The organism is Streptomyces vastus (assembly GCF_039532825.1).
In the GTDB taxonomy this organism is placed as follows: domain Bacteria; phylum Actinomycetota; class Actinomycetes; order Streptomycetales; family Streptomycetaceae; genus Streptomyces; species Streptomyces vastus.
Genome location: NZ_BAAASJ010000124.1, coordinates 187,539 through 245,209, shown reverse-complemented (window position 1 = coordinate 245,209; position 57,671 = coordinate 187,539). Strand labels below are relative to the sequence as shown.

Below are 57,671 nucleotides of genomic sequence, written 5' to 3'. Positions count from 1 at the left end.
CGGCACCGGTGGGATCGAGCGCCTCGACGGCGATGGCGGGGACGGCGGCGGTCTCTCCGGTGCGTCCGTCGACGGCGTACGCACCTTCCGCGCCGAGGGTGACGACGGCGAGCGGCACGCGGTCGGTGAGCGCGCGGGCGGCCTCACGGGGGCAAGGGGTGCGGGTGTAGCGCATGGCTTCCTGGGCGTTCGGGAGGAAGGCCTCGCAGTGCTCCAGGTCGGGAAGTTCGGCGAGGTCCCAGCGGCCGGTGTCGTCCCAGCCGACGTCGGCGAAGATCCGGGCGCCCTTGCGTGCGGCCTGCGCGATCCAGGGCGCGTGTGTGCCCGGCGTCAGCGAGGCGACGGCGGCACGCGCGCTTGGCGGGCAGTCGGGAGCCGGCTCCTCGGGAGGCGGTTCGTGGCCGTGGCTGACCATGGTCCGCTCGCCCTCGTACGCCATGGAGACGGTGACCGGGGAGTGCCAGTGGGGCACCGTGCGGGACGCGGACAGGTCGATGTGCTCGCCGTGTTCCAGGGCGTCCCAGCAGTACTCCCCGTAGTGGTCGTCCCCGAAGGCCGCCGCCAGGGAGGTCTTCAGGCCGAGGCGGGCCAGCGCGGTCGCCATGTTGGCGACGCCTCCGGGACTCGAGCCCATGCCGCGCGCCCATGACTCGGTGCCGCGTACGGGGGCGGAGTCGAGGCCGGTGAAGATGATGTCGAGGAAGACGGTGCCGGTGAGGTAGACGTCCCAGGGCGGGTCGCCGGGTGTGCGCAGCCCGGCGAGCGGATCGACGTGGGCGTGGCGGCGGTACGGGCCCTCTCCGTGGGGCGTGGTCACGGTGCGCTCCCCTGACGTGGTGCGATTTCCCGCCAGTGTGCACCACACCACTGACAGCCGCCCTGCGGCAGTGGGCGCGCGCCGCTCGCCTGCGCTCCCGTAAGCCTCTGTCCTCTCGGCTTCGGGGAGGGGTGGTCAGGCATCGTCGGGCCGGATCACCGGCGTTTCGGAAGCGGTACCCGCAGCAGATCGTGCGCCACCGTCAGCTCCCCCTCGAACCCGGCGGCCCGCGCCTGCCGCTCGAAGTCATCGGGTTCGGAGTACCGCTGACTGAAGTGCGTCAGCACGAGATGCCGTACGCCCGCGTCCCGGGCGACCCCGCCGGCCTGACCGGCAGTCAAATGGCCGTAGTCGACGGCGAGTTCGATGTCCGCGTCAAGGAAGGTCGACTCGATGACGAGCATGTCGGCCCCCTCCGCGAGCGCGTACACGCCGTCGCACAGCCGGGTGTCCATGACGAACGCGAACCGCTGGCCCCGCCGCACCTCGCTCACATCCTCCAGCGCGACGTCGCCCAGCACTCCCTCCCGCTGGATCCGCCCCACGTCCGGCCCCTTGATCCCGTACGAGGCGAGCCGTTCGGGCAGCATGCGCCGTCCGTCGGGTTCGACGAGCCGGTAGCCGTACGACTCGACGGGGTGGGCGAGCTTGCGGGCCTCCAAGGTGTACGCCTTCGAGGCCGCGAGTACGCCGTCCGCGGCGACCGGTGCCTCGGTGAGCTGGACGGTCTCGCGGTAGGCGGTGGCGTACCGCAGCCGTTCGAAGAAGCGTCGGCCGGACCGCGGATAGTGGGCGGTGATCTCGTGCGGCACCCGGTCGAGGTTGATGCGCTGGATCACTCCGGCGAGGCCCAGCGAGTGGTCGCCGTGGAAGTGCGTGACGCAGATCCGGTGCAGGTCATGGGCCGCGACTCCGGCACGCAGCATCTGCCTCTGCGTGCCCTCGCCGGGGTCGAAGAGCAGGCCCTCCCCGTCCCAGCGCAGTAGATAGCCGTTGTGGTTGCGGTGCCGGGTGGGGACCTGGCTGGCGGTGCCGAGGACCACCAATTCGCGTACGGACACGGTGAGTTACCCCGGCGGCCACTGCATGCCGCGGCCCCCCAGGACGTGCGCGTGCACGTGCCAGACGGTCTGGCCCGCACCGCTTCCGGTGTTGAAGACGATGCGGTAACTCTCCAGCTTCTCGTCGGCCGCGACCTCACCGGCCTCGCGCACCACGTCGGCGAGGGCCGCGGGGTCGGCGGCGGCGAGCGTGGCGACGTCCCGGTGGTGGGCCTTCGGGATCACCAGGACGTGCGTGGGCGCCTGCGGGTTGATGTCACGGAAGGCAACGGTCGTCTCCGTCTCCCGCACGACGGTCGCCGGCACTCTCCCTCCGACGATCTTGCAGAACAGACAGTCGTCCTGCGGTTCCCCTGCCATGCGCGGCCTCCTCACGCTGGATGATCGTTACGTCGGCATCGTAGCGAGCGGTGGAGGCGGGCAGGGGGTCTGCAGCCCCGCCGTAAGCCCCCCGTCACTCATCCCTCGCCCTCTAGGACTCCGTCCCCTGACCCCGGTCCTCACCCGGTCCTCAATCGCCGGACGGGCTGGTTTCAGCCCGTCCGGTGATTGAGGACGAGGCCGTTCAGGCCGATCAGCGGGGGTCAGGGGGCGAAGCCCCAGGGATGGGACGGGTAGGGGCGGCGGGGGCGAAACAAAGACCCCGGCACCCCCGTCACTCAACCCCCGGCAACAGCGGAGCCGTCTTCGCCGGGTTCTCCGAGAGCGCGGCCAGTGCGATGCGGATCGCCTCGTCCAGTTGCGTGTCGCGTCCCGTCGCGTAGTCCTGTGGGGCCTGGACGACCTCGACGTCCGGATCGACGCCGTGGTTCTCGACGCCCCACTCGTAACCCTCCAGCCAGAAGGCGTACTTGGGCTGGGTGACCAGCGTGCCGTCGACGAGGCGGTAGCGGCTGTCGATTCCTACGACGCCGCCCCAGGTGCGCGTACCGACCACCGGTCCGATGCCCAGCGCCTTGATCGCCGCGTTGACGATGTCGCCGTCCGAGCCCGAGAACTCGTTGGCGACGGCGACGACCGGGCCGCGCGGCGCGTCCTCGGGGTAGCTGTACGGGCGCAGTCCGCGCGGCAGGTCCCAGCCGACGATACGCCTCGCGAGCTTCTCGACGACGAGCTGGGACGTATGGCCGCCGCGGTTCTCGCGGAGGTCGACGACCAGGCCTTCCTTGGCGACCTCGATGCGCAGGTCGCGGTGGAGCTGCGCCCAGCCGGAGCCGACCATGTCGGGCACGTGGAGGTAGCCGAGCCGGCCCTCGGACTTCTCGTGGACGTACGCGCGGCGGTCGGCGACCCACGCGTGGTAGCGCAGCGGCTCCTCGTCGGAGATGGGGACGACCACGGCGTGGCGTGGATCGCCGCCCCCGGACGGGGAGATGGTCAGCTCGACCGGCTTTCCGGCCGTACCGACGAGCAGCGGTCCGGGCCCGGTCACCGGGTCGACCGGCCGCCCGGAGACGGCGACGATCGCGTCACCGGCGCGCACCGCGACGCCGGGCGCGGCGAGCGGTGCCTGTGCGTCCGGGTCGGAGGTCTCCGACGGCAGGATCCGGTCGATACGCCACTGTGCCGATCCCTGAGGGCCGTCCTCGTGGCGGGAGATGTCCGCGCCGAGCAGCCCTTGCCGCTCCCCGCTGCCGAAGCCGCCGCGCGGAGTGACGTACGCGTGCGACGTGCCGAGCTCGCCCTGCACCTCCCACAGCAGGTCGACCAGGTCGTCGTGCGTGGCGACCCGGTCGAGCACCGGCCGGTAGCGGTCGAGTACGCCGTCCCAGTCGACCCCTCCGAGGTCGGGCCGCCAGAAGTTGTCGCGCATGAGGCGGCCGGCCTCGTCGTACATCTGCCGCCACTCGGCGGCCGGGTCGACGCTCTGGCGGACCCGCGACAGGTCGACGGTGATGTTGGTGTCGCTCTCGTCGTCGTTCGAGGCGCGCCGGTCGCTCGGTACGACCTTGAGCTTGCCGTCGGTCCACAGCAGGATCCGCTTGCCGTCGCCGGTGACCGCGAAGTGGTCGGCGTCCGAGGCGAGATGCTCGATGCGCTGCTGGACGAGGTCGTAGCGCTCGAGGTCCGTCTTCGGGTCCGGGTCGTCCGGGGTGGCGCGAGAGGCGCCGAGTACACCGCGCACCGGGTGGCGCAGCCAGAGCACGCCGTCCTTGGCGGCGCGCAGCTGCGAGTAACGGGCGGCCTCGACGGGGAACGGCACGATGCGGTCGGCGAGTCCGTCCAGGTCGATACGGGTCGTGGGGGCGCCCTCGCTGTCGGGCGTCTCCTCCTTGTCGGGCGCGTCGAAGGGACGGCCGTGCCGCTGCGGCCCGAAGGGGGAGGGTGTGGTGGCGGCGAGCGTGATGAGGTGCGGCCGCGAACCGCCCACGAAGGCCAGGTCGAAGACGTGCTCGTCGTAGACCGGGTCGAAGGAGCGCGCCGAAAGGAAGGCCAGGTGCTTGCCGTCCAGGGTGAACGCGGGCGCATAGTCCCGGAAACGAAGCGGGGTCGCCTCGGTCACCGACAGGTCGGCGGTGTTGGCGAGCTTGAGCTGGCGCAGCGGGCGCGGGCCGGGATGCGACCAGGCCAGCCACGCCGAGTCGGGCGAGAACACCAGCCCGGAGACGTCGCCGTCCTCACTGCGGTCGACCTCCCGTACCTCTCCCGTCTCCCGCTCGACGAGCAGCACCCGCCCGTCGTGCGAGGCCACGGCGGCCCGGCTGCCGTCGGGCGCCACCGCGAGCCCGAGCACCCTGCCGAGCTGCCCGGCGGCGAGCCGACGCGGTGTCGCCCCGGGTGCGGCCCCGGTGGCGGGAGCGAACTCCAGCGCGTCCTCGCCCTCCGCGTCCGTCACCCACACCACATGCTCCTCGCCGTCCACGCGGAACGTACGCGGCAGCCGGGCCCGTACGCCCTGCTCGGCGGCCAGCGCCCGGGCCGGCCCCGAACGGTGGGTGACCCAGTGGACGGCGCCGCGCACGGCGATCGCGCTGCCGCGCCCGGTGTGATCGGGCGCGCCGGCCCCGAACCAGCGGGAGGCGTTCACGGGATGCGGCTGCAGATCGACGCGCTGCCCGCCGAGCCGGATGTCGAGCCGCCGCGGCTCGGCCCCGTCCAGGTCGTCGAGGATCCACAGCTCACCGGCGGACGCGTACACGACGCGCGTACCGTCGGTCGCCGCGTGGCGGGCGTAGAAACCGTCAACTGCCGTGTGCCGCCGCAGATCCGACCCGTCGGCGAGGGAGGAGTACACGGCCCCCACACCCTCGTGATCGGAGAGGAAGACGACCCGGTCCCCCACCCATGACGGGTACTCGATGTTCCCGTCCAGGTCAGCGTGCAGCCGTACGAACTCTCCCTCCCCCTCGCGATCGATCCACAGCTTGCCGGCCGTGCCGCCCCGGTATCGCTTCCACCAGGCGGCCTCGCGGCCCATGGGCGCGGACAGCAGGACGACGCCGCCGCCGGGGCCGTGGGCGACGCCTCCAACAGGCCCGTACGGAAGGGTGGTTGCTGGACCGCCGTCGAGCGGTACGGCCCGCGCCCAGCTGCGCCGCAGGCTGGCCTCGCCGTAGGTGCTGAGCGCGAGCACCCGGCCGTCCGGGGTCCAGCCGCGTACCTGGGTCCGCCAGCTGCCCCAGTACGTAAGGCGCTTGGCGGAGCCGCCGTCGATGGGGGCGATGTGCACCTCGGGGGCGCCGTCGCGGGTGGACGTCCAGGCGAGGGCCGTACCGTCCGGGGAGATGCGCGGATGGTTCACGGGGACGTTGTCCGCGCTGACCCGCCAGGCGCGACCGCCGTCGAGGGGCGCGACCCAGACGTCGTCCTCGGCGGTGAAGGTGATCAACTCGCCATGGAGATGTGGATACCGGAGGTACGCCGAGGGTGCAGCGGAAGCATGGGATGCAGCGGATGCGGTCTGTGTCACCCGATCACCCTATGCAGCGGTCCTTCCTCCGGCCAGAGCCTTGGATCACTTCCCTGGGCGGCAAGAACAGGTGGGGCTCGGCCGCTCGGTGACGGTTTTGGTCACGGTGACCGTGACGGTGGGCCCGGGCTGCTCGTGCGGTGGGGTGGTCGCGTGGTCGGCGGGCGGGGTGGAGCCGTGGTCGTCGTCGGGTGGCGTAGGGGTGTGGGTGGGTGGCGTAGGGGTGTGGGTGGGTGGCGTAGGGGTGTGGGTGGGGCCGGTGGCGGTCGGAGCGGGAGCGGTGGCGGTCGGATCGGCCGCATCGCAGTTCCCGAGGACGTCCGCCCTGAACCATTCCTTGCCGCCGACCCCGGCGGTCAGATCGCCCCGTACACACTTCCCGTCGACCTCCTGCGTCACCTTCCCCTTGATGGTGATGTCCCGTCCGTCCTTGTCCTCGCCCACACAGTCGACGGTCGCCACACTCCGCGCGCTGGGCGAACTCCCGGCGGTCGCGGCCGCGCTTTCTCCGTACGAGGCCGTGCAGCTGACCCACCGCACATCGACGCCCTGCCGCTCGAGCTCCCGCGTTCCGACCTGATCGGTGGTGATCGCCACGGCCGCGGAATTCAATCCGTCGCCGGGCTCGCAGGCGGCCATCCCGACGACGGCTACCACCACGAATCCGGCCGCGACCGGGCCTCGCCGCCACCCCTGTAAACCGTGCCGTATACGCCTCAATGCCCCCATGGGCGGCAGGGTGCCACTACGGCGGGGGGCGCGGTAGACCACATGTGGCCACGCTGAGCCGCCGGGCGCGCGAAGAGGGCCTGACGCCGTCAGGCCGTGCGGGCGCGGAGGCGGCGCAGCATGCGTGGGTCCTCGAAGCCGACCGAGCGGGCGGCGGCGTCGATCGTGGCGCCGTGGCTGATGAGGTGCTGGGCGCGTTCGAGGCGGAGGGTCTGCTGGTAGCGCAGGGGGGTCAGCCCGGTGGCTCGGGTGAAGAGGCGGGTGAGGGTGCGTTCGCTGACGCCGACGGCCACGGCCAGGGTGGGCAGCGGGAGTGGTTGGTCGAAGCGGGCGTCGATGAGGTCCTGGGCGCGGTGCACGGTGTCGTCGAGGTGGGAGCGATGGCGGAGCATCGCGCTGGACTGCGGCTCATGGCCGTTGCGGCGGGCGTAGACGACCATGTTCCGGGCCACCTGGGCAGCGACGGCCGGGCCGTGCCGGGTCGCGACCAGGTGCAGGGCCAGATCGATGCCGCTGGCGATGCCGGCCGAGGTGATCACCCGGTCGTCGACGGTGAACAGGACGTCGCGGACGACCACCGCCTCGGGGTGGCGCAGGGCCAGCTCGTCCTGCACGTCGTGGTGGGTGGTGCAGTGGCGGCCGTCGAGAAGGCCGGCCCGGCCGAGCGCCTCGGCTCCGGCGCAGACGCTGGCCACCGTTCCGCCCCCGGCGTGGTGGTCCCGGAGGACCTGCAGGGAAGCGGCGCCGATGGCGGGGGCGCCGTCGGCCAGGGTGACGGTCCGCCAGCCGGGCACCAGGATCAGATCCCCGGGCCCGAGCTTGGGCCAGTCGAGCTCGGCCACCAGTGGCAGCCCCTGGGCGGTGGAGACCTGTGGCTGCTCGGCGACGTAGGTGAGCGTGTAGGGGTGCCCGAAGCCGGCGGCCGTGGAGAAGACCTGCGCGGGGCCGGCGAGGTCCAGCAAGTGGACTCCGGGCACCAGGAAGAAGACGACGTGGCTCACGATTCGGTCATGATGCCTGACGTCCTGCCGCGGCCTCCAGCTGGTCGACCGTCGCGATGGTGGCGAAGCGTCCGGCGAGGGCGTACTCGGTGCGCCTGATGATCTCTTCGGCGGGCAGCGTGCGCGGGTCGGCCAGCAGTTCGGCGACGCTCTGGCCGGCGGGAGCGTCGCGGTGCGGGATGGGGTTGGTCGCGGTCGCGTCGGTGACGAAGGTGACCTGGTAGCCGAGGTCGGAGGCGAGGCGGGTGGTGGTCTCCACGCACTGTTCGGTGCGGATGCCGCAGACGGTGAGCTCGTGGATGCCGCGCTCGGTGAGGAGTTGCTGCAGGTTGGTGGTGGTGAAGGCGTTGTGCGAGGTCTTGTGGATCAGCGGCTCCCCATCGTCTCGCTCCAGCTCCTCCATCAGCCGGACATGGCCGAGAGCCGGGTCGAAGACATCGCCGGTGCCGGGCGCGTTGTGCAGTACCCACACCACCAGGTCCCCGGCCTGCCGGGCGAGCTGCACCAGGCGGTTCACCTGGTCGGCGATCTTCGGGTCGGAGATGGCCGCCCACAGTGGACGGACGCGGAAGGACTCCTGGACGTCGATGACGATCAGTGCTCGGGTCATGTCCCCGAGTCTGGGCCGTGCGGGTGGAGCGGCGACAGGCCGCATCGGGTCCGGGAGCGGACCGATCCGGTCATCGGTAGGTCCACCGGAACAACCGCTCCGGAAGTTGCCCCCGGCGGAGCCCGTAGCACTCGTCGCTGCGCCAACCGACCCTGCTTCGCCGGGAGTTGGACACGGTGGACGTGTCCGACGCATTGACCGTTGTCGGGCCCCGCGCTTTCATCGCGTGAGCCCTCTGCGCAGGGCCGGAGGCATGAGGGGCAGCTGTGGTCGCCCCGCGACTGAAGGGGGAGCCACCTGATGAGACCTTCCTTACGTATCTCCATGACCGCCGTCCTGGCGGCCACCCTCGCCTGTCTCGCCGGGCCCGCGGGGGCGGCGGAGGCTGTGGGCGACGAGCGGGCCCCGAGCACCGAACGGATCAGCGTGGCCCCCGACGGCACCGGCGGTAACCACCACTCGGTGGAACCGGCGGTCAGCTCGGACGGACGCGTCGTGGCCTTCCAGTCGTCGGCGACCAACCTGGTTCCCGGCACGGACGTACGGAACAGCGTCTTCTACCGGACGGCCCCTGGCGCACCGCTGCAACGCGTGGTGGTGCCGGGCGAGTCGACGTCGACACCGCAGTTGTCCGAGTCGGGGCGCCACCTGACCTTCAACTCCTTCTCGGCCACGACCACGACGTCCTCCGTGCACGTCATGGACCTGCGCACCGGGACCATCGAACACCTCGCACCCGCGATGGACGAGGGCTACCACGTGTCGTACGGGACCGCCCCGATCAGCGCGAGCGGACGGTACGTCGCCTTCGTCGCCCGGCCCGCCGTCGACGAGAACGGCGCGTTCGCCTGCCGGGTCATGCTCCTGGACCGCCGGACGCAGCAGGTACAGCAGGTCAGCCGGCCCTCGGACGGCTCGAAGAACTTCCACCAGTGCCAGCAGATCTCGATGAGCGCAGACGGCCGCAAGGTCGCCTATCTGGAGGGCTACTCGGGGCCGAGCGACAACGACCAGGGCGACATCCTGGTGTACGACCGGGTGACCGGGCAGACCGTACATGCCGACGCCACCCACGACGGCGCCCCGGCCGACAGGTCGGCGATCGCTCCGGTGCTGAGCGCCGACGGTTCCAAGGTCGGCTTCAACTCGGTGGCCACCAACCTGGTCCCCGGCAGCGATCCCAACGGGAACACCAGCACAGCCTGGAACGCCTTCGTACGTGATCTGCGCACCGGCACGCTCCAGCGGTACGACGGCCACTCCCCCACCGATCTCACCCTGGTGTCGGATCTGTCGGTGAACGGCTCCAAGCTGCTCCTGAACACGGCGGACGCGGACCGCAGGACGCTGGGGCTGATCCTGCGCGATCTGCGCACCGGCCAGGAGGATCTGCTGTCACCGGGACAGGACGGCAATCCCGTCACCGTGGGGCGAGCGGCCCTGAGCGCGGACGAGTCGACGGCCGTCTTCGACTCGTACTACCCCGGGCTGGTGCCCGATGACACGAACCTGATCGGGGACGTGTTCGTCCGCACCTTGCGCTGAGGAGGGGTGGGGGCGGCGGGGGCGAGAGCCCCCCGCCGTCAGGACCAGCGGCCCGTGCGCCCCAGGAGCAGCGCCGTCGCCGCCGTGCCCGCCGTCGACGTACGCAGCACACTGCGCCCCAGCCGGTACGCCTTCGCCCCCGCTTGGGCGAAGGCCTCCAACTCCTCCGGAGACACGCCGCCTTCAGGACCCACCACGAGCACGATCGAGCCGGAGGTGGGCAGTCCGGTGGTGGCGAGTGGCTCGCTCGGGTGGGAGCGGTCCTCGTGGAGCACCGCCGCGAAGGCCGCCGTGGTGAGGAGTGCGGCGACCTGCTTGGTGGTCATCGGGTCCGTGACGCGGGGGAACCGTACCCGGCGCGACTGTTTGCCCGCCTCCCTCGCCGTCGCCCGCCACTTGGTGAGGGCCTTGAGGCCACGGTCGCCCTTCCACTGTGTGATGCAGCGGGCGGCCGCCCAGGGGACGATCTCGTCGACGCCGGTCTCCGTCATCGTCTCGACGGCGAGTTCGCCCCGGTCGCCCTTCGGGAGTGCCTGGACGACGGTGATACGCGGCGTCGGCTCCGGCTCCTCGTGGACCTCGTGGAGTTCGGCGACCACCAGCCGGTCCTTGCCCTCGGCCGCCTTCACCACGCCCTCCGTCCAGCGCCCGCGGCCGTCCGTCAGCACCACGTCCTCGCCGGGCCGGAGCCGTTTCACGGACACGGCATGCCGCCCCTCGGGGCCGTCGAGGACGAACTCCGGGCCGGCCGGCACCTCGTCCACCACGAACACCGGCGCGGTCATCAGACGGCACCCCCGCCGGGCAAGGCCGCCAGGGCCGACTTCGCCGCGGCCAGTTCGTCCGCGAGCACCTCGACCAGCTGCTGCGCCGGCAGATCGCGGGCGAGCCGGTGCCCCTGCCCCGCCCACAACGCCATCCCCTGCGCGTCCCCCGCCTTGGCCGCCGCCTTGCGCAGGCCGGAGGTGAGGTGGTGGATCTGGGGGTACGCGGCCGGTGCGTACGGGCCGTGCTCGCGCATGAAGCGGTTCACCAGGCCGCGGGCCGGGCGGCCGGAGAAGGCGCGGGTCAGCTCCGTACGCACGAAGAGGGGGTTGGTGAGCGCCTGCTTGTGCAGGGCGTTCGCGCCGGACTCGTGCGTGGCGAGGAATGCCGTGCCGAGCTGGGCGGCGGTGGCGCCCGCGGCGAGCGCGCCGGCGATCTGGCCGCCGCGCATGATGCCTCCGGCCGCGACGATCGGGATCCGTACGGCCTCGCGGACCTGCGCGATCAAGGAGAGCAGTCCGATGCCGGAACCGTCCGTCTCCGGGTTGTCGCGGTGGGTGCCCTGGTGGCCGCCCGCCTCGACGCCCTGCACGATCACCGCGTCCGCGCCCGCCCGCTGCACGGCCTGCGCCTCCTCGACGGTGGTCGCGGTGACCATGGTGAACGTGCCGGCGCGGGCGAGGGAGTCCAGGACCTCGCGCGTGGGGCAGCCGAAGTGGAAGGAGACGATCGGCACCGGGTTGTCGAGGAGCACGGCGAGTTTGGCGTCGTAGCCGTCGTCGCGTCCGCTGTCGGGATCGCCCAGCTTGGTCTCGTACCAGGCCGACTCGCCGGCCAGCTGGTTGGCGTAGACCTCGACGGTGGCGGGGTCGGCGTACTCGGGCTGGGGCATGAAGAGGTTCACGCCGAAGGGCCGGCTGGTCGCCCCGCGCAGCTGCTTGATCTCCTGGTACATCCCGTCGGCCGTTTTGTAGCCGGCGGCGAGAAAACCGAGCCCCCCTGCCTCGGACACGGCCGCGGCGAGCTGCGGCACGGAGACGCCGCCCGCCATCGGGGCCTGCACGATCGGAAGGGGGAAAAGATCGGTCAGTGCGGAGGACATGACGGCATGTTGTCACGTCCCCAGGAGAGGACCGAATCCGGCCTTCCACCTGGCATACGCCAGGGGAATGGGCGCCGGTCAGCACCTACGGCGGAGGCCTCCGGGCACGAGAACAAGCCGCGCTCGGAGACCCCCGCAGGCGTGCTGCCAGTTCACGAGAAGCACCTGCCCTCAGCGACCGTTGAAGGCATCCTTCAGCCGCGAGAACAGACCCTGCTGCCCAGGCTGGAACTGCCCCGTAGGCCGTTCCTCCCCCCGCAGCTTGGCCAGCTCGCGCAGCAGCCGCTCCTGCTCCACATCGAGCTTGCTCGGAGTCTGGACCTCGACGTGGACGATGAGGTCGCCGCGACCGCCGCCGCGCAGATGCGTGACACCGCGGCCGTGCAGCGGGATCGACTGGCCGGACTGGGTGCCGGGGCGGATGTCGATCTCCTCCATGCCGTCGAGCGTCTCCAGCGGGACCTTCGTGCCGAGCGCCGCCGCGGTCATCGGGAGGGTGACCGTGCAGTGCAGATCGTCGCCGCGGCGCTGGAAGGCGGGGTGCGGGACCTCGTGGATCTCGACGTAGAGATCACCGGCGGGCCCGCCACCGGGACCGACCTCGCCCTCTCCGGCGAGCTGGATCCGCGTGCCGTTGTCGACACCGGCCGGGATCTTCACGGTCAGGGTCCGGCGGGAGCGTACGCGTCCGTCGCCCGCGCACTCCGGGCACGGGTTGGGTACGACCGTGCCGAAGCCCTGGCACTGCGGGCAGGGCCGGGATGTCATGACCTGGCCGAGGAAGGACCGGGTGACCTGCGAGACCTCGCCACGGCCTCGGCACATGTCACACGTCTGCGCCGAGGTACCCGGAGCCGCGCCCTCGCCGCTGCACGTGGTGCAGACGATGGCCGTGTCGACCTGGATGTCCTTCGTCGTCCCGAAGGCCGCCTCGTCGAGCTCGATCTCCAGGCGGATCATCGCGTCCTGGCCGCGCCGGGTGCGCGAGCGCGGGCCGCGCTGGGACGCCGTACCGAAGAACGCGTCCATGATGTCCGAGAAGTTCCCGAAGCCGCCCGCGCCGAAGCCGCCCGCGCCACCTGCGCCCGCCTGGGACAGCGGGTCGCCGCCGAGGTCGTAGACCTGCTTCTTCTGCGGGTCCGACAACACCTCGTACGCGGCGTTGATCTCCTTGAACCGCTCCTGCGTCTTCGGATCAGGATTGACGTCCGGATGCAGCTCGCGGGCGAGTCTCCGGAAGGCCTTCTTGATCTCGTCCTGTGACGCGTCGCGGCGCACGCCGAGTACGGCGTAGTAGTCCGTGGCCACTTACGACTCCGCCAGGATCTGTCCGACGTACCGTGCCACCGCTCGTACCGCTCCCATCGTTCCCGGGTAATCCATGCGGGTCGGTCCGACCACGCCGAGTTTGGCTACTGCCTCGCCGCCCGAACCGTAACCGACAGAGACGACCGAAGTGGAGTTGAGTCCCTCATAGGCGTTCTCATGACCGATCCGCACCGTCATACCCGAATCGCTTGCCTCGCCAAGGAGTTTGAGGAGGACGACCTGCTCCTCCAATGCTTCCAGAACGGGCCGGATCGTGAGGGGAAAGTCATGTCCGAAGCGGGTGAGATTGGCGGTGCCGCCGATCATCAGCCGCTCCTCGGTCTCCTCGACGAGCGTCTCCAGGAGGGTGGAGAGCACCGTCGAGACCGTGCCGCGGTCCTCGGCCTCGAAGGCCTCCGGCAGGTCCTGCACCAGCTGCGGGACGTCTGTGAACCGGCGGCCCGCGACCCGGCTGTTGAGCCGCGCGCGTAGATCCGCCAGAGACGTCTCCCCGAACGGTGCCGGGCAGTCGATCATGCGCTGCTCGACCCGGCCCGTGTCCGTGATCAGTACGAGCATGACGCGGGCCGGAGCCAGCGACAGCAGCTCCACGTGCCGCACCGTCGAACGGGTCAGGGACGGATACTGCACCACGGCGACCTGCCGGGTGAGCTGCGCCAGCAGTCGTACGGTCCGGCCCACCACGTCGTCCAGATCGACCGCGCCGTCGAGGAAGTTCTGGATCGCCCGTCGCTCGGGCGCCGTCATCGGCTTGACGCCCGCGAGCTTGTCGACGAAGAGGCGGTAGCCCTTGTCCGTGGGGATGCGTCCGGCGCTGGTGTGCGGCTGTGCGATGTAGCCCTCGTCCTCAAGCGCCGCCATGTCGTTGCGCACCGTCGCCGGGGAGACTCCGAGGCTGTGCCGCTCGGTGAGCGCCTTGGAACCCACCGGCTCTTCCGTGCCCACGTAGTCCTGGACGATGGCGCGGAGCACTTCGAGCCTGCGTTCACTGAGCATCGCGCACACCTCCAGCTGGACTTTCCCGTGGTCGTCGCCTGTCTTCGGTTGGCACTCATCGCGCACGAGTGCCAGCATCCCGGCTCAAGTGTACGGCCGTGGGGTGGCGCCCCGGCAAGGGCGGACCTGAGCCGCTGATCCGAGGTGTACGGGCATGTCCTGCTCTGTCGGGGACATACAGCTAGCGTCGTTGCATGACGGTGACTTGGGAAGAGTCCGCGGGATGGTGAACACGGTCTGGGCGGTGTCGGGGTGGGAGGAGCTGGCACCCGGAGTCGGGCGGTGCCGTCTTCCCGTGTGGGACTGCACGGCCGGCCTGGTGGTGGGCGAGGGGGCGGCGCTCGTGGTCGACGCGGGGTCGAGCGTGCCGGAGGGCGTACGGCTGCGTACGGAGGCACAAGAGCTCCTCGGGGGTGGAAGGGTCACCCATCTCGCGCTCACGCATCCCCACTTCGACCATGTCCTCGGGGCGGCGGCGTTCGCGGGGGTCGAGGTCTTCGGGGCGGTGGGCGTGGACCGGGTGCTCGTTCACGACCGCGAAGAGCTGCGCGCGGATGCCGTACGCAACGGCGCCGATCCGCTCGAGGCGGCCGAGGCGGCGGATCTCCTCGTCCGGCCGCGGCACCTGGTGTCCGGCGAGTGGACGCTGGACCTGGGCGGCGGCCGACAGGTCCTGCTGGCGAACGTGGGCCCCGGCCACACACCCCACGATCTGGCGGTCCTGGTCCCCGGCACGCCCGGGACCCCCGGCACGCCTGGCGCGGACTGTCCCGAGGTCGTCTTCTGCGGCGACCTGGTCGAGGAGTCCGGCGAACCCCAGGCCGGCCCCGACGCCGTACCGTCCCACTGGCCCGCGGCCCTGGACCGCCTGCTGGCCCTGGGCGGCGAGGACGCGGTGTACGTTCCCGGGCACGGCGCCGCGGTCGACGCGGCCTTCGTCCGGGCCCAACGGGACGCGCTGGCAAGGCGTTTCGGGGTCTCGTGAAGGTCGTGAAGGTATCGTCTGCCGAATGCGCCAGTACTCACCGGATCTGACCCCTCCCTGGAAGAAGCCCAAGCCGGTACCGGAAGTCCCGGCGGAGCCGGGCCTGGTCGTCGAGGAGCCCGGCACCGGCTTCTGCGGCGCCGTGATCCGCTGCGAGGCGGCCACGGTCACGCTGGAGGACCGCTTCGGCAAACACCGCGTGTTCCCGCTGGAGCCGCGCGGCTTCCTGCTGGAGGGCCGGGTGGTGACGCTCGTACGTCCGTCGTCGGCGCCGGTACGTCCCACGCGCACGGCCTCCGGCTCGGTGGCCGTCCCCGGCGCCCGCGCCCGCGTGGCCCGTGCCGGGCGCATCTACGTCGAGGGTCGCCACGACGCGGAACTGGTCGAGAAGGTCTGGGGCGACGACCTGCGCATCGAGGGCGTGGTCGTCGAGTACCTCGAGGGCATCGACGACCTCCCGTCGATCGTGGCCGATTTCGCCCCCGGCCCGGATGCCCGCCTGGGCGTCCTGGTCGACCACCTGGTGCCGGGCAGCAAGGAGTCCCGGATCGCGGAGGCGGTGACGAGTGAGTACGCGTTGGTGGTGGGCCATCCGTACATCGACGTCTGGGAGGCGGTGAAGCCGTCGTCGGTGCGGATTGCGGCCTGGCCCCGCATCCCGCACGGGCAGGACTGGAAGACGGGGGTGTGCCGGGCGCTGGGCTGGCCGGAGAACACGGGGGCGGCGTGGGAGCGGATCCTTGGCTCGGTGCGCTCGTACAGGGACCTGGAGCCGGCGCTGCTGGGGAGGGTGGAGGAGCTGATCGACTTCGTTACGGCCAGCGATGGGGCCTGACTTTCTCGTACGTGGCAAATTCGCTGGTGTCCAGTTCGACGCCGATGGGCTCCAAGGGCGTGAGGTCTCCGAACTTGGTGATCCGCTGGCACCGGTAGTCCGCATCCTCTCCAGCGCCTGTCGGCTCGGTGAGCAGAACGCACTGGCCCATGACGGGGTCGATGATGAAGTAGGCGGGGATCCTTGCCGCTGCGTAGATCGAACGCTTGACACCGTAGTCTCGGTCCACGCTTGTCTTGGAGACGACCTCCACCAGCAGGGTGATGACCTCGGACGGCATCAACCTTCCGTGGCCGGGTCCGGCACCCCGCTCGACAACCACAAGATCCGGCTGCGGCTCGCTGGTCTCTTCGAGGATGGCGATGTCCTGGGTCTGAAGCCGCCGCCATTGCCGCCGAGGGATCTGGTCCTGAACCGCTTCCACGATGTCGTTGTGGGCCACATCTGGCCCCGCCATCATCACAATTACCCCCCGGAGGAGTTCGACTTTGAAGCCGTCGGGAACCTCAAGGTCCTCGAAGATCTTCACGATGCCGGTGGTCATCGGTCGGTCGTCCACAGCGGTCATCTCCGCAACCCTCCGGTTTCCGCCACCGTGCGTTTACGGCGGCAGCCTACGAACAAGGTTAGGGGCCGAACCGACGTTCCGTAGTGATTCACCCGCAGGAGTGATCAGTCCACCAAGTCCCTGACCACCGCATCCGCCAGCAGCCGCCCCCGCAGGGCAAGCACAGCGCGCCCCTCCTCGTACGGCCCGGCTTCGAGGAGGCCCTCAGCCAGCGCCCGCCGGGACGCGGCGAGCCCATCCGGCCGCAGCAAGGACAGCGGGCAACCCTCGCGGAGCCGTAGCTCCAAGAGGATCCGCTCCACCCGGCGGTCCTCCTCAGACAGGAGCTCCCGCCCGGCCCCGGGCGACTTGCCCGCCGCCAAGGCGCCCGCATACGCGCCCGGATGCTTCACGTTCCACCACCGCACACCCCCCACATGGCTGTGCGCGCCGGGTCCCGCGCCCCACCAGTCGGCCCCCCGCCAGTACAACTCGTTGTGCACACACCGCCCGGCCCCGGACGTGGCCCAGTTCGACACCTCGTACCACTCGAACCCCGCCCCCGACAGCACCTCGTCCGCGATCAGGTACCGGTCCGCGTGGACGTCGTCGTCCGTCATCGGAACCTCACCCCGCCGGATCCGCCGCGCCAGCTGCGTCCCTTCCTCGACGATCAACGCGTACGCCGACACATGGTCCGGTCCGGCCCCCAGAGCCGCCTCCAACGACGCCCGCCAGTCATCGTCCGACTCCCCCGGCGTCCCATAGATCAGGTCCAGGTTCACGTGCTCGAACCCCGCCGCCCGCGCCTCGGCGACACACGCCTCGGGGCGCCCCGGCGTATGCGTACGGTCGAGCACCTTCAGCACATGCTGCCGGGCGCTCTGCATCCCGAACGAGATCCGGTTGAAGCCCCCGGCGCGCAGGGCTGCCAGATACGCCGGATCCACCGACTCCGGATTCGCCTCCGTCGTGATCTCCGCATCCTCCGCGAGCCCGAACTCCTCCCGGATCGCCCCCAGCATCCGTACGAGATCACCGGCGGCCAGCAGCGTGGGCGTACCGCCGCCGACGAAAACCGTGCGGACCGGACGAGGGTCGTCGCCCAGGACCTTGCGGGCGAGGCGGACCTCGTCGATCAGGGTCGACGCGTAGTTGTCGCGGGAGGCGAGCACGCCCCCGCTGCCCCGCAGCTCGGTCGCGGTGTACGTGTTGAAGTCGCAGTAGCCGCAGCGCGTCGCGCAGTACGGCACGTGCAGATAGAACCCGAGGGGGCGTGAGGCCGCGCCCGTCAGGGCGTGGGCGGGGAGCGTCCCGTCGTCGGGGACGGGCTCACCGTCGGGAAGTGCGGAAGGCATGCCTTCCATTGTCCAGCACCGCCATGAATCCCCGGATCCCCGGCCTACTCCGCCTGCAGCACCAGCAGTGCGAGATCGTCCTCCGGCGGCTTCGGACCGAATTCGTGCACCAGGCGCCGGATCCGCTCGGCGATCAGCTCGGCGCTCAGGCCCGCGCAGCCGCTGAGGACCGTGGCGAGCCCTTCGGAGTCGTCGAACTGCCGGGCCCCGCTGCGCCGCTCCGTCACCCCGTCGGTGACGCACAGGAGGCTGTCGCCGGGGCGCAGCTCGAAGCTCCCGTACGTGTACGTGGCGTCCTCGAAGACACCGAGCAGAGTCTGCGGCTGGGCCACCTCGGTGAGCACCCTGCCGGAGGGTTCGAGGACCAGCGGCAGCGGATGCCCGGCGGACGCGATGGTGCAGTGCACACCGCCGTCGTAGGGGACCAGCTCGCCGTACAGCAGGGAGAGGAACCGGTTCTGCGGACCTTCGTCGGCAAGGCCGGGCCCGCCGGCCGCCACCAGGGAGCGGGCGGCGGCGTCCGCTGCCTCGGTCGCGTCGTCGAGGAGCAGCTGGTTGAGGCGGTCGAGGACGTCGGGCACCTCGTAACCCTCGCGGGCGAGCAGCCGCAGCCAGGGCCGGGCGAGGCCGATGACGACGGCGGCCTCGGGCCCCTTGCCCTGGACGTCGCCGAGCGCGAAGCACCAGCGCCCGTCCCCGGCCGGGAAGAGGTCGTAGAAGTCACCGCTCGGCCCGCCCTTGTCGCACGGCTCGTACACGAGTGCGCTGCGTACGCCCGGTATCTCGGCGACCGCTCCGGGCAGCAGGCCCCGCTGCAGTACGCGGCTGATGGTGGCCTGGCGCGCGTACTGCCGGGCCGCTCCGATGGCGAGCGAGACCCGACGGCTGAGGTCCTCGACGAGCCCGGTGATCTCGTCGGGGAAGCGGACGAGACCGGCCCGTCCGATGACGAGTGTGCCGAGCGGCCGGCCGCCCGCGATCAGCCGGTACGCGAGTGCCGTCCCGCTGTCCGCGCCCGCGCCGAGCGCTTCGCCGGGCCAGGGCATGGGAACGGGGCTGGAGCCCGCCGAGTCGGGCACGCGCGGCGGGTCCTTCTCGAGGAACAGGCGCAGCTCCTCGATACGGTTCTCGCTGCCGTGCCAGACGCGGGCGAGCCGTGGCCCGCCGATCAGGCCCCCGTCGGGCCGGCCCGGGGTCTCGTCCTCGAGCCACACCGCGCACCAGTCGGCGAGCCGCGGCACAAGCAGCTGCCCGGTGAGCGCGGCGACCAGGTCCTCGTCGAGCTGCCCGGCCAGCAGGTCGGAGGCCTCGGCGAGGAAGCAGAGGGCGCCGCGGTTGAGCCATTCCTGGTCCTGCAGCAGGGCGCCGCGGCGGGGCGCGGGGGCGAGGATCTCGGCGGCCCGCACTCCGCGCAGCAGGGCGTGTTCACCGGCGTACGCCTCTGGCTCGGCCGTCTCGTCGACGGGCGCGACCCCCGCGGAAGGCACGACGGGCAGCCGCGCCCACACGGTCTTGGTGCCGGTGCGGTAGGTGATGCCCCAGGACTCGGAGAGCGCGGAGACGAGCCGCAGACCTCGCCCGTGCTCGGCGGTGTCGTACGGCCGCTCCGCGCCGTCGCCGCGCACCGCGCGCGCCGGATGGTGGTCGGCGACCTCGATGGCGAGCACACCGGCGGGCGGTCCGGCAGCGCCTTCGGTGGTCTCGGCGTGCTCGGCGGTCTCGGGGTGCTCGGCGGCTTCGAGGCACATCTTCAGGCCTACGTCCGTGCCGGCGTGCACGACCGCGTTGGTGACGAGTTCGCTGACCACGACCACGGCGTCGTTGACGAGCTGGTCGGTGATGAACTCGACGCCGGGCAGGGCGAATTCGGTCCACTCGGCGAGCGCGGTGCGGACGAAGCGGCGGGCGGCTCCCGACGCGAGCGGGTTGCCCGGCAGCGATGTACGCGCGGCCGGGCGCGGGCGCTCAGGCGTATCAGGAGCACGGGACATGCTCTCCCGTCGCGTTGGTATGGCCCCCACTGTGCGGCTCCCTGAGCAGTTGGACGAATAGACCTCAGGCGGCATCGACAGAGTGACAGACTGACCCCGCCCATAAGCGCCGAGTTACCGAAGTGGGCCCGCATGAGTGAGAACAGTGCTACGCAAGTGCTCGAAGACGGACAGATTCGAGCATCGGATCTGCGTCCTCTGCTCGCTGCCATGGCCGCCACCCGGGACGGTGACTTCACGAAGGTGCCGGAGACGGGGCAGGGGCTGGTGGGCGAGCTGAACACGGTGTTCAACCAGATCATGGGCCGTGACGCGCACTTCAACTCCGAGGTGCAGCGCGTCCGCCGGGAGCTGGTGCGCCACGGCCGCCTCGACGAGCGGCTCTCCGCAAGCCCCGGCCAGGGGCAGTGGACGACCAGGGTCGACGATGTGAACCAGCTGCTCGACGCACTGGTGGCGCCCGCCGCGAACGCGACGCGCGTGCTGGACGCGGTGGCCGGCGGCGATCTGACCCAGCGGGTCGACCTGCATGACGGGAACCGTCAACTCCGGGGCGACCTTCGCCGGTTGGGGCGAGCCGTCAACAAGATGGTCGATCAGCTGTCCCTGTTCACCGGAGAGGTGACCCGGGTCGCCCGCGAGGTCGGCACGGAAGGACGGCTGGGCGGTCGCGCCAAGGTGACGGGCCTTTCCGGGAGTTGGCGGGACGTCACCGAGGCCGTCAACACGATGGCGGCCCGGCTGACGGCCCAGGTGCGGGACATCGCCCTGGTGACGACGGCGGTGGCGCAGGGCGACCTGACCCGCACGGTGACGGTGGAGGCGACGGGCGAGCTGCTCGAACTGAAGCTGACCGTGAACACGATGGTCGACCAGCTCTCCGCCTTCGCCGACGAGGTCACGCGGGTGGCCCGCGAGGTGGGCACGGAGGGTCAGTTGGGCGGCCGGGCGCAGGTGCGCGGGGTGTCCGGGGTGTGGAAGGACCTCACCGACAACGTCAACTTCATGGCGTCCAACCTGACCTCGCAGGTCCGCAACATCGCCCAGGTGACCACGGCCGTCGCAAACGGTGACCTCAGCCAGAAGATCACCGTCGACGCGCAGGGCGAGATCCTCGAACTCAAGTCGACGATCAACACGATGGTCGACCAGCTCTCCGCCTTCGCCGACGAGGTCACGCGAGTGGCCCGCGAGGTCGGCACCGAAGGCAACCTGGGAGGTCGAGCCCAGGTCCGTGGCGTATCGGGGGTCTGGAAGGACCTCACCGACAACGTCAACTTCATGGCGGACAACCTGACTTCACAGGTACGGAACATCGCCCTCGTCTCGACCGCCGTCGCCCAGGGCGACCTCGGCAAGAAGATCACGGTGGAGGCGAAGGGCGAGATCCTGGAGCTGAAGTCGACGATCAACACGATGGTGGACCAGCTCTCCGCCTTCGCCGACGAGGTCACGCGAGTGGCCCGCGAGGTCGGCACCGAAGGCAACCTGGGAGGTCAGGCCCAGGTCCGTGGCGTGTCCGGGGTCTGGAAGGACCTCACCGACAACGTCAACTTCATGGCGCTCAACCTGACTTCACAGGTACGGAACATCGCCCAGGTGACCACGGCCGTCGCGAACGGCGACCTGTCCAAGAAGATCACCGTCGACGCCCGCGGCGAGATCCTCGAACTCAAGGACACCGTCAACACGATGGTGGAGCAGCTGCGCGCCTTCGCCGACGAGGTGACCCGGGTGGCCCGCGAGGTCGGCACGGACGGACGGCTCGGCGGGCGTGCCCAGGTCCTCGGTGTCTCGGGTGTGTGGCGGGATCTGACCGACAACGTCAACTACATGGCGGACAACCTGACTTCACAGGTACGGAACATCGCGCAGGTCGCCACCGCCGTGGCCCAGGGGGACCTCTCCAAGAAGATCGACGTGGACGCGCGCGGCGAGATCCTGGAGCTGAAGACCACGATCAACACGATGGTGGACACCCTGTCGTCGTTCTCGTCCGAGGTGACGAGGGTGGCCCGCGAGGTGGGCTCCGAGGGCCAGCTCGGCGGTCAGGCAAGGGTCGAGGGCGTGTACGGCACCTGGAAGCGCCTGACGACCAACGTGAACGAGCTGGCCTCCAACCTCACCACCCAGGTACGCGCGATCGCCGAGGTGGCGTCCGCGGTGGCCCAGGGCGATATGTCCCGCTCCATCTCGGTGGAGACCCGCGGCGAGGTCACCGAGCTGAAGGACAACATCAACCTGATGGTGGCCAACCTCCGCGAGACGACCCGCGCGAAGGACTGGCTCGAGTCGAACCTCGCCCGCCTCGCCGCGCTGATGCAGGGCCACCGGGACCTGATGGAGGTCGCCGACCTGATCCTGCGCGAGCTGACGCCGCTGGTGAACGCACAGTACGGCGCGTTCTATCTGGCCGACCCCGACGAGGACAGCCCGGCGCTGCGAACGGCCGTGCCCGCCAAGGGACTTGCTTTCATCGCCGGGTACGGGGCGGCTCAGGGCGCGACCGTGGAGACCGGCGGGCTCCCGGTGCACGGGCTGGTGGCGCAGGCGGCCCGCGAGAAGAAGCGGATCCTCGTCGAGGAGGCACCGCCGGACTACATCAAGATCAACAGCGGTCTGGGCGAGGCGTCTCCGTCCAGCGTCGTCATCATTCCGATCCTCTTCGAGGACAAGCTGCTCGGCGTGGTCGAACTGGCCTCGTTCTCCCGCTTCTCCGATGTCCACCTGGCGTTCTTCGACCAGTTCGTGAACACCATCGGCGTCGCGATCAACACCATCATCGCCAACTCCCGTACGGAGTCCCTGCTCGGCCAGTCCCAGCAGCTGGCCACCCAGCTCCAGGAACGCTCCGACGAACTCCAGCGCCAGCAGGCCGAGTTGCAGCGCTCGAACGCCGAACTGGAGGAGAAGGCAGCGCTTCTGGCGACGTCGTCGCAGTACAAGTCGGAGTTCCTCGCGAACATGTCGCACGAGCTGCGCACACCGCTGAACTCGCTGCTGATCCTCGCCCGGCTGCTCTCCGACAACCCGGACGGCCATCTCTCCGAACAGGAAGTGCAGTTCGCGTCCACGATCCACCGCTCGGGCTCGGACCTGCTCCAGCTGATCAACGACATCCTCGACCTCTCGAAGATCGAGGCCGGCCGGATGGACGTACGCCCGAAGAAGCTGCCGCTGATCAAGCTGCTCGACTACGTCCACGCCACGTTCCGGCCGCTCACCATCGACCGGGGACTCGCCTTCGAGGTGGCGGTCGGCGAGGACGTACCGCGCGAGATGTACTCGGACGAGCAGCGCATCCAGCAGATCCTGCGCAATCTGCTGTCCAACGCGATCAAGTTCACCGCGAACGGCCGGGTCGAACTGCGCGTCAACCGCGTCAAGGACCCCGAGCACGGCTACACGCGCGGCGGCGACCACGACGAGGTGATCGCCTTCGCGGTGACCGACACCGGCATCGGTATCGCGCCGGAGAAACTCCCGGTGATCTTCGAGGCGTTCCAGCAGGCCGACGGCACAACCAACCGCAAGTACGGCGGTACCGGCCTCGGTCTGTCCATCAGCCGCGAGATCGCCAGGCTGCTCGGCGGCCGGATCATCGCCGAGAGCCAGCCGGGCGAGGGCTCCACCTTCACGCTTTACGTACCGGTCGCCAGCCCCGGCCACGCGGCGACCGGGCCCGTACCCGAGGAGCGCCAGTCACCCGCGCCCGAGCAGTTGTCCGCCGCGTCCACCGAGCCGTACACGGCCCACGACACGGACGACACCTGGCCCACGCCCACCAAGCTGGAGGCGTGGAAGGCGGGCCGGGCGGGTCAACTCCTGCCCGGGCGCCGGGTGTTGATCGTGGACGACGACATCCGCAACGTCTTCGCGCTCACGCATGTACTGGGCCGGGTCGGTATGCCCGTCCTGTACGCGGAGAACGGCCGCGAGGGCATCGAGACGCTGGAGCGCAATCCGGACGTCGAACTGGTCCTGATGGACATCATGATGCCGGAGATGGACGGCTACGAGACCATCGCCGCCATCCGACGCACCCCGCGCTGGGCCGGCCTTCCCATCGTCGCCCTCACCGCCAAGGCGATGCCGGGCGACCGCGAGAAGTCCATCGCCCGCGGCGCCAACGACTACGTACCCAAGCCGGTGGACGTCGATCAACTGCTGACCGTCGTCTGCGCCCTCCTGGACCCGGCCGGACAAGACGACGGACAAGACGAAGACGGACAAGACGACGAAGCGAAGGCGGAGGAACGCGGCGAGGAAACGGAAACCGTCGGCCCCGCCCCCGTCCCGTCGCCGAACGACTGAGGCAGGCAGACCAACACCATGAGTACTGAGGCACCGACCGAAGAGCGCGCCAGCATCCTCCTCGTGGACGACATGGAGGACAACCTGATCGCGCTGGAGGCCGTCCTGGGATCCCTCAACGAACCGCTGATACGGGCCCGTTCGGGCGAGGAGGCGATGAAGGCGCTGCTGCGGCAGCGGTTCGCCGTCGTGCTGCTCGACATCCGTATGCCGGGCATGGACGGTTTCGAGACCGCCGCGAACATCAAGCGGCTCGACCAGACCAAGGACGTCCCGATCATCTTCCTGACGGGCACGGACGCCGACTCGGGCTACGCCTTCCGCGGCTACGCCACCGGCGCCGCCGACTACCTCACCAAGCCCTTCGACCCCTGGGTCCTACGAGCCAAGGTCACAGTCTTCCTGGACCTCCACCGCAAAAACCGCCAACTGGAACGGATGCTTGCGCAGCAGCGGGCCCATGGCACGCAAGTGAATGCCCACCTGGACGCCTTGGAGAAACAACTGGCGGAGGTCTCCCCGGACTTGGCGGGCTTGCGCACGCAGGTCAGAGACCTCCGGGCCTTGGTGACGGGAAACGGCGCCCTGTGACGTAGGGGCGCGGGGCTGTATCAATGTGCGGCTCCGCCGCGATGGGGATCCGGTCCCCCCGCTCGAGCGGAGCCGAGAGTGGGGGAGCGACCAGCCACGAACAACCTGCAGGGGGCGCCCCGTAAGGGGCGCGGGGAACTGCGCGACCAGCCACGTACAACCCGCAGCCAACAGCCGAACCGCAGTTCCCCGCCCCTCCTGGAGGAAACGCCCGTTGGAAACGCTCAGCTCACGCCTCGCGAGAGCCTGCGTACATCTCCTCGATCAGCTCCTTGTACTCCCGCTCCACAACCGGCCGCTTCAACTTCAGACTCGGCGTCAGCTCACCATGCTCAATGTCGAGGTCCCGCGGCAGAAGCCTGAACTTCTTGATGGTCTGCCACTTCTGAAGCCCTTGGTTGAGCTGCTTGACGTATCCGTCGATGAGCTCAACCGTCGCGGGGTCGGCGACGACCTCCGCGTACGACTTGCCCGACAGCCCGTGCTCCTCGGCCCACCCGAGGATGGAAGGCTCATCGAGCGCGATGAGCGCGGTGCAGAAGTTCCGGTCGGCCCCGTGCACGAGGATGTTGGACACGTACGGGCACACCGCCTTGAACTGGCCCTCGACCTCGGCCGGCGCGATGTACTTGCCGCCGGACGTCTTGATGAGGTCCTTCTTGCGGTCGGTGATCCGCAGATAGCCGTCGGGCGACAGCTCCCCGATGTCACCGGTGTGGAACCAGCCGTCCGGCTCCAGCACCTCGGCGGTCTTCTCGGGCAGCTTGTGGTAGCCCTCCATGATCCCGGGCCCGCGCAGCAGGATCTCGCCGTCGTCCGCGATACGCACCTCGCAGCCGGGCAGCGGCTTGCCCACGGTCCCCGTGCGGTACGCCTCCCCCGGGTTTACGAAGGACGCGGCGGACGACTCGGTCAGTCCGTACCCCTCGAGGATGTGCACGCCGGCGCCGGCGAAGAAATAGCCGATGTCGGGCGCGAGCGCGGCCGATCCGGAGACGCAGGCGCGCAGATTGCCGCCGAAGGCCTCGCGCAGCTTGGAGTAGACGAGCGCGTCCGCGATCTTGTGCTTGGCGCCGAGGCCGAAGGGCACGGAGGCCGTACCGGTCCTGCGGAAGTTGTCCTGGCTGACCTTGGCGTACTCACGGGCGACCCCGGCCGCCCACTGGAAGATCTTGTACTTGGCGGGACCGCCGGCGCGGGCCTTGGCCGCGACGCCGTTGTAGACCTTCTCGAAGATGCGGGGCACGGCCGCCATGTACGTCGGCTTCACCACCGGCAGATTCTCGATGATCTTGTCCACGCGGCCGTCGACGGCGGTGACGTGTCCGACATCGATCTGCCCGGACGTGAGCACCTTGCCGAAGACATGCGCGAGCGGCAGCCACAGGTACTGCACGTCCTCGGCGCTGATCAGGCCGGTCGCGGAGGTCGCCTTGGCCATGTACGACCAGTTGTCGTGCGGCAGCCGTACGCCCTTGGGGCGGCCGGTGGTGCCGGAGGTGTAGATCAGCGTGGCGAGCTGGTCGGAGGTGATCGCACCGACCTTCTCCTTGATCAGGTCGGGGTTCTTCTCCAGGACGGCGGCGCCGCGCTTCTCCAGCTCGGCGAGGGTGAGCACCCAGTCGCCCTCGTCCTGCGAGGAGTCCACGCCGGTGCCGTCGATGACGACGACATGGGTGAGTTCGGGGAGTTCGGCCCGCTTCTCGCGCGCCTTGGCGAGCTGAGCGGCGTCCTCCGCGATCAGGACCTTGCTCTCGGAGTCGGAGAGGATGAACGCCGACTCCTCGGCGTTGGTCTGCGGGTAGACAGTCGTCGTCGCCGCGCCCGCGCACATGATGCCGAGGTCGGCGAGGATCCACTCGACCCGGGTGGCGGAGGAGAGCGCGACGCGCTGCTCCGGCTGAACGCCCAGTTCGATCAGGCCGGCAGCGATGGCGAAGACCCGCTCGGCGGCCTGCGCCCAGGTCAGCGACTTCCATTCGTCCGGGCCTTCGCCCGAAGCGGGGGGTACGGGGTAGCGGTAGGCCTCGGCGTCCGGTGTGGCCGCCACGCGCTCCAGGAAGAGGGCCGCCACGGAGGGCGGACGGTTCTCGATCAGGGTTTGTGTGTCGCTCACGACATCCTCCGGGCCCGCGACAGTGTGCGGCTGGCTCTTTGCGGCTGTTGTGTCACTCGCGGCCGCTGTTTAACTCGCGAGTAACCATCGAGTGGTGATCAGAGTAGAGCGCGACGGGCCCGTGCGTAAGAGGTCACGCTCCGCGATTCCCGAATCCCCGGATTCTTCACCCGCGGACGAGGTACGCTGCGTCAACCGGGCTGGTTCCAACCCGGCTGGCGTTGATCGTGGGAGACTCGACCGTTCGCTGAGCGGCCGAGCAGCGTGAGCCAGGAATCCCCCTGCTTCGGCTTGGGGAGGGTTCAATTGCTACAAAGACTCCACTCATTGAAGGGCCCGCCGCACTCTCGCGCGACGGGCCCTTAGAGTTCTCCATCGTAACCGGCGGTTACTTTTTACCCCTGCCGGAGGTCGCGCTCTCGTCGCTGGACAGCACCGCGATGAAGGCCTCTTGCGGAACCTCCACAGAGCCCACCATCTTCATCCGCTTCTTGCCTTCCTTCTGCTTCTCCAGCAGCTTCCGCTTACGGGAGATGTCACCGCCGTAGCACTTGGCGAGGACGTCCTTGCGGATGGCGCGGATGGTCTCGCGGGCGATGACCCGGGAGCCGATGGCCGCCTGGATGGGCACCTCGAAGGCCTGCCGCGGGATCAGCTCGCGCAGCTTGGCGACCAGCCGAACGCCATATGCGTACGCCTGGTCCTTGTGGGTGATCGCGGAGAACGCGTCGACCTTGTCGCCGTGCAGCAGGATGTCCACCTTGACGAGACTGGAGGTCTGCTCGCCGGTGGGCTCGTAGTCGAGGGAGGCATAGCCACGGGTCTTGGACTTCAGCTGGTCGAAGAAGTCGAAGACGATCTCCGCGAGCGGCAGCGTGTAGCGGATCTCGACGCGGTCCTCGGAGAGGTAGTCCATGCCGAGCATGGTGCCGCGGCGGGTCTGGCACAGCTCCATGATCGAGCCGATGAACTCGCTCGGGGCGAGAATCGTGGCGCGTACGACCGGCTCGTACACCTCACTGATCTTCCCCTCGGGGAACTCGCTCGGGTTCGTCACCGTGTGCTCGACGCCGTCCTCCATGATCACGCGGTAGACCACGTTCGGCGCGGTGGCGATCAGGTCCAGCCCGAACTCGCGCTCGAGGCGCTCCCGGATCACGTCCAGGTGCAGCAGCCCGAGGAATCCGACGCGGAAACCGAAGCCGAGGGCGGCGGAGGTCTCCGGCTCGTAGACCAGCGCGGCGTCGTTGAGCTGAAGCTTGTCGAGGGCGTCGCGCAGCTCGGGGTAGTCGGAGCCGTCCAGCGGATACAGGCCCGAGAAGACCATCGGCTTCGGGTCCTTGTAGCCGCCGAGCGCCTCGGTCGCCCCCTTGTTCAGGGTGGTGATCGTGTCACCGACCTTGGACTGGCGGACGTCCTTCACACCGGTGATGAGGTAGCCGACCTCACCGACTCCCAGGCCGTCGGCGGGGAGCATCTCGGGCGAGTTGGTGCCGATCTCCAGCAGCTCGTGCGTGGCGCCGGTGGACATCATCCGGATCCGCTCGCGCTTGTTGAGCTGCCCGTCGATGACTCGTACGTACGTCACGACGCCGCGGTAGGAGTCGTACACCGAGTCGAAGATCATGGCGCGCGCCGGGGCGTCCTTGACGCCGACGGGGGCGGGAACCTGGGCGACGACCTTGTCGAGCAGCGCCTCGACGCCGAGTCCGGTCTTGGCGGAGACCTTGAGGACATCGCCGGGATCGCAGCCGATGAGGTGGGCGAGCTCCTCGGCGAACTTCTCGGGCTGCGCGGCGGGCAGATCGATCTTGTTGAGTACGGGGATGATCGTGAGGTCGTTCTCCATCGCCAGGTAGAGGTTGGCGAGGGTCTGGGCCTCGATGCCCTGAGCGGCGTCGACGAGCAGGATCGTCCCCTCGCACGCGGCGAGCGACCGGGACACCTCGTACGTGAAGTCCACGTGCCCCGGAGTGTCGATCATGTTGAGGATGTGGGTGTTGCCCGGGTCCTCGGTCGGAGCCCAGGGCAGACGGACCGCCTGGGACTTGATCGTGATGCCGCGCTCGCGCTCGATGTCCATACGGTCGAGATACTGAGCGCGCATCTGCCGCTGCTCGACCACGCCGGTCAGCTGGAGCATCCGGTCGGCGAGCGTGGACTTGCCGTGGTCGATGTGCGCGATGATGCAGAAATTGCGGATCAGAGCCGGGTCGGTACGGCTCGGCTTCGGCACATTGTTAGGGGTCGCGGGCACGCAGGGTCCTGATTCTTGAGGTATCCGCAGGGGTCAGCGGCTCGGGTTCGGATCGATACGTAGGTTCCATGGTCCCACGGGCGGGGACCGGCGACGGGTTTGGGCCGGTAGGACTACGGCTGCTAGTCTGAGCAGCTGTGTCTCATGCCCTCTGAGTTGCCCCGTGTGGGCGTCCTCTGTGGGAGACGCAGACGGCTCCGCCGGGTCACCGGTGGGCCATTCGAAGATCAATCACCGGCGTGTGAGGCTCGTCCTCGTGCGCCTGAACCTGAAAAGGCTCATTCGTGGCGAACATCAAGTCCCAGATGAAGCGGATCAAGACCAACGAGAAGGCGCGGCTGCGCAACAAGGCCGTGAAGTCCTCGCTGAAGACCGCGATCCGCAAGGCCCGTGAGGCCGCTGCCGCGGGTGACGTCGAGAAGGCCACCGAGCTGCAGCGCGCTGCCGCGCGTCAGCTCGACAAGGCCGCCTCGAAGGGCGTCATCCACAAGAACCAGGCCGCCAACAAGAAGTCGGCGCTTGCTTCCCAGGTCGCTTCCCTCAAGGGCTGAACCTGTAACGCTCACTTGATCTGATCGCCGGAAGGACCCGAGCGGGCCCTCTCTCATCCGCTCCCGACCGGCACCACGGGTCCATGCGCGGCCTGCGTTCGCCACGCGGGCATGGACCCACCGGCTCACACCGAAGGCCCCGCCTTCCGCCCTTCCCCAGGGTTGGAGGCGGGGCCTTGGGCTTGGGCTTGGGCGGCGATGGGCTTCCTTGTTTCGCGACCTGGCGGGGAGCGCCCCTTCAGGGGCGCGGGGAACTGCGCGACCAGCCACGAACGACCCGCAGCCGCCCGCAAACCAAACCCACCACCCCCGTGGGCCGCCTAACCCCGTCGGGACCGCGCCGCTCGGGCGATCGCAACGACCGCCTTCTCGAGGGCGTACTCAGGATCATCGCCCCCACCCTTGACGCCCGCGTCCGCTTCCGCCACCGCCCGGAGGGCGACCGCGACGCCGTCCGGCGTCCAGCCCCTCATCTGCTGCCGCACCCGGTCGATCTTCCACAGCGGCATCCCGAGCTCACGGGCCAGGTCGGCCGGACGCCCCCCACGCGCGGAGGACAGCTTGCCGATGGCCCGCACGCCTTGCGCCAGCGCGCTGGTGATCAGCACCGGCGCAACCCCCGTCGACAATGACCACCGCAGCGCCTCGAGCGCCTCCGCCGCCCGCCCCTCGACGGCCCGGTCGGCGACCGTGAAGCTGGAGGCCTCGGCCCGCCCGGTGTAATACCGCCCGACGACCGCATCGTCGATCGTCCCCTCGACATCCGCGACCAGCTGCGCCACCGCGGACGCCAACTCCCGCAGATCACTCCCGATCGCATCGACAAGGGCCTGGCAGGCCTCCGGCGTGGCCGAACGCCCGAGCGTACGGAACTCACCGCGCACGAAGGCCAGCCGGTCCGCCGGCTTGGTCATCTTGGGGCAGGCGACCTCCCGCGCTCCCGCCTTCCGCGCGGCATCGAGCAGCCCCTTGCCCTTGGCCCCGCCGGCATGCAGCAACACCAGCGTGATCTCTTCGGCGGGCGCCCCGAAATACGCCTTCACGTCCTTGATCGTGTCCGCCGACAGATCCTGCGCACTCCGCACGACCACGACTTTCCGCTCGGCGAAGAGCGAGGGACTCGTCAGCTCGGCAAGCGTCCCCGGCTGCAACTGGTCCGACGTGAGGTCCCGTACATCCGTGTCCGGATCGGCGACCCGCGCAGCGGTCACCACCTCTCGCACGGCACGGTCGAGCAGCAGATCCTCCTGCCCGACAGCGATCGTGACGGGGGCGAGTACATCTGCTGCGTCTGCGGATTCAGTCTTCCTGGCCATCGCGCTCAAGCATCCCACGCAGCACTGACAACGCCCCCCGACGCGAGCCCGGCCGCATGGCTACGGCTCCTCCCGCCAGCCGTCCCACTCGCCCGCGAACTCGTCCAACTCCCCGGCGTCCAGCCGTCCTTCAGCATCCCGCAGGACCACCAGCCACTGCGCGTCCTCGGCATCGTCCTCACCGGCCAGGGCATCCCGTACGAGCTGCGGCTCCTCGTCTGTCCCGAACCGCTCCCCGAGCGCCTCCAGCGCCTCCTGGGCGGCATCGCGATCGGGCAGCACCAGCACATGTCTCACATCGCTCACACGGACATTTTCCGGTACGCGTCGAGCACCCGGTGCCGCAGCTCTGCCCTCACTGTGCAGACCTCGCTGTCCAGGCCTCGCCGTGGGCCTCGCTGTTCAGGCCTTGGGAACGATCTGTATGTCCAGGGCGACCCGGATGCTGGGACCGACCACGGCGATGCCCCTGGCAAGCATCGTCTGCCAGCTCACCGTGAAGTCGTCGCGCCGCAGCTCGGTGGTGGCCCGGCACGCCGCCCGCACCTCGCCCTCCATGCCGTTGCCCAGGCCGAGGTACTCGGTGTCGAGCGTGACCGTACGCGTCACACCGTGCAGCGACAGCGCCCCGGTGACCGCCCACCGGTTGCCGCCCTTGTGCACAAAGCGGTCGCTGTAGAACTCCAGCGTGGGGAAGCGGTCGACGTCGAGGAAGTCCGGCGACCGCAGATGGTCGTCGCGCATCTTCACGTTGGTGTCGATGGACGAGGCGTCGATCACCACGTGCATCGCCGTCAGATCAACCTGATCGGCGACCCGTATCACCCCGGCGAAAGTGTTGAACCGGCCATGAACCCGCGCCAGTCCGATGTGCCGCGCGGTGAACCCGATCGAGGAATGCGCCGGCTCGATCTCCCAGTCCCCCGGCTCGGGCAGCGCGGGGGGCTGGGCGACCCGAAGCGCCACATCGCCGAGCGAGGTCACGGAGTTCTCCCGCACCGTGGCGGTCTCGCGGAGCGGCGTATACCCCTCCGCCGAAACCCCGAGCCGGTACTCGCCGGCGGGAACCGTCGCGACGAACGACCCGAACGGATCCACGCCGCCACCGACCACTTTGCGTCCCATGGTGTCACTGACCGTGAACTCCGCATGCGACACCGGCTGGTTGACCGGATCCAGCACCCGGCAGCTGAGCATCCCGGCACCCGTCGGCATCGGCAGGGCAGCGCGGAGACCCGTCCCCGATCCTTGCACTCGGTTCTTACGGCTTCCCAGCCAAAGGCCGACCATTTACGACACACCTCGCGCAACATGAAACAAGACAAGATCTGCTGGTGTTGCATTCGACCACTGATGCGGCTTTCGAGGCAAGACTCGACCACATCGCGGGAATCCAGCAGATGTGCTGGATATTGGCATGATCAGCCCAAGTTGGCCGTTCCGCTTATGTTCCCCGCTTCAGGAACCCGCTCCCCCAACCGCCGGAACGCCCTCCAGCACGATTCCGAATCGCTCCCGGTACGCCTCCAGCACCTGCTCGTCCGTGGCCAGATCCGATCGCTGTTTCTTCCCATCGACGGCCGTGATCGTGAGCTTCCGCCCGCTGAGCGTGATCCGGCCACCGTCGTCGGTGACACGCGAACAGACGAGGGATCGCGTGAAGTGCGACACCGGCGAGGTGCTGTGCCACCAGGCACCGCTCACGCAGTCCTCGAGCACGCGCGGCCGTAGCTCCAGCCGGTACTGACGTGTGCCGTCCCGCAGGACATCCAGGTCCCCGGAGCCCGCCGCGCCCCCGCGCACCCCTGCCGGATCCACCCCGGCCTCGGCCAGCCGGAACGTGCCGGCCGGATCCACCTGCTCGCCCCGCTCCCCGAAAGCCAGCGGACAGTGGCTGTTCGCCCCGAACCCGACGTCGACCAGCCAGTCACCCCCGTCCGGCGTCCGCACCCGCAGCGCGAGATGGTCGAACGGAATGCCCAGCCGCTCCCCCTCCCCGTACACCCGCGCCGCGAGGAGCGTCACCTCGAAGCCCAACTCCGCGAGCAGCGCTCCGAACGCCCCGTTCAGCTCGTAACAGAAGCCGCCACGCCGGGCCCTCACCACCTTGTCCAGGAGCTGTTTCTCCTCCAGCACGATCTCCTCTCCCAAGTGGATCGACAGGTTCTCGAACGGCACGGTCAGCAAATGCCGCAGTTGCAGTTCCCGGAGCGCATCGGCGGTGGGCAGCGCGGGACGCTCGGCCCCGATCCGACGGAGATAGGCGTCTGCTTGTACGGATTCCATGCCTCCCAGTTTCCAGGACACCGCTCTCCGGCTCCCGGCCCACGACCCCCGGCTCCCGGCCCTCGACTCCCGACTCCCGGGCCTCATGATCCCGCCACCCACAGGCGGTCCCCCTCGCCGGCGACGGCCATCGCCCCCTCCTCGTCCGTACGCAGCACGGTGGCGCCCCCGGCACGCAGTGCCGCCACCGTGCTCGGTGCCGGATGTCCGTACGGGTTGTCCACGCCCGACGAGATGAGCGCGAGGCGTGGCGCTGTCCTGCGTATGAGCTCCGGGTCCTGGTAGGCCGACCCGTGATGGGCGACCTTGAGCACGTCCACGCCACCCAGTGCGGCGCCGGCCGGGGATCTCAACAGGGCCTGCTGGGCGGGTGGTTCGAGGTCCCCGAGCAGGAGCAGGGTCAGCCCGGCCGACCGTACGAACAGGGCGACACTCGCGTCGTTCGGGCCCTCAGGAGTCGGGGCCGGGCGGGGCGGCGGCCACAGCACCCGCCAGTCGAGCGCGCCTGTACGCCGCCGCTCCCCCGCCACCGCCCGGGTCACCGGGATACGTCGGGCCGCCGCCTGCCGGTGCACGAACTCCGCCTGGTCCAGCGGCTCTTCGAATCCCGTCGTCTCGATCGCGCCTACCGAACGCCCGCGCAGCACGCCCGGCAGCCCCGCCACATGGTCCGCGTGGAAGTGGGTCAGTACGACGATGGGGATCTTGGTGATGCCAAGTGTGCGCAGGCACCGGTCGACGAGGACCGCATCCGGTCCCGCATCGACCACCACACCGGCGCCGTCCCCCGCCGCGAGCACCATCGCATCGCCCTGTCCCACGTCGCACATCGCGAACCGCCAGCCCGGTGGCGGCCACCCCGTGATCACCCGGGTGATGGGCGCCGGCTGCACCAGCACCAGCAGGAGCAGCAGCGCGCAGGCACCGCTCAGCCAGGGGTGCCTCAGGAGCCTCCGGCCGACGAGTACGAGCACCACGGTCACGCATGCGAGCAGCAGCGCGCCCATCCAGCTGTCCGGCCAGTCCACGCCGGCGCCGGGCAGGGCGGCTCCGGCGCGGGCGATGTCCGCGATCCAGCCCGCCGGCCAACTCGCGCACCACGCCAGCGCCTTGGCAACCGGCATCGCCCACAAGGCGGTGGCCAGCGTCGCGAAGCCCAGCACCGTGGCGGGCGCGACCGCGAACTCCGCGAGCAGATTGCACGGCACCGCCACCAGGCTCACCCGTGCCGAGAGGACGACGACCACAGGCGCGCATACGGCCTGCGCCGCACCCGCCGCGGCCAACGCCTCGGCGAGCCGCGGCGGGACCCGCCGCCTCTGGAGTGCGGCGCTCCACCTCGGGGCCAGGGTGAGGAGGGCGCCGGTCGCGAGTACGGAGAGCAGGAAGCCGTAACTCCTGGACAGCCAGGGGTCGTACAGCACCAGGAGCAGAACCGCCGTGGCCAGCGCCGGAATCAGGGACCTGCGGCGGCCGGTGGCGATGGCCAGCAGCGCGATCGATCCGCAGGCCGCCGCCCGCAGCACACTCGGGTCCGGCCGGCACACGATGACAAAGCCGAGCGAGAGCGCCCCTCCGAGTACGGAGGTCGTCCGCAACGGGATGCCGATTCTGGAGGCGAGGCCTCGGCGCTCGGCGTGCTGCGCAAGGCCCGGCGGTCCGATGAGCAGGGCGAGCAAGATCGTGAAGTTGGCCCCGCTGACGGCCAGAAGGTGAGTGAGATCAGTCGCCTTGAACGACTCGTCCAGCTCCGGGGTGATCCGCGAGGTGTCCCCCACCACCAGCCCTGGCAACAGCGCCCGCGCATCCGGCTCCAGCCCCTCGGTCGCCGCGCGTAGCCCACCGCGCAACTCCCCCGCGAACCGCTGCGCCTCCGACGGCTCCCCCACTACTCGCGGTGGCCCACTGCCCTGCACCCGCAACACGGCCGCGACTCGCCCGCCGTCCCCCAACTCGGGCACGACCCGCGCCTCAACCCGCACCTTCGCGGAGGGCAGGAGGGAAAGCCAGGGCGAGCCCTGCGCCTTCCCGGACGGGACGCCGGGCTCCGATGCGGCTCCGGGATCGTCGCCGGTTTCCGACCCCGCCCCGGATCTGTCGCCGGATCCCGCCCCCATCGTCACGACCACCAGTACCGGTGTCCGCGTCGCCGTCACCGTCCCGTCCGGCTGCTCGATGCGGCGCACGTCGGCATTGAGCAGTACGGCGGTCGGGGCGGCGTGGGCCCCCCTGATCCGGGGGCGGGTGAGCCGGGGGTCCGAGGTGACCTCCACCTCGGCGGTCACCTCGGAGTACTGGCGCGCCAACTCCGGGACCGGGCCACGGCGCAGGTCCGCCCCGTGCAGCCCGCCGGAAGCAGCCGCTGCCGCCACGCAGAGCAGCACGGCGGCGACGGAGGCTTTCGGCCAGGTACGCCACAGAGGGCTTCGCCGCGCGCGGTTGGGCTCCGGAGCGGCGGCGCGATTGCGCTCCGGCTCGGCATGCCTGCGGCCAGATTCGCCGTGACTGCGTTCCGGATCGGCGCGGTTGCCGTCCGACTCGCCCCTGCCGCCGTCCAATCCGCCACTCCCGCGGCTCGGTTCACTGTGGCTGCGGCCCGGTTCGGCGTACCTGCGTTCAGGTTCGGCATGCCTGCGGCCCGACCCGCAGTGGCTACGGTCTGGATCGGCGCGGTTGCCGTCCAACCCGCCCCTGCCGCCGTCTGATCCGCCACTCCCGCGGCCTGGTTCACCGTGGCTGCGGCCCGCCTCGCTATGGCCGCGGTGCGACACACCGCGCTCGCGGTTTCGGCCGGTGACCAGCAACCAGCCCGCCGCGACCAGGCAGACGGCCACCACCCCGATGGTCCAGCCCGGTGACGCGCCCAGCGTCAGTGCTGCCGTCGCCCATGCCGCCAGTGCGGGCGGCACCAACCGCAGGTCGGTGGGCCCTTCTTGGCGAGGACGCGAGGAACCGAGCGGGCTCCCAGAGGCGGCGTGCACGGCCGAGCGGTCGCGCACGCCAGAGTTGGGCGCGCCGGGGCCGGGCTCGGCAGGGCCAGGCGCACAGGGGCCAGGCGCGCCGGGGTCGCGTACAGCGGGGCCGGCCACAGCGGAGCTGGACGGATGAACCTCCGGGCCATTCATGGTCGTACGAGATTCTGCAGATCGGCGAAACGACGATCACCGATGCCGTTCACTTCACGGAGTTCGTCGACCGAACGGAACCCGCCGTGCTGCGTGCGGTAGTCGATGATGTGCTGGGCCAGCACGGGGCCGACGCCCGGCAATGTGTCGAGCTGCTCCAGGGTGGCCGTGTTGAGGGCGACCGGAGTGGCCGGAGCGGCGGCTCCTCCAGGACCGACAGCGCCCGCGGCACCAGCGCCGCCTGTGCCTCCGGGCGCGCCGGCTCCCGTCCCGGTGGGCGGAGCCCCGACCACCACCTGCTCTCCGTCCACAAGGAGCCGGGCGCGGTTCAGCCCCACGGTGTCCGTGCCCGGGCGCACTCCTCCGGCGGCCCGCAGCGCGTCGGCGACCCGGGAACCGGCCGGCAACCTGTGGATACCGGGTTCGCGCACCTTGCCGCTGACGTCCACCACGATCGCGGTGCCCGGCGCGCCCACGGGGTCCCGAGCGGCTGTTGAGGACCCGGGTGCCACCGCCGCTTCCTCGTACGGAGCCGAGGGTGCCGCCCGTACCACCTCCGGTGGACGCACCGGCTCGGTTCGGCCCGACCAGAAGTGCTGACCCGCGAAGACGGCGGCCACCACGAGCAACGCCGAGAACGCGAACACGCTCTTTCGCTCCAGCCCGCATCTCGACTGGAGCCACAGCGGCATCCGCTCCCGCACGGCAAGCCCAACCCGCTCCCGCCACGCGGCTTCAGCCCTGGTCGCAGCTCCGGCTACGGCCTCGGTCTCGCCCACTTCTGCGCGAACTGCCCCCACCGCGTCGCCGCCAACTACACGGTCGCGATAGTCCGCGGGCTCACCCCGAGGGCTGCCGCTGCCGGGCCGTGGGAAGTGCGGCGGCCCGGCCACACCGGTCCTCGGGCCACCCCCGGGCGGCCCATGCCCCAACCCCCGCCGCTCTCCGGCCCGTTCGGCGAAGATCGCCTCCGCGCGCAGGCGGAGTGCCTCCGCCGAGGCCTGGTGACGACGGGCCCTGCCTCGGTAAGGGCGGCGACGATGCCGGATGCGGCCGTCGGAGACGGGACCGCGGCCCGGGCCACTGGTAGCTGCTGTTGTCCGTGAAGGTGATCGAAGTGCCATGCGACGAGAATCGGGCACGACGGAGCCCTCGCGATGATCTTGCTCAATTCCCGTGGATTACCACCCTGTTGTGGATAACTCCGTCACCCGCACGAGGAGCCTGACGCGGTACCCAACGCGGAGCCCGACGAAGCACTCGCGCACGCGACACACGACTCCCCCACACAATCCACACACTTTGCGAGATACATCACAGCGAAAAACTCACCAACCACCGTGAAAACTCACCGAGGCGAGACCACTGCCCCCAACAACCCGGGCCCTGTATGCGCCCCGATGACAGCCCCGACCTCGCTCACATGCAGATCGGCCAGGCCCGGCACCCGCGCCCGCAACCGCTCCGCCAGCGCCGACGCCCGCTCAGGCGCGGCGAGATGGTGGACCGCGATGTCGACCTGTGCGCTCCCCGCCCGGCCGGCCACGATCTCCTCGAGGCGGGCGATCGCCTTCGACGCGGTGCGCACCTTCTCCAGCAGTTCGATGCGGCCGCCGTCAAGCTCCAGCAGCGGTTTCACGGCCAGCGCGGACCCGAACAGGGCCTGCGCCGCCCCGATTCGGCCGCCCCGGCGCAGATAGTCCAGCGTGTCGACGTAGAAGTACGCGGATGTGCCGGCGGCCCGCTTCTCCGCCGCGGTCACCGCCTCGTCGATCGTGCCGTCCGCCTCCGCGGACTCGGCCGCGGCCAGGGCGCAGAAGCCGAGAGCCATGGCGACCATGCCCGTGTCCACAACCCGTACGGGCACCGGAGCCTCGCGCGAGGCGAGGACGGCCGCGTCGTACGTACCCGAGAACTCGGCGGACAGATGCAGCGAGACGATGCCGGTGGCGCCCGACTCGGCGATCTTGCGGTAGGTCTGGGCGAAGACCTCGGGACTGGGCCGGGACGTGGTGACGGGGCGTCGCTTCTGCAGTGCCTGGGCCAGCGAGCGGGCCGAGATCTCGGTGCCCTCTTCGAGCGCCTGGTCGCCGAGAACCACTGTCAGGGGCACCGCCGTGATGCCGTGGCGCTCCATCGTCCGCGGCGGCAGGTAGGCCGTTGAATCGGTGACGATAGCGACATGGCGGGACATGAGCTGGAGATTACCCGCAGGAACGCGCGGGCGGCAGCCCGGCACTGAGCGCTCCGCTGGAAATGCGGTTCGAAACTGCGGGTCCGTCGTGGCTGGTCGCGCCCACGCGGCGGAGCCGCATAGTGTCACGCGCCGCGCCCCTTCGGGGCGCTGGTCGGCCACGCGGCGGAGCCGCACATTGATGCAGCCTCGCGCCCCTTGAGGGGCGGTACCGCACCGGACTTCGCCAAGGCCGCTCAGGCGACCGTTGCCGCCGGATCGGCCGGTTCACGTCGTGCTCCCGGATCAAGTCGTGCTCTCCGGGCGGGGCTTCTTCTCCCAGGGGTAGGTGGGCCGCGCCGCCGGCGGCGTGATGGCGGGCCGGGTGGGCGTGGGCTCCTCCTCGGCGGTGCGCGACGGAGCCGTGTCCGGCCAGGTCTGCTGGTCGCCAGGCGCCGCCGGTGCCTCCGGCCACGGGGGCGGCGGCTGAGCGGGCGCCGGCTCCTTCGTCCAGTGCCGCAGCGCACCCGCCTCCATGTCGATCTGCTGGCTCAGTGAGTCCAGGTCGTCGCCCGCGAACCGACGGGCCCGGTCGCGCGCCGCCGAGCGCAGGGCGTCGGCCGACTTCGTGATCTGCTCCGTACGCTCCCGCAGCTCCGGCAGCTGCTCGACGAGGCGGGCTCTGTTCGGCTCGCGCTCCAGTCGCTTCATGTCGGCGTCCAGTTCGTGGCCGTGCGCGCTGAGTCGCTGGAAGAGGGCCAGGGACTCCTTCAGCGACTCGTCCTCCGCCACGCCCGCGTGCAGCGCGTCCTGGGTGGCACGCATCGATGTGCGCAAGGAGAGCCGCAGTTGGGCCAGCTCACCGAACACTCCCGGCTGTGCGAAGGTCTTCGCCCTGAGTGTGGAGTCCTCGACCGTGCGGCGGGCCTGCGCGACGGTGCGGTCCACGCCGCGCTTGGCGGCGCCGACCGCCTTCACCGTCGCATACGTCCCCAGGACCACGAACAGCACGAAGATCAGCGCCACGATTGCGACCACGGCTTCCATGACGGCGTTCCTCTCGGGTCCTGCTTGTCGGTACTGCTTCCAGGTCCTGCTTGAAGTGCCTGCGGGCTCTTCCACGGTAAACGGAAAAAGCAGGTTGGGGGTTCCAGCGGAACCCCCAACCTGCCCGTAGGGGACTACCCCGACCCGCGTTACGCGGGAACGATGTTCACCAGCTTCGGTGCCCGCACGATCACCTTGCGGATCCCCGCGCCGTCCAGCGCCGCCACGACCTTGTCGTCACCCAGGGCCGCCTTCTCCAGCTCCTCGTCGGAGATCGACGGGGACACCTCCAGGCGCGCCTTGACCTTGCCCTTTACCTGCACGACGCAGGTCACGGTCTCGTCCACGACGTACACCGGGTCGGCGACCGGGAAGTCCTGGTGGACGACCGAGTCGGTGTGCCCCAGCTTGCGCCACAGCTCCTCGGCGATGTGCGGGGCCAGAGGTGCGACCAGCAGCACCAGGGACTCGGCGACCGTGCGCGGCACGGGGCCCCCCGCCTTCGTCAGGTGGTTGTTCAGCTCGGTGACCTTGGCGATGGCGGTGTTGAAGCGCAGGCCCTCCAGGTCCTGGCGTACGCCGTCGATCGCCTTGTGCAGGGCACGCAGCGTGTCCTCGTCCGGCTCGCCGTCCGTGACCGTGACCGCGCCGGTGGCCTCGTCCACGACGTTGCGCCACAGCCGCTGCAGCAGCCGGAACTGGCCCACCACCGCGCGCGTGTCCCACGGCCGCGACACGTCCAGGGGTCCCATGGCCATCTCGTACAGACGCAGCGTGTCCGCCCCGTACTCGGCGGAGATCTCGTCCGGAGTGACCGCGTTCTTCAGGGACTTGCCCATCTTGCCCAGCAGGCGGGTGACCTTCTCGCCCTCGTAGTAGTACGCGCCGTCGCGCTCCTCCACCTCGGCGGCGGGCACCGCGATGCCCCGGCTGTCGCGGTACACGTAGGCCTGGATCATGCCCTGGTTGTACAGCTTGTGGAACGGCTCGGCCGACGAGACGTGCCCCAGGTCGTACAGGACCTTGGACCAGAAGCGCGCGTACAGCAGGTGCAGCACGGCGTGCTCCGCGCCGCCCACGTACAGATCGACGCCCCCGTGCGGCATGCCCTCGCGCGGGCCCATCCAGTAGCCCTCGTTCTCCGGGTCGACCAGCTTCTCGCTGTTGTGCGGGTCCAGGTAGCGCAGCTCGTACCAGCAGGAACCGGCCCAGTTGGGCATGGTGTTGGTCTCACGGCGGTACTTGCGCGGGCCGCGGCCGTCGCCCAGGTCCAGGGTGACGTTCACCCAGTCCTCGTTGCGGGACAGCGGAGTCTCCGGCTCGGTGTTCGCGTCGTCCGGGTCGAAGGTGCGCGGCGAGTAGTCCTCGACCTCCGGCAGCTCCAGGGGCAGCATCGACTCGGGCAGCGGGTGGGCGATGTCTTCCTCGTCGTAGACGATCGGGAAGGGCTCGCCCCAGTAGCGCTGGCGGCTGAACAGCCAGTCGCGCAGGCGGAAGTTGACGGTGCCCTCGCCGATGGCCTTGCGTTCCAGCCACTCGGTGATGCGGGCCTTGGCGTCGGCGACGCCCATGCCGTCCAGGGAGATGTCGGTGCTGGCGGAGTTCACGATCTTCGCGTCGTACGACACGAAGGCGTCGTCCCACGTCGACGGGTCGGTGCCGCGGCCGTCGGCCGGCTCGACGACACAGCGGATCGGCAGCTCGAAGGCGCGCGCGAAGGCGAAGTCGCGGCTGTCGTGCGCCGGGACTGCCATGATCGCGCCGGTGCCGTAGCCCATCAGCACGTAGTCGGCGATGAAGACCGGAATCCGCTCGCCGTTGACCGGGTTGGTCGCGTACGTGCCGATGAAGACGCCGGTCTTTTCCTTGGCCTCGGCCTGGCGCTCGACGTCCGACTTCGAGGCGGCCTGCGCGCGGTAGGCGGCGACTGCCTCGGACGGGGTCGCGTGGCCGCCGGTCCACACCTCGTGAGTGCCCTCGGGCCATTCCTGAGGCGTGAACTTCTCGACCAGCGGATGCTCCGGCGCCAGCACCATGTAGGTCGCGCCGAACAGGGTGTCCTGGCGCGTGGTGAAGACCGTGATGTTCTCGCCGTCGATCGGGAAGTCGACGCGGGCGCCCTCGGAACGGCCGATCCAGTTGCGCTGCTGCAACTTGATGGCCTCGGGCCAGTCCAGCGCTTCCAGGTCGTCCAGCAGCCGGTCGGCGTAGGCGGTGATGCGCATGTTCCACTGGCGCAGCTTGGCCTTGAAGACGGGGAAGTTGCCGCGTTCGGAGCGGCCGTCCGCGGTCACCTCCTCGTTCGCCAGGACTGTGCCCAGGCCGGGGCACCAGTTGACGGGTGCGTCGGAGGCGTACGCCAGCCGGAAGCCGCTCAGGACGTCGGCGCGCTCGGCGGCGGTCAGGTCATGCCACCCCCGCCCGCCGGGAACAGCCCGCTCACCGCTCTCGAACCGGGCGACCAGCTCGGAGATCGGGCGGGCCTTCTGCGCCTCGTCGTCGTACCAGGAGTTGAAGATCTGCAGGAAGATCCACTGGGTCCACTTGTAGTAGTCCGGGTCGATCGTCGCGAACGAGCGGCGGTTGTCGTGGCCCAGGCCCAGCCGGCGCAGCTGCACCTGCATGTTCTTGATGTTGGCCTCGGTGGACACGCGCGGGTGCGTGCCGGTCTGCACGGCGTACTGCTCGGCGGGCAGGCCGAAGGCGTCGAAGCCCAGCGTGTGCAGGACGTTGTGGCCGGTCATGCGCTGGAACCGGGCGTACACATCGGTGGCGATGTAGCCCAGGGGGTGGCCGACGTGCAGGCCCGCACCGGAGGGGTACGGGAACATGTCCATGATGAACTTCTTGGGCTTGGCCACCAGTGCGGAGTCAGCGGCCAGGTCGCCGGTGGGGTTTGGCGCCGCGTAAGTGGCGTTCGCCTCCCAGAAGTCCTGCCAGCGTGCCTCGATCTCGTCGGCCATGGCGGCCGTGTAGCGGTGCGGCGCCACCACCTCGGAGGCGGCGGCGGGGTTCGTCTCGCTCATGATCCTCAAAGCTCCATCGATCGTCTCTGCCAGCGGCCTGGGAAATGAAAAAGCCCCTCGCACAGGAGGGGACGCCGCGCCGATTCCGGCCACGGTTTCATCGGTGGCCGGGACTGATCAGCGCGGCTCGCTAAGCAGAAGGCGTACGGCACGCATGGCGTCAGGGTACCGCAGCCGTCGAGGGGGCCGCGACGGAGATTTCCGGGGCACATGACACGGCGTGCCACACTCTTGTTGCGGCACCAAAAGCTGAACATAGGTCAAGAGTTACTCGGCGTAAGGGAATCTAAGGGACATCGCAGCTCCCTCAGGACCCTTAGATAACAGCGCAATAACTCAAACCTCGTACCCCTCGGTATGTCTCGGCCTAGAGTGCGGCAGCGGGACCGCTTCCCCGAACTGTTTGGGAGACACCCCCCATGAACACTCGACGCAGTAACAGCCCGGTTCCCCGACCGGGCTGCTCGGCCCGCGGTGGATTCACCGCGGGCGCGTTGTCGCTCATACCCTTCGTCGTGATGTTGGGAGGTAGGTCGTGATCTCTGACAGCCAGCCCTTGGCGGCGGACTGTCCGGGGTGCGAGTACGACAGCACGGTGGATGACGTGTTGGCGGAGTTCCTCAACTTCGGTACAGGTGTCCTGTCCCTCGTCTGCCTCAGTGCCTCCGTGATCTGGGGACTCGTCGCCCAGGACCGGATCTTCCTCGACGCCCGCCAGCGGATGCTGGCGCAGGCGGTGCACCGGATCACCGCGGTCGCCGCGGTCGTGTTCCTCTTCGTGCACATCGGGACCAAGCTCGCACTGGACCACACCTCGTGGATCGCCGCGTTAATCCCATTCGGACTCGTCGGCTCGAACGACGAGATGCTGGGCAGGGCCTTCCTGATCGGCCTGGGCACCACGGCCAGCCTGATGATGATCTTCGTGGCCGTCACCGGCATCCTGCGCAATCGCTTCGCGACCTCGGCACCCGTCGCGTCCCGCTGGCGCATGATGCACAGCCTGGCCTACCCGGCCTGGTGCATGGCGCTGGTGCACGGCCTGTTCGCCGGCCGCCAGGCGAAGCCGGTCTTCGTGATCCTTTACGTCCTGAGCCTGGTGGCGGTCGGCGGGGCGCTGGCCCTGCGGGCGTCTCCGCCACCGTTCAGGCGCAAGGTCGCCCAGCGCATCCGGGAACTGATCGGGAACACCGGCGGCGGACTACGCGCGGAGCCCCCGGGGCGTCGGACCGCAGCCGAGGCCCGGCAGACGGGCGGCGCCGGTTCACGTCCGGGCTTCCCGGAGGGGAAGGTGCCGCGGCAGCGGACGGGGTCCCCGTCGAACGCCTCGCTGTACGACACCGGACAGCGCGCCGCCCTCACGGACACGGGGGCCGGCGCCTCGCTGTACGACACGGGCCAGCGCGCCGCCCTCACGGACACGGGGGCCGGCGCCTCGCTGTACGACACGGGCCAGCGCGCCGCCCTCACGGACACCGGGGCAGGCGCCTCGCTGTACGACACCGGACAGCGCGCCGCGTTCACGGACACCGGGTCCAACCCGCTCACCGACACCGGTGGCTTCTCGGCCGCCTACCGGGCCGTGTCCAACACCGGCAGCATCCCGCGCATCCAGGACCCCCTCGGCCAGCCCGAGCCGACCCAGCGCATGCAGGGGTTCCCGACGGACATGCAGCCCACGGAGGCGATCCCGCGCGTCGAGGACAACGCCCCCCGTTGGCCGGCCCCGTCCCCGCCACTGTACGAGGCCCCACCGCGCCCCTCCGAGACGCCCACCACGTACAACGGCCCGGTCTACGACACGGGCAGCACGCCCTACGTGACTCCCGGCACTCCCCCGTCGTACGGATCCAATGATTTCTACGACACCGGTGAGTCGTACGACCCCCTTGGTACGTACAACACGAATGACACGTACGACAGCGGTCCCGCCACTGAAACACTGCCCGGTGCATTCGACGCACCCAGCTCCGGCGAACCCTGGAACGCGCCTTCCGGAGGCTTTTAGTGAACGCCGCTCTCCCCGACGTCCCCGAGGTCCGCGTGGTCGGACTTCCTCAGCTCACCTCGGGTTTCGACCTGGTCGAAAGACTCGATCTGGACATGCACCTGAAAGTGCACGGTCCGCTCGAGCCGATGGGCGGAGAACAGCTCGCGCAACTCGCCGAGCGCATATCCCTGAAGGGCCGCGGCGGCGCGGGCTTTCCCTTCCACAAGAAGCTGCGATCGGTCGCCGAGTCGGCGATCAAGCGTGGCGTAAGGCCCGTGGTCGTCGTCAACGGCAGTGAGGACGAGCCGGCCTGCCGCAAGGACACGGTGCTGATCAACCGTGCTCCGCACCTCATCCTGGACGGCGCGCTGCTGGTCGCAGAGGCCCTCGGGGCCCGCACCCTCGTGGTCGGTGTGACCCGCGAGTCCACCCAGAAGTCCATGGAGGCCGCGCTCGCCGAGCGGGGCCTGAACAACCGGCGCGGCTCCGTCCTCCGCGCACGTGTGCAGCGCAACCCGGTGCGGATGGTGACCGGCGCCGCCGCCTCGCTGATCCGCTCCATCGACGGCGGTCCGGCGATCCCGCCCGGCCGCAAGATCAGCGCCTCGCAGAGCGGCGTCGGCGGTGCTCCCACGCTGCTTTCCAACGCCGAGACGTTCGCGCAGCTGGCGATCGCCGCGCGCATCGGCTCCGAGCGCTACGGCAACACCGGCCTGTACGACGAGCCCGGCACCGTCATGGTCACCGTCTCCGGCGCCGTCGCCCGCCCCATGGTGATCGAGATGCCCACCGGTGTGCCGTTGCGGTACGTCCTCCAGCTCGCCGGCGCCCCGCCGGTCCCGCAGGGCGTGCTGACCGGCGGCTATCACGGCAAGTGGATCGACGCGGCCACGGTCAACGAGGCGATCGTCTCGCGTGACTCCCTGGCGGCGGTGGGTGGTTCGCTGGGCGCGGGCGCGATTCTCCCGATCAGCCAGGAGACCTGCCCGCTGGGCGAGTCGCTGCGCGTGGCGCAGTGGCTGGCCCAGGAGAGCGCGGGGCAGTGCGGCCCCTGCTATCTCGGTCTGCCGGCCGCGGCACGGGGCATGGAAGACATCCTCAACGGCGGTGGCCCCGCCGCCCTGGAAGCGGTCAAGCAGGTCGCCCACGCCGTGAAGCGGCGCGGTGCGTGCTCGCACCCGGACGGCTCCGCGATGTTCCTCGAGTCGACGCTCAAGGCGTTCACCGACGACCTGGCCGCGCACGTCCTCGGCAACGGCTGCGGCAGGCCCGTGGAGGGCGTACTGCCGCTCTTCGAGGGCGGCGGCGTCCCGACCGGTATCCCGGGCGGCCAGGGGCAGTTGGAGGCGGGCCCCAGCCGGCAGAAGATCTACGTCGACTGGACGCTGTGCCGGGGCCACGGCCTGTGCGCCGACATCCTCCCGGAGGTCTTCGAACTGGGCGCGGACGGGTTCCCGACCGTCGCCCAGGCGCAGGTGCCGCGCTACGCCGAGCAGAAGGCCATGCGCGCCGTACGCCGCTGCCCGGCGCTCGCGCTGCGCATCGAGGAGGACAACTCCGGTGGCCCGGCCCGCAACAACCTCCCCGTCCTGTCGCAGGGCCGCGGCCAGGGCCGAGGCCGCCGCGCACTCGGCAGCGGCCGCTGAACGCGACGTAACGACGCACGAGGCAGTACAGACAGAAGGCGGGCCATCCGATCGGATGGCCCGCCTTCTTCTGATCTCTTCATCTGCTGTGGAGCTAAGGAGATTTGAACTCCTGACCCCCTGCATGCCATGCAGGTGCTCTACCAACTGAGCTATAGCCCCTTGCGTGGTTCGCCTGGTTGCCCGGCGGCGACGCCAACATTACACGGTCCTACCGGTGCACCACCAAATCGTTTACGGGGCCCATGGACGGCCGGGACAGGGCCCGGACTGAGCCCTGTCAGCGGCCCGCGGGTCAGGCTGTGGCGAACGAATAGAACCGTTTGAGCGTGCAGTGCTCGTCAAGGAGCCGGCCGTAGATCGGCTCGCCCTCCAGCTCGCGGTACGTCTCGATGGGGTCGCCTTTTATGATCAGCGCCCGTGCGCATTCCTCGCACCAGTACTGGTAGTCGTGGTTGACCGGTTCCATGTCGCGGACGATGGGCGTACCACTGCCGCACCAATCGCACTTCCGCCTGTGCGCACCCATCGATCAGCTCCAGCTGTGGCCGCAGGCCGTGCACACGTAGGAGATCCCGCCGTTGTCGCCGAGGACTTGCGCGACGTGGGCCGATCCGCAGGAAGGGCAGTCGAGGCGGGTGATCTTGTCCCGTATCACCTCTGCGTCGAGGAGGTCGTCGACCTCCCCGATGATGCTCGCAGGCATCGCCAACTCCCTCCACCCGTCGGGCCGCGCCCCCTTCCGGCCGTTTGATTCTGCCACGGCCGGACCAATACGGTCAGCGACGCCTTCGTACCAGTCCGGACACGGCGGCCGCGATACCCGTCACGGCCAGCGCGAACGTACAACGAGGAGCGCCTCCGAAGAGGTATACGCCTCCCGGGCCCAAGTGACTCAAGCGGGTTCAAGAAGAGTGTGCCGATCGGCAACGAAAAATCCCGCTCCCCCTGTGGGGAACGGGATCCTCACGCCGTAGCGCCTGTGTGGAGCTAAGGAGATTTGAACTCCTGACCCCCTGCATGCCATGCAGGTGCTCTACCAACTGAGCTATAGCCCCTTGTGTTCGCTCGCCCGACGGGCTGAACAAGAGGAACTTTAGCCTGCGGCCTGCCGGAAAGTGAAATCCGGGTCCACGCGTCTGCGGGCACGGGTCTACGGGCAGCTGGAGCCGGGACCCACCGCCGATGACCTCCGCGCCGGTCGCCGTCTGCCAAGGTCAGTCGTCGTCTCCCAGGACCGGTTCCGGCAGCGTGCCCGCGTTGTGTTCCAGCAGGCGCCAGCCTCGGGCGCCCTCGCCGAGGACGGACCAGCAGCAGTTGGAGAGGCCGCCGAGGCTTTCCCAGTGACGGGAGTCGAGGCCGAGGAGGCGGCCGATGGTGGTGCGGATGGTGCCGCCGTGGCTGACCACCACGAGCGTGCCGTCGTCGGGGAGTTTCTCGGCGTGCCGCAGCACCACGGGGGCGGCGCGGTCGGCGACCTCGGTCTCCAGTTCGCCACCGCCACGGCGCACCGGCTCACCGCGCTTCCACGCCGCGTACTCGTCGCCGTACCGTCCGATTATCTCCTCGTGCGTCAGGCCCTGCCAGACGCCCGCATACGTCTCGCGCAGGCCCTCGTCGTGGGTCACGTCGAGGGTGGTGAGGGCGGCCAGCTCGGCGGCCGTGTCGGCCGCTCGCTTCAGGTCCGAGGCGACGATCGCGTCGGGCCCGAGGGAGGCGAGCAGCCGGGCGGCGCGGCGGGCCTGCTCGAGGCCGGCCTCGGTGAGCTCGACGTCGGTCGTGCCCTGGAAGCGGCGCTCCACGTTCCACGAGGTCTGCCCGTGGCGCCACAGGATGACCCGACGGCCCCGGCCGGCCTTCTTCCCGGCCTCGGACAGCGGCTTGCCCTCCGAGGCCCCCGTTCCCGCGCTCAACGCAGCTCACCGCCCAGGCCGGCGTCCTCCGCGTCCTGCAGCTTGGCGTGCTCGGCGGCCTTGCCGCGGGTGGCCTTGGCGTCGGCGGGCAGGTCGAGCTCCGGGCAGTCCTTCCAGAGCCGCTCCAGGGCGTAGAAGACGCGCTCCTCGCTGTGCTGGACGTGCACCACGATGTCGACGTAGTCGAGCAGCACCCAGCGGGCCTCGCGGTCGCCCTCGCGGCGCACCGGCTTGGCGTCGAGTTCCTTGTTCAGCCGCTCCTCGATCTCGTCGACGATCGACTTGACCTGGCGGTCGTTGGGCGCGGAGGCCAGCAGGAAGGCGTCCGTGATCGACAGCACGTCGCTGACGTCGTACGCGATGATGTCGTGCGCGAGCTTGTCGGCTGCCGCCTGCGCGGCGGTGTTGATGAGCTCGAGAGAGCGGTCAGTGGCGGTCACTACCAAGGCTTTCCGTCGGCGGTCAGGTCTCCCCCAGGGGGTTACCCCAAGGGTCTCACGGACCGCCGACACCACCCCACGATTGGCCCGCCCACGCGATTGGCCCGCCGAGTCGCCCACCTTCCCTAGCCCGCCGAGCCGCCCACCTCGTAGTCCTGCCCGAGCACCACCGACACATCCGCGTTCGAGGCGCCCTTGCCCTTCTTCACGGAACCGGCCGGCAGCCCCAGCGTCTTGGCGACCTCCACCGCGTCCGCCTTCCTCGCGGCGTCGGTGTAGGTGATCCGGGACGCCGTCTGGGCGGCGTCGGCCTTGCCGGCGTCGACGAAGGTGTAGCCGCCGTTGAGCAGGACGACGCGGGCCTGCTCGGTGGCGTCCTGCTTGCCAGTGGCGTTCCTGATGCCGACCTGGACGGCCGCGTCCTTCTCGGGGCTCTTGGCGGCCCCGCCGAGTACGTCCTTGACCACGCTGTCGCCGGCCTTCGTGCTCAGCCTGCCGTCCGACTGGACCGGCAGCAGCACCGACTTGTAGTCGCCGCCCTTGGCGTGGTCCGCGAGCTTGGCGAGGAAGGCGCCCAGATCCTTGTCGGTCAAGGGGGGCTCGATGATCTGCGCGAGCGTCTGCACGGTGGTCGTCGCGGCCTGCGGATCCGACGACACCTTGCGCAGCACGCCCTGCATGACCTGCCCGAACCGCTCCAGCTGCGCGTTCTGCGCCTCCCCGGAGCCCCGGTAGGTGGCGTACGCGACGGCCATCTTTCCGCTGAGCGTCTGGTCCTCGCCCTTGTTGACCAGAGGGGCCGCGCCCTTCCGCTTGGCAGCCGGGTCCGGCACGTCCGCGTTGGTGTCGATGTCGATGTTGCCGACGAGGTCGACGAGGTTGCTGAGGTACGGGGTGTCCAGGCGCCAGGTGCCCTCGATGTCCGTTCCGAGCACGGTGTCGATCGCGTCACGCGTCCCGGAGGTGCCGTCGTCGTCCACGGACTTGGCGAGTGTGGTCGTGGTGCCGTTGTCGTCCGATACGGCGAGGGAGTTGGGGACCAGGACGGTGGTGCCCTGCTTGGTGGTGGTGTTGTTGACGAGCAGCGCCGTCGAGGTGCCGCCGCCCTTGGTGTTGTGCATGTGGACGACGATCACGTCGCGGTTCTGGGCGCCCGCGGCCGTCGCGGTGCCGGTCTTCGCGTCCGGCGACGTGCCGGGCAGTTTCCCGGCGTACCAGAGGTAGCCGACACCGCCGGCCGCGACCAGGGCGAACACCATGACCAGGGCGACGACGCGACCGCGGGCCCGGCGGCGGGCCTCCTCACGCCGCTCGGTGCGGTTCTCGGTGAACTTCAGCCAGTCGATGACGTCTTCGGAGTCGTCGGTCGGCTCCTCGACGAAGGTGAACTGCTCGGTGCGATAGTCACGGTCGTCCCGCTGCCCGTCCGCCTGCTCCTCGGTTTCCGTCCGGTCCGCGGGCCCCGCCTGCTGAGGGATGTAGGCGGTCTGTTCGGCGACGCGCGGCTGCTGACCGCTGCCCGTGGCCTGCCCGTAGGGGTCATACGAGGCCGGAGCGGACGGAGCGGCCCCCTGAGCAGCCGTGCCGTACGGGTCGTACATGCCCTGCGAGCCGTATGCCGCGTCGTTCGCCCCATATGAAGGGCCCTGCTGATGGCCGTTACCGGTGTCGTACGACGGCGTCTGCTGCTGACCGTTCGCGTACGGGTCGTACCCGTAGCCCTGCTGCTGCGAGCCGTAGGCGTCGTACCCCTGCGGCGTCCGGGACGGCGGTGGCACCTGCCGGTACACCGGCTGCCCGAATTCGTCGTATCCGACGAGCTCGTAACTCTGATCACCTTGGTAACTCTGGTCGCCCCCGTACCCAGCGTCGTATCGGTCGTTCACCGGTGCCCCTCTCGGCTCACTAGCCTCGCTCGCCGCGGTACAGCTCACGCTTGTCGATGTAGCGCACCACACCGTCCGGGACCAGATACCAGACCGGGTCACCCTTGGCGACCCTGGCCCGGCAGTCCGTGGACGAGATGGCGAGCGCGGGGACCTCGACGAGCGAGACACCGCCCTCCGGGAGCCCCGGGTCGGTCAGCGCGTGGCCGGGCCGGGTGACCCCGATGAAGTGCGCGAGGGAGAACAGCTCTTCGGCATCGCGCCAGGTGAGGATCTGGGAGAGCGCGTCGGCGCCGGTGATGAAGAAGAGATCCGTCTCGGGATTGAGCGCCCGCAGATCGCGCAGCGTGTCCGTGGTGTACGTCGGGCCGCCGCGGTCGATGTCGATACGGCTCACCGAGAACTGCGGGTTCTCGGCGGTCGCGATGACCGTCATCAGATAGCGGTCCTCGGCCGGGGAGACCTTGCGGTCGGTCTTCTGCCACGGCTGTCCGGTCGGCACGAACACCACCTCGTCGAGGTGGAACTGCGCGGCGACCTCACTGGCCGCGACGAGGTGGCCGTGGTGGATCGGGTCGAACGTCCCGCCCATGACGCCGAGGCGGCGCTTGCCCGGGTTCGACGGGCCGGAGGCCGGGCTGTTGTCCCGGCCCGCCACCGGACCGTTTGGCATGTCCTGCTCTCCCATGCGTGCAGACCCTACTGGCCCGGTCCCTGAGCCCCGCCCCGCGGACGTCAGCGGTCCCGGTTGAAGCGGGTGGTGATCCACAGCAGCAGAAGAAGGATGAAGAGCGCGCCGCCGCCGGTCAGGTAGGGGCTGAGGCTCTCGTGGTTGCCGCCATGCTCCTCGCCCTCGGCGGCAAGGGAGACCAACTGGGCAGCGGTGCTGTGGAAGCTCATCTTCGGCAGGACCTATCCGGTGTGGGCGGGATACAGACGTACGGTCATCGTAAGCGGGCGCCGCCGCGCGGATCACGCCGCCTCCGTCACGCCCGCTCGATCACGCCGCTTCCGCCGCCGGGAACTTCGGCAGGGGCTCAGTCGTCCCGCTTGTAGCCACGCAGCAGAAACCAGGCAACCAAAACGCAACCGACGACCATCACTATCAACACGACACGGAGCAGATTCCCCGGTCCCTGCTGTTGCGCGGCGCTCGCTGCCTCGGCGAGCCAGGCTTGGGGGTGGTGCTCCATGACGTGCGACTCCTTCGCTGTACTGCACGTCCACGGTATATCCGCCTAGGCTGTACCCCGCCTTGGGGGCACAGAAGGCAAACAGACGCATGGGGGACCACATGCCAGAAGAAAGCCACGAGAACGTACCGAGCAGGCAGCGCAGGCGCTTCGAGGGGATCTCCTCCCGGGCGTACGAACACCCCGCTGACCGCTCGGCCCTGGTCGCCCTGCGCAAGCTCAGCGGCTTCGACACCGTGTTCAAGGCGCTCAGCGGACTGCTCCCGGAGCGCAGCCTGAGGCTGCTGTTCCTGTCCGATTCCGTACGGGTCTCGGACGCCCAGTTCGCGCACCTGAACGACATGCTGCGGGACGCCTGTTACATCCTGGACCTGGAGAAGGTCCCGCCGATGTACGTCAACCAGGACCCGCAGCCGAACGCGATGTGCATCGGCCTGGACGAGCCGATCATCGTCGTCACCACCGGTCTCGTCGAGCTGCTCGACGAGGAGGAGATGCGGGCGGTCGTCGGCCACGAGGTTGGCCATGCCCTGTCCGGCCACTCCGTCTACCGCACGATCCTGCTCTTCCTCACCAGCCTCGCGCTCCGCGTCGCCTGGATCCCGCTGGGCAACATCGCGATCATGGCGATCGTGACCGCCCTGCGCGAGTGGTTCCGCAAGTCCGAGCTGTCCGCGGACCGCGCCGGGCTGCTGGTCGGCCAGGATCTGAAAGCCTCGATGCGCGGCCTGATGAAGATCGCGGGCGGCAACCACCTTCACGAGATGAACGTGGACGCGTTCCTCGCCCAGGCCGAGGAGTACGAGGCCGGGGGCGACCTGCGCGACTCCGTGCTCAAGATCCTGAACGTCATGCCCCGCTCCCACCCCTTCACCACGGTCCGGGCGGCCGAGCTGAAGAAGTGGGCCGAGTCCCGCGACTACCAGCGGATCATGGACGGCCACTACCCGCGCCGTGACGAGGACGGCGACACCAAGGTCACGGACTCCTTCCGCGAGTCGGCCTCCGCCTACGCCACCCACGTACGCAGCTCCAAGGACCCGCTGATGAAGCTGGTCACGGACATCGCGGGCGGCGCGGGCGACATCGGCGGCCGGGTCCGGCGCGGCTTCGGGGGCTTCGCGAGCGGCTCGAGCACCGGCTCCCCCAAGGACCGTCCGCAGGACGACCGCCCCGACGACGAGAGCCCCAACGGCACCAGCTGATCAGCACGAAGGCCGACGACTACAAGACGACTACACCCTGGGCTGGGCACTGGCCGACAGCGACCCGCACAGCGCCGTGGCACCTCCCGTGGCGTACGGGTCGGTGCCGGCCGGTCCGCCCGCCTTCGCCGTCTGCCCCGCGAGCAGCGGGCGCAGACGGCTCGTCGCGTCCTCGGCGCAGGCGAGCGGCCCGGCCTGGACGTACGAGACGACCAGCTCCGCCTGGTGCATCCGCAGATCGTCGCGGTCGAAGCGGAAATGCAGCTCGCGCCGGACGGTGAACAGCGACGCCTTGGCGCCGTCCTCCGAGCCCGTCGGCCGCAGCGCGTAGACGAAGGTGTGGTCGGCCGTCACCTCAAGGGTGTCGGCGTCGGTCTCGGCCGCCTGCAGTGTGCCCTGCACCCGGATCTTGGGGTCGGCCAGCTGGGCCTGGGAGGGGTCGAAGCGGACCAGCCAGCCGGTGGGGGCATGCCGCCCGTCCGCGGTCGGATGGTCGAAGCTCTGGTCGAACTGGTCGAGCTGCTGCGGATCGAGCAGGATCCGTACGGACCGGGTCGCGCCGCCGGTGAGCACGTCCGGGTCGAGCGCGGACTCGACGAGGTAGTCCTTCGCCGTGGTGAGCGCGGTGACGACCTGGCTGTCCGAGAAATGGGCGGTGCGCCGGGAGGCGGGCATCGTGATCCCGTCGGCGCCGATACGGAACTGATCGGCCGGGCTGCGCGCAAACAGCAGCCCGGTGTCGGCGGAGCCCGGCACGGCGCCCTGCGGCGCGAGGGGGATGACCGTCATCCGCAGCGGCTCGGGCGGCTTCGCGGCGGGCGTCTGGTACGGGTGGCGTACACCCATGTAGATCGCCGTGCCGAAGGCGACGGCGATCAGCAGGACGAGGATCAGCGCCTGCCGGGACAGACCGCGACGCATCGGCGGGCGGCGGCGCACGGCCGGCGTGTGATCGGCGATCCGCTCCTGCGCGGAGAACTCCTGGAGACGGGCAGCTCGGACGAACGACTCGTCGAAGACGACGGATCGGTACTCTTCCTCACCGCCACCGGAAGCACCGTCGGGTGTTCCCTCCGGTGGGTCTCCTAGCCCGCCCATACTTCCAGAGTAGGTCTCTGGAACCTCACGTAAACGCTGCCGTACGCGACAAGTTCAGGGCGTACGCGGTTCCGCCGGGACGGGGGGCTGGGAGTAGTCGGCGGACGCCGAGGGGCGCGTTCCGCCTTCCTGTTCGACGCCTGTCGAAGCCGGGGGCGGGACCTGGGGCTGGCGGTTGGACGAGGCGCCGCGGTAGACCGCCGTGAAGGCGAGCGCGACCATGCCGACGCCCATCAGGAGGGCGAGCATCCACGCTACGGGGCGGTGCCAGCGGGCCTGTTTTCCGTACGACCCGTGCCCGTAGCGGCCGTCGAAGTCGTCACGGTCGTCGAAATCGTCCAGGTCCGGATCGTGGCCGAAATCATGGCGGCCGTCGGGTCCGAAGTCGTCGTACCGCTCGTCGTCACCGCGTGGGCCCCGGGTGCGCCCCCTGCGCCCCTCTGCCTCGGAGGCCTCCGCGCGGGCCTGCGCGGCGGCAAGGAGGCGTTCGACGGCGGTCGGCTCATGGACCCTGGCCGCCCGCACGAAGGCCTCGTCGAAGACCACGGAGGCGAACTCTTCGTCCGAGCCTCCGCGGTCGCGGTCGTCGTCGGGCTCCCAGCCGTCAGGAAACGGCGTGCCCCCCACGTCCTCCGGCACGGAACCAGAGTAGACCTGGGGGTTCAATTTGGGCAGACGGTACGAAGATTCATCCACCTGGCGAGACAGCTTCTTCGAGGCTGACCGGAGGGCCTGCTCAGCGCCGGATGTGCCCGTCGCCCGTGACGATGTACTTCGTGCTCGTCAGCTCCGGGAGCCCCATAGGGCCCCGCGCGTGCAGCTTCTGCGTGGAGATGCCGATCTCGGCGCCGAAGCCGAACTGGCCGCCGTCCGTGAAGCGCGTCGACGCGTTCACGGCGACTGTCGTGGAATCGACCAACTGGGTGAAGCGGCGGGCGGCCGGCTGGGAGGTGGTGACGATGGCCTCGGTGTGGCCGGAACTCCACAGCCGGATGTGCGCCACGGCCTTGTCCAGCGAGTCGACGACGGCGGCGGCGATGTCGTACGAGAGGTATTCGGTGTCCCAGTCGTCGGTCGTGGCCTCGACGACGGTGGCCTTGGAGCCCTTGGCGTACGCCAGCACCCGCTCGTCGGCGTGCACGGTGACCCCGGCGTCGGCGAGGGCGTCCAGGGCGCGCGGCAGGAACTCGGAAGCGATGTCCTGGTGCACGAGGAGCGTCTCGGCGGCGTTGCACACGCTGGGCCGCTGCGCCTTGGAGTTGATCAGGATCTCGATCGCCATGTCGAGGTCGGCGTTGGCGTCCACGTACACATGGCAGTTTCCGGTGCCGGTCTCGATGACCGGGACGGTGGACTCCTGCACGACGGTGCGGATCAGGGAGGCGCCGCCGCGCGGGATGAGTACGTCGACGAGGCCGCGGGCGCGCATCAGCTCCCGTACGGATTCGCGGCTTTCGCCCGGTACGAGCTGCACGGCGTCGGCGGGCAGTCCCGAGCCGCCGACGGCGTCGCGCAGGACGCGTACGAGGGCGTTATTGGACTCGTACGCGGAGGACGAGCCGCGCAGCAGCACCGCGTTGCCGGACTTCAGGCACAGCGCGGCGGCGTCGACCGTCACATTGGGCCGGGCTTCGTAGATGATCCCGACGACGCCGAGCGGTACGCGGACCTGGCGCAGGTCGATGCCGTTCGGGAGCGTGGAGCCGCGGACGACCTCGCCGACCGGGTCGGGCAGCGCCACCACGTCGCGTACGTCGGAGGCGATGGCGCGGATCCGCTCGGGTGTGAGCGTGAGCCGGTCGATGATGGACTCGCTGGTGCCGGCCTCACGGGCGCGCTCGACGTCCTTGGCGTTGGCCTCGACGATTTCGCTCGTACGGACCTCCAGGGCGTCCGCGATCGCGAGCAGCGCGTCGTCCTTCTCGGCCCGCGGCAGCGGGGCGAGGTCGGCGGCGGCGGACTTGGCGCGGTAGGCGGCCTGGGTGACCGGGGACATCGAGTCGTACGGCGAAAGCGTGGTCATGCGAGCAGCCTAATGCTCGCCGCAGAGCCGTCCAGCGCTCGTTCCATAACCCGAGACGGGGCCGAAAACTACCCCCTGCTAGAACGGGTGTACACCCACCGGTGTCGCCGGTTGCGGGCCGTAGCCCTCGGCGATGCGTTGGTGGTAGGTCTCGCGGTCGATGACCTCCAGGCCGACGATCTCCCAGGGCGGGAGTTTCGCGGTCTGGCGGTGCTCGCCCCACAGGCGCAGCGCCACGGCCGCGGCGTCGTGCAGGTCGCGGGCCTCTTCCCAGTAGCGGATCTCCGCGTGGTCGCCGGCGTACCGGCTGGTCAGCAGAAAGGGGTGGTCGTGGGCGAGCTGCTCGAGCGAGCGCCGGACGTCGTTCAGCGGGGCCTCGTCGCCCGAGACGCTCAGCGTGACGTGCCACAGCCGTGGCAGGTCCTTCGGTTCCTCACCCTGGTACGTGTCTCCGGCCGCGACGCTGGTGAGGGTCCGCTCCTCACCGGCCGGGCGGGAGGTGCCACCACCGCGGGACGCCGCCCCGGGGCGTACTCGTCTCACGACGGCCTCCTTTACGCAATGGGTTCGCAAGGGGTTACTGCATCACTGGATCCCGGGGGCTCCTTGAATCAAAGTTGAGCAGGCGGGGCGGCTTCGTGGGGCGGTTTTGCCGAACGTAGCCCTGCGGAGGCCGTCCCTTTCGGCCGTTTACGCGTGCAGCAGCACCAGATCGTCCCTGTGTACGACCTCGCGTTCGTACGCGGGACCCAGCTCGCGGGCCAGCTCGCGGGTGGAGCGGCCGAGCAGCTGCGGGATCTCCTTGGCGTCGAAGTTGACGAGGCCGCGCGCCACCGCATGGCCCGTGCTGTCGCGCAGCTCGACGGGGTCCCCGGCGGTGAACTCGCCCTCGACCGCCGCGATGCCCGCGGGCAGCAGCGACTTGCGGCGCTCGACGACCGCGCGCACGGCCCCGTCGTCGAGCGTGAGCGCGCCCTGTGGGGTGGATGCGTGCTGGAGCCACAGCAGCCGGTCGGCGGAGCGGCGGCCGGTGGCGTGGAAGTGCGTACCGGTGTCCCGTCCCGCGAGGGCGTCGGCGGCGTGCACGGCGGAGGTGAGGACGACCGGGATGCCGGCCGCCGCCGCGATCCGGGCCGCCTCGATCTTGGTGACCATGCCGCCGGTGCCGACGCCGGCCCGGCCCGCGCTGCCGATCTCGACGTGCGCGAGGTCCGCCGGAGTGCGTACCTCCGCGATCCGCGTCGTACCGGGTCTGGCGGGGTCGCCGTCGTAGACGCCGTCCACGTCGGAGAGGAGGACCAGCAGGTCGGCACGCACGAGATGGGCGACGAGGGCGGCGAGCCGGTCGTTGTCGCCGAAGCGGATCTCGTCCGTGGCGACCGTGTCGTTCTCGTTGACGACGGGCAGGGCGCCCATGGCGAGGAGCTTGTCGAGGGTGCGCTGGGCGTTGCGGTGGTGGGCGCGGCGGCTCATGTCGTCGCTGGTGAGCAGGACTTGGCCGACGCGGACGCCGTAGCGCGCGAAGGAGGCGTTGTAGCGGGCGACGAGCAGCCCCTGTCCGACGCTGGCGGCGGCCTGCTGGCGGGCCAGGTCCTTGGGGCGGCGGCGCAGGCCCAGCGGGGCGAGGCCGGCGGCGATGGCACCGGAGGAGACGAGGACGATCTCCTTCTCGCCCCCGCTGCGCCCCTTCGCGAGTACGTCGACCAGAGCGTCCACCCGGTCCGCGTCGAGCCCTCCCGACGCGGTGGTCAGGGACGAGGAACCCACCTTGACGACAATCCTGCGGGCGTCCGCAACACCGTGTCTCATCGCCTGCCCTGCCGTCGCCTGCCTTGCCGCTGACACGCTCTTCCCCAATGCTCTGACCAGCCCCGGTTCTGACCAGCCCCGTCCG

At 70.1% G+C, this 57,671-nt stretch carries 47 protein-coding genes and 2 tRNA genes (1 of these 49 only partly in view); 9 read left to right on the top strand and 40 right to left on the bottom strand.

Going from position 1 to position 57,671, the window contains the following annotated elements; translation table 11 throughout:
• The 7 genes from ABD357_RS42265 to ABD357_RS42235 form a co-directional block, all read right to left on the bottom strand.
• Positions 1 to 817, bottom strand: the 5' portion of a protein-coding gene (locus tag ABD357_RS42265; RefSeq protein WP_344396895.1) for a carbohydrate kinase family protein. 296 nt of this gene lie to the left of the window's left edge; the window shows 817 of its 1,113 coding nt (coding positions 1-817); the start codon lies at positions 815 to 817; its stop codon lies beyond the left edge, outside the window.
• Between the two features lie 155 nt (positions 818 to 972).
• Positions 973 to 1,878, bottom strand: coding sequence for a ribonuclease Z (locus ABD357_RS42260; protein WP_344396893.1), 906 nt, complete (start codon positions 1,876 to 1,878; stop codon positions 973 to 975).
• 6 nt (positions 1,879 to 1,884) lie between these two features.
• Entirely contained in the window at positions 1,885 to 2,238 is a 354-nt protein-coding gene (locus ABD357_RS42255; protein ID WP_344396892.1) for a histidine triad nucleotide-binding protein, read from the bottom strand.
• A gap of 295 nt (positions 2,239 to 2,533) precedes the next feature.
• Positions 2,534 to 5,788 (bottom strand): S41 family peptidase, encoded by a 3,255-nt coding sequence (locus ABD357_RS42250; RefSeq protein WP_486389238.1) that lies wholly within the window; start codon positions 5,786 to 5,788, stop codon positions 2,534 to 2,536.
• Positions 5,789 to 5,833: 45 nt separating this feature from the next.
• Positions 5,834 to 6,448, bottom strand: a complete 615-nt coding sequence (locus ABD357_RS42245) for a hypothetical protein (protein ID WP_344396890.1) — start codon at positions 6,446 to 6,448, stop codon at positions 5,834 to 5,836.
• Positions 6,449 to 6,606: 158 nt separating this feature from the next.
• Positions 6,607 to 7,518: a GlxA family transcriptional regulator gene (locus ABD357_RS42240; protein WP_344396889.1), complete on the bottom strand. Its 912-nt coding sequence runs from the start codon at positions 7,516 to 7,518 to the stop codon at positions 6,607 to 6,609.
• 7 nt (positions 7,519 to 7,525) lie between these two features.
• Positions 7,526 to 8,128 carry an isochorismatase family protein gene (locus ABD357_RS42235; protein WP_344396888.1) on the bottom strand — a complete coding sequence of 201 codons (603 nt, stop codon included), beginning with the start codon at positions 8,126 to 8,128 and terminating at the stop codon, positions 7,526 to 7,528.
• 300 nt (positions 8,129 to 8,428) lie between these two features.
• Here ABD357_RS42235 and ABD357_RS42230 point away from each other — a divergent pair, with 300 nt between their 5' ends.
• Positions 8,429 to 9,673, top strand: a complete 1,245-nt coding sequence (locus ABD357_RS42230; protein WP_344396886.1) for a TolB family protein — start codon at positions 8,429 to 8,431, stop codon at positions 9,671 to 9,673.
• A gap of 38 nt (positions 9,674 to 9,711) precedes the next feature.
• Here the strand turns inward: ABD357_RS42230 and ABD357_RS42225 are convergent, their stop codons facing one another.
• The 4 genes from ABD357_RS42225 to hrcA all read right to left on the bottom strand — a co-directional run bounded on the left by ABD357_RS42225 (position 9,712) and on the right by hrcA (position 13,865).
• Positions 9,712 to 10,458 (bottom strand): 16S rRNA (uracil(1498)-N(3))-methyltransferase, encoded by a 747-nt coding sequence (locus tag ABD357_RS42225; protein ID WP_344396885.1) that lies wholly within the window; start codon positions 10,456 to 10,458, stop codon positions 9,712 to 9,714.
• The gene (locus ABD357_RS42220) at positions 10,458 to 11,540 is read right to left on the bottom strand and encodes a nitronate monooxygenase (protein ID WP_344396884.1); all 1,083 of its coding nucleotides are present in this window, start codon (positions 11,538 to 11,540) and stop codon (positions 10,458 to 10,460) included. The genes ABD357_RS42225 and ABD357_RS42220 overlap by 1 nt, the downstream gene beginning before the upstream one ends.
• A 171-nt stretch (positions 11,541 to 11,711) precedes the next feature.
• Complete coding sequence (dnaJ, locus tag ABD357_RS42215) at positions 11,712 to 12,848, bottom strand: molecular chaperone DnaJ (RefSeq protein WP_344396883.1); 1,137 nt, start codon at positions 12,846 to 12,848, stop codon at positions 11,712 to 11,714.
• Positions 12,849 to 13,865 carry a heat-inducible transcriptional repressor HrcA gene (hrcA, locus tag ABD357_RS42210; RefSeq protein ID WP_344396932.1) on the bottom strand — a complete coding sequence of 339 codons (1,017 nt, stop codon included), beginning with the start codon at positions 13,863 to 13,865 and terminating at the stop codon, positions 12,849 to 12,851.
• A 223-nt stretch (positions 13,866 to 14,088) separates the two neighbouring features.
• On the opposite strand from hrcA, the gene ABD357_RS42205 reads away from it, so the two are divergent.
• Both ABD357_RS42205 and ABD357_RS42200 read left to right on the top strand, forming a co-directional pair.
• Entirely contained in the window at positions 14,089 to 14,850 is a 762-nt protein-coding gene (locus ABD357_RS42205) for an MBL fold metallo-hydrolase (RefSeq protein WP_344396882.1), read from the top strand.
• 25 nt (positions 14,851 to 14,875) lie between these two features.
• On the top strand, positions 14,876 to 15,685 hold the full coding sequence (locus ABD357_RS42200) for a DUF3097 domain-containing protein (protein WP_344396881.1): 810 nt from the start codon (positions 14,876 to 14,878) through the stop codon (positions 15,683 to 15,685).
• On the opposite strand, the gene ABD357_RS42195 is transcribed toward ABD357_RS42200, so the two are convergent.
• From ABD357_RS42195 to ABD357_RS42185, 3 genes are all read right to left on the bottom strand, one after another.
• A complete protein-coding gene (locus ABD357_RS42195; protein WP_344396880.1) occupies positions 15,663 to 16,253 on the bottom strand; it encodes a Uma2 family endonuclease in 591 nt (196 codons plus the stop codon). The genes ABD357_RS42200 and ABD357_RS42195 overlap by 23 nt on opposite strands.
• Positions 16,254 to 16,357: 104 nt before the next feature.
• On the bottom strand, positions 16,358 to 17,590 hold the full coding sequence (gene hemW, locus ABD357_RS42190) for a radical SAM family heme chaperone HemW (RefSeq protein WP_344396879.1): 1,233 nt from the start codon (positions 17,588 to 17,590) through the stop codon (positions 16,358 to 16,360).
• 44 nt (positions 17,591 to 17,634) lie between these two features.
• Positions 17,635 to 19,581: a SpoIIE family protein phosphatase gene (locus tag ABD357_RS42185; RefSeq protein WP_344396877.1), complete on the bottom strand. Its 1,947-nt coding sequence runs from the start codon at positions 19,579 to 19,581 to the stop codon at positions 17,635 to 17,637.
• Positions 19,582 to 19,791: 210 nt separating this feature from the next.
• Here ABD357_RS42185 and ABD357_RS42180 point away from each other — a divergent pair, with 210 nt between their 5' ends.
• Together ABD357_RS42180 and ABD357_RS42175 are read left to right on the top strand one after the other, a co-directional pair.
• Positions 19,792 to 23,895 (top strand): HAMP domain-containing protein, encoded by a 4,104-nt coding sequence (locus ABD357_RS42180; protein ID WP_344396876.1) that lies wholly within the window; start codon positions 19,792 to 19,794, stop codon positions 23,893 to 23,895.
• 18 nt (positions 23,896 to 23,913) lie between these two features.
• Positions 23,914 to 24,486 carry a response regulator gene (locus tag ABD357_RS42175; protein WP_344396875.1) on the top strand — a complete coding sequence of 191 codons (573 nt, stop codon included), beginning with the start codon at positions 23,914 to 23,916 and terminating at the stop codon, positions 24,484 to 24,486.
• A gap of 229 nt (positions 24,487 to 24,715) precedes the next feature.
• Here the strand turns inward: ABD357_RS42175 and ABD357_RS42170 are convergent, their stop codons facing one another.
• Both ABD357_RS42170 and lepA read right to left on the bottom strand, forming a co-directional pair.
• Positions 24,716 to 26,602, bottom strand: a complete 1,887-nt coding sequence (locus ABD357_RS42170; RefSeq protein ID WP_344396874.1) for an AMP-dependent synthetase/ligase — start codon at positions 26,600 to 26,602, stop codon at positions 24,716 to 24,718.
• A gap of 388 nt (positions 26,603 to 26,990) precedes the next feature.
• Positions 26,991 to 28,859, bottom strand: a complete 1,869-nt coding sequence (lepA, locus tag ABD357_RS42165) for a translation elongation factor 4 (RefSeq protein ID WP_344396872.1) — start codon at positions 28,857 to 28,859, stop codon at positions 26,991 to 26,993.
• A gap of 284 nt (positions 28,860 to 29,143) precedes the next feature.
• On the opposite strand from lepA, the gene rpsT reads away from it, so the two are divergent.
• On the top strand, positions 29,144 to 29,410 hold the full coding sequence (gene rpsT, locus ABD357_RS42160) for a 30S ribosomal protein S20 (protein ID WP_165341355.1): 267 nt from the start codon (positions 29,144 to 29,146) through the stop codon (positions 29,408 to 29,410).
• Positions 29,411 to 29,730: 320 nt separating this feature from the next.
• Here rpsT and holA read toward each other — a convergent pair whose 3' ends face one another.
• The 9 genes from holA to leuS all read right to left on the bottom strand — a co-directional run bounded on the left by holA (position 29,731) and on the right by leuS (position 42,383).
• The gene (gene holA / locus ABD357_RS42155; RefSeq protein ID WP_344396870.1) at positions 29,731 to 30,726 is read right to left on the bottom strand and encodes a DNA polymerase III subunit delta; all 996 of its coding nucleotides are present in this window, start codon (positions 30,724 to 30,726) and stop codon (positions 29,731 to 29,733) included.
• 60 nt (positions 30,727 to 30,786) lie between these two features.
• On the bottom strand, positions 30,787 to 31,032 hold the full coding sequence (locus tag ABD357_RS42150; protein ID WP_344396869.1) for a hypothetical protein: 246 nt from the start codon (positions 31,030 to 31,032) through the stop codon (positions 30,787 to 30,789).
• Between the two features lie 96 nt (positions 31,033 to 31,128).
• Positions 31,129 to 32,016 (bottom strand): YceI family protein, encoded by an 888-nt coding sequence (locus ABD357_RS42145; RefSeq protein WP_344396868.1) that lies wholly within the window; start codon positions 32,014 to 32,016, stop codon positions 31,129 to 31,131.
• 168 nt (positions 32,017 to 32,184) lie between these two features.
• Complete coding sequence (locus ABD357_RS42140) at positions 32,185 to 33,012, bottom strand: arylamine N-acetyltransferase family protein (protein WP_344396867.1); 828 nt, start codon at positions 33,010 to 33,012, stop codon at positions 32,185 to 32,187.
• A gap of 83 nt (positions 33,013 to 33,095) precedes the next feature.
• Positions 33,096 to 35,993: a ComEC/Rec2 family competence protein gene (locus ABD357_RS42135; RefSeq protein ID WP_425585237.1), complete on the bottom strand. Its 2,898-nt coding sequence runs from the start codon at positions 35,991 to 35,993 to the stop codon at positions 33,096 to 33,098.
• A 140-nt stretch (positions 35,994 to 36,133) separates the two neighbouring features.
• The gene (locus ABD357_RS42130) at positions 36,134 to 37,261 is read right to left on the bottom strand and encodes a ComEA family DNA-binding protein (protein ID WP_344396865.1); all 1,128 of its coding nucleotides are present in this window, start codon (positions 37,259 to 37,261) and stop codon (positions 36,134 to 36,136) included.
• 224 nt (positions 37,262 to 37,485) lie between these two features.
• Positions 37,486 to 38,331, bottom strand: coding sequence for a DegV family protein (locus ABD357_RS42125; RefSeq protein ID WP_344396864.1), 846 nt, complete (start codon positions 38,329 to 38,331; stop codon positions 37,486 to 37,488).
• Positions 38,332 to 38,616: 285 nt separating this feature from the next.
• Positions 38,617 to 39,357 carry a hypothetical protein gene (locus ABD357_RS42120; protein ID WP_344396863.1) on the bottom strand — a complete coding sequence of 247 codons (741 nt, stop codon included), beginning with the start codon at positions 39,355 to 39,357 and terminating at the stop codon, positions 38,617 to 38,619.
• A gap of 149 nt (positions 39,358 to 39,506) precedes the next feature.
• Positions 39,507 to 42,383, bottom strand: coding sequence for a leucine--tRNA ligase (gene leuS / locus ABD357_RS42115; RefSeq protein ID WP_344396862.1), 2,877 nt, complete (start codon positions 42,381 to 42,383; stop codon positions 39,507 to 39,509).
• Positions 42,384 to 42,918: 535 nt separating this feature from the next.
• Between leuS and ABD357_RS42110 the strand changes: the two genes are divergently transcribed.
• Positions 42,919 to 44,391, top strand: a complete 1,473-nt coding sequence (locus tag ABD357_RS42110; protein WP_425585233.1) for a ferric reductase-like transmembrane domain-containing protein — start codon at positions 42,919 to 42,921, stop codon at positions 44,389 to 44,391.
• Positions 44,391 to 46,019, top strand: coding sequence for an NADH-ubiquinone oxidoreductase-F iron-sulfur binding region domain-containing protein (locus tag ABD357_RS42105; protein ID WP_344396861.1), 1,629 nt, complete (start codon positions 44,391 to 44,393; stop codon positions 46,017 to 46,019). The genes ABD357_RS42110 and ABD357_RS42105 overlap by 1 nt, the downstream gene beginning before the upstream one ends.
• 89 nt (positions 46,020 to 46,108) lie before the next feature.
• On the opposite strand, the gene ABD357_RS42100 is transcribed toward ABD357_RS42105, so the two are convergent.
• The 10 genes from ABD357_RS42100 to ABD357_RS42055 all read right to left on the bottom strand — a co-directional run bounded on the left by ABD357_RS42100 (position 46,109) and on the right by ABD357_RS42055 (position 51,451).
• Positions 46,109 to 46,181: transfer RNA gene (locus ABD357_RS42100), tRNA-Ala, on the bottom strand.
• A gap of 133 nt (positions 46,182 to 46,314) precedes the next feature.
• Positions 46,315 to 46,548, bottom strand: a complete 234-nt coding sequence (locus ABD357_RS42095) for a hypothetical protein (RefSeq protein ID WP_010986886.1) — start codon at positions 46,546 to 46,548, stop codon at positions 46,315 to 46,317.
• Positions 46,549 to 46,551: 3 nt separating this feature from the next.
• Positions 46,552 to 46,725, bottom strand: a complete 174-nt coding sequence (locus tag ABD357_RS42090; protein ID WP_344396860.1) for a hypothetical protein — start codon at positions 46,723 to 46,725, stop codon at positions 46,552 to 46,554.
• Positions 46,726 to 47,004: 279 nt separating this feature from the next.
• Positions 47,005 to 47,077: transfer RNA gene (locus ABD357_RS42085), tRNA-Ala, on the bottom strand.
• Between the two features lie 159 nt (positions 47,078 to 47,236).
• Positions 47,237 to 47,932, bottom strand: a complete 696-nt coding sequence (locus ABD357_RS42080) for a histidine phosphatase family protein (RefSeq protein WP_425585232.1) — start codon at positions 47,930 to 47,932, stop codon at positions 47,237 to 47,239.
• Positions 47,929 to 48,372, bottom strand: a complete 444-nt coding sequence (rsfS, locus tag ABD357_RS42075; protein WP_344396859.1) for a ribosome silencing factor — start codon at positions 48,370 to 48,372, stop codon at positions 47,929 to 47,931. The genes ABD357_RS42080 and rsfS overlap by 4 nt, the downstream gene beginning before the upstream one ends.
• A gap of 125 nt (positions 48,373 to 48,497) precedes the next feature.
• Positions 48,498 to 50,258, bottom strand: a complete 1,761-nt coding sequence (locus tag ABD357_RS42070) for an LCP family protein (RefSeq protein WP_344396858.1) — start codon at positions 50,256 to 50,258, stop codon at positions 48,498 to 48,500.
• A 19-nt stretch (positions 50,259 to 50,277) separates the two neighbouring features.
• On the bottom strand, positions 50,278 to 50,946 hold the full coding sequence (gene nadD, locus ABD357_RS42065; RefSeq protein ID WP_344396856.1) for a nicotinate-nucleotide adenylyltransferase: 669 nt from the start codon (positions 50,944 to 50,946) through the stop codon (positions 50,278 to 50,280).
• A 47-nt stretch (positions 50,947 to 50,993) separates the two neighbouring features.
• A complete protein-coding gene (locus tag ABD357_RS42060) occupies positions 50,994 to 51,158 on the bottom strand; it encodes a hypothetical protein (RefSeq protein ID WP_171060362.1) in 165 nt (54 codons plus the stop codon).
• Positions 51,159 to 51,295: 137 nt separating this feature from the next.
• A complete protein-coding gene (locus tag ABD357_RS42055; protein ID WP_033320808.1) occupies positions 51,296 to 51,451 on the bottom strand; it encodes a hypothetical protein in 156 nt (51 codons plus the stop codon).
• A gap of 101 nt (positions 51,452 to 51,552) precedes the next feature.
• Between ABD357_RS42055 and ABD357_RS42050 the strand changes: the two genes are divergently transcribed.
• Positions 51,553 to 52,656 (top strand): M48 family metallopeptidase, encoded by a 1,104-nt coding sequence (locus tag ABD357_RS42050; protein ID WP_425585231.1) that lies wholly within the window; start codon positions 51,553 to 51,555, stop codon positions 52,654 to 52,656.
• 30 nt (positions 52,657 to 52,686) lie between these two features.
• On the opposite strand, the gene ABD357_RS42045 is transcribed toward ABD357_RS42050, so the two are convergent.
• The 5 genes from ABD357_RS42045 to proB all read right to left on the bottom strand — a co-directional run bounded on the left by ABD357_RS42045 (position 52,687) and on the right by proB (position 57,586).
• Positions 52,687 to 53,754: an SCO2583 family membrane protein gene (locus ABD357_RS42045; protein ID WP_344396853.1), complete on the bottom strand. Its 1,068-nt coding sequence runs from the start codon at positions 53,752 to 53,754 to the stop codon at positions 52,687 to 52,689.
• 54 nt (positions 53,755 to 53,808) lie between these two features.
• Positions 53,809 to 54,393, bottom strand: coding sequence for an SCO2584 family spore wall biosynthesis protein (locus tag ABD357_RS42040; protein WP_344396851.1), 585 nt, complete (start codon positions 54,391 to 54,393; stop codon positions 53,809 to 53,811).
• A gap of 97 nt (positions 54,394 to 54,490) precedes the next feature.
• On the bottom strand, positions 54,491 to 55,777 hold the full coding sequence (locus ABD357_RS42035; protein WP_344396850.1) for a glutamate-5-semialdehyde dehydrogenase: 1,287 nt from the start codon (positions 55,775 to 55,777) through the stop codon (positions 54,491 to 54,493).
• A gap of 78 nt (positions 55,778 to 55,855) precedes the next feature.
• The gene (locus ABD357_RS42030; protein WP_344396849.1) at positions 55,856 to 56,320 is read right to left on the bottom strand and encodes a hypothetical protein; all 465 of its coding nucleotides are present in this window, start codon (positions 56,318 to 56,320) and stop codon (positions 55,856 to 55,858) included.
• 147 nt (positions 56,321 to 56,467) lie between these two features.
• Positions 56,468 to 57,586, bottom strand: coding sequence for a glutamate 5-kinase (proB, locus tag ABD357_RS42025; protein WP_344396847.1), 1,119 nt, complete (start codon positions 57,584 to 57,586; stop codon positions 56,468 to 56,470).
• Between the last annotated feature and the right edge of the window lie 85 nt (positions 57,587 to 57,671).

Bases quoted from the DNA above. Each gene is read 5' to 3' on its own strand.
- ABD357_RS42255 (WP_344396892.1), bottom strand. From the start codon at position 2,238: ATGGCAGGGGAACCGCAGGACGACTGTCTGTTCTGCAAGATCGTCGGA.
- ABD357_RS42235 (WP_344396888.1), bottom strand. From the start codon at position 8,128: ATGACCCGAGCACTGATCGTCATCGACGTCCAGGAGTCCTTCCGCGTC.
- ABD357_RS42230 (WP_344396886.1), top strand. From the start codon at position 8,429: ATGAGACCTTCCTTACGTATCTCCATGACCGCCGTCCTGGCGGCCACC.
- ABD357_RS42225 (WP_344396885.1), bottom strand. From the start codon at position 10,458: ATGACCGCGCCGGTGTTCGTGGTGGACGAGGTGCCGGCCGGCCCGGAG.
- ABD357_RS42220 (WP_344396884.1), bottom strand. From the start codon at position 11,540: ATGTCCTCCGCACTGACCGATCTTTTCCCCCTTCCGATCGTGCAGGCC.
- hrcA (WP_344396932.1), bottom strand. From the start codon at position 13,865: ATGCTCAGTGAACGCAGGCTCGAAGTGCTCCGCGCCATCGTCCAGGAC.
- ABD357_RS42205 (WP_344396882.1), top strand. From the start codon at position 14,089: ATGGTGAACACGGTCTGGGCGGTGTCGGGGTGGGAGGAGCTGGCACCC.
- ABD357_RS42200 (WP_344396881.1), top strand. From the start codon at position 14,876: ATGCGCCAGTACTCACCGGATCTGACCCCTCCCTGGAAGAAGCCCAAG.
- ABD357_RS42195 (WP_344396880.1), bottom strand. From the start codon at position 16,253: ATGACCGCTGTGGACGACCGACCGATGACCACCGGCATCGTGAAGATC.
- hemW (WP_344396879.1), bottom strand. From the start codon at position 17,590: ATGCCTTCCGCACTTCCCGACGGTGAGCCCGTCCCCGACGACGGGACG.
- ABD357_RS42185 (WP_344396877.1), bottom strand. From the start codon at position 19,581: ATGTCCCGTGCTCCTGATACGCCTGAGCGCCCGCGCCCGGCCGCGCGT.
- ABD357_RS42180 (WP_344396876.1), top strand. From the start codon at position 19,792: ATGGCCGCCACCCGGGACGGTGACTTCACGAAGGTGCCGGAGACGGGG.
- ABD357_RS42175 (WP_344396875.1), top strand. From the start codon at position 23,914: ATGAGTACTGAGGCACCGACCGAAGAGCGCGCCAGCATCCTCCTCGTG.
- holA (WP_344396870.1), bottom strand. From the start codon at position 30,726: ATGGCCAGGAAGACTGAATCCGCAGACGCAGCAGATGTACTCGCCCCC.
- ABD357_RS42145 (WP_344396868.1), bottom strand. From the start codon at position 32,016: ATGGTCGGCCTTTGGCTGGGAAGCCGTAAGAACCGAGTGCAAGGATCG.
- ABD357_RS42140 (WP_344396867.1), bottom strand. From the start codon at position 33,012: ATGGAATCCGTACAAGCAGACGCCTATCTCCGTCGGATCGGGGCCGAG.
- ABD357_RS42130 (WP_344396865.1), bottom strand. From the start codon at position 37,261: ATGGCACTTCGATCACCTTCACGGACAACAGCAGCTACCAGTGGCCCG.
- ABD357_RS42125 (WP_344396864.1), bottom strand. From the start codon at position 38,331: ATGTCCCGCCATGTCGCTATCGTCACCGATTCAACGGCCTACCTGCCG.
- ABD357_RS42120 (WP_344396863.1), bottom strand. From the start codon at position 39,357: ATGGAAGCCGTGGTCGCAATCGTGGCGCTGATCTTCGTGCTGTTCGTG.
- leuS (WP_344396862.1), bottom strand. From the start codon at position 42,383: ATGAGCGAGACGAACCCCGCCGCCGCCTCCGAGGTGGTGGCGCCGCAC.
- ABD357_RS42095 (WP_010986886.1), bottom strand. From the start codon at position 46,548: ATGGGTGCGCACAGGCGGAAGTGCGATTGGTGCGGCAGTGGTACGCCC.
- ABD357_RS42090 (WP_344396860.1), bottom strand. From the start codon at position 46,725: ATGCCTGCGAGCATCATCGGGGAGGTCGACGACCTCCTCGACGCAGAG.
- nadD (WP_344396856.1), bottom strand. From the start codon at position 50,946: ATGGGAGAGCAGGACATGCCAAACGGTCCGGTGGCGGGCCGGGACAAC.
- ABD357_RS42060 (WP_171060362.1), bottom strand. From the start codon at position 51,158: ATGAGCTTCCACAGCACCGCTGCCCAGTTGGTCTCCCTTGCCGCCGAG.
- ABD357_RS42055 (WP_033320808.1), bottom strand. From the start codon at position 51,451: ATGGAGCACCACCCCCAAGCCTGGCTCGCCGAGGCAGCGAGCGCCGCG.
- ABD357_RS42050 (WP_425585231.1), top strand. From the start codon at position 51,553: ATGCCAGAAGAAAGCCACGAGAACGTACCGAGCAGGCAGCGCAGGCGC.
- ABD357_RS42045 (WP_344396853.1), bottom strand. From the start codon at position 53,754: ATGGGCGGGCTAGGAGACCCACCGGAGGGAACACCCGACGGTGCTTCC.
- ABD357_RS42035 (WP_344396850.1), bottom strand. From the start codon at position 55,777: ATGACCACGCTTTCGCCGTACGACTCGATGTCCCCGGTCACCCAGGCC.
- proB (WP_344396847.1), bottom strand. From the start codon at position 57,586: ATGAGACACGGTGTTGCGGACGCCCGCAGGATTGTCGTCAAGGTGGGT.